Genomic DNA, 57,252 nt, shown 5'->3' with positions numbered 1-57,252 from the left:
CTGCTCCTGAAAAAGGAGCAGGAGGACGCGGAGAAGAAGGCGTTCGCCGGTGATGTGAAGGCGTCCTGGGGTGACCAGATGCGCTCCTACGTCCTGAACCCTTACCAAATGGTCAAAGACCTGCGGACTGAGCACGAAGTCGGGAACACGTCGGCAGTGTTCGACGGCGAAATCGACGACTTCATCGACGCCGGTATCCGGTGGCGCACGGACAACCGCAACGCCGAAAAATAGGGCGCAGGAGCGGCCCCCGGGCTACAGGGCAAAGCAGGATCCGGCGACACGCCCCTTGAAACCCGCCTGATACGCCGGAGTCCCTGCGTATAGTCGAGGGGCCGGGGCCCTACTTCCCCCAAACGAAACCCGTGCGCCGGCTGCAGAACTGGGCTGCATCAGAATCAGCCCTGCCCTGCAGGGTACTTAGGGCCATGATCCGATTCGAAAATGTCACCAAGGTCTACGACCAGAAGGCCCGGCCTGCGCTGGACTCCGTCAACCTTGAGATTGACCGCGGCGAATTCGCCTTCCTTGTCGGCGCGTCCGGCTCCGGCAAATCAACCTTCCTCCGGCTGGTCCTCAAGGAGGACCGGGCAACGTCCGGCGCTGTCTACGTAGCCGGCCAGAACGTCGCCAAGATTTCCAGCTGGCGCGTCCCACGGCTCCGCCGCGGCATCGGCGTCGTCTTTCAGGACTTCCGGCTCCTGCCCCAAAAAAACGTCTTCGCGAACGTAGCGTTCGCCATGCAGGTCATCGGCAAGAGCCGCAGCGTTATCCGTGACACCGTTCCCGAGGTCCTTAAGACCGTCGGCCTGGAGGGCAAGGAACACCGCATGCCCCATGAGCTCTCCGGCGGTGAGCAGCAGCGCGTCGCCATTGCCCGGGCTGTCGTCAACCGGCCTGGCATCCTCCTCGCGGACGAGCCCACTGGAAACCTGGATCCCACCACCTCGATGGGCATCATGGGCATCCTGGACAAAATCAACCAAAACGGAACCACCGTGGTGATGGCCACCCACGACGACGACATCGTCAATGAGATGCGCAAACGCGTCGTGGAGCTTAAGAACGGCGTCGTTATCCGCGACGAGGCAAAGGCACTGTACACGTCCATGATTCCGGTCGTAGGGCAGTCGCGCAGGCTGAAAGACGCCAGCGGCAGGGAAAACCCGGAGACCGGACAGCCGCGGGAAGAGGAGGGACAGCGATGAGGCTCGCCTTCATCCTCAGCGAGATCGGCAGCGGCCTTCGCCGCAACCTCTCCATGGTGGTCTCGGTAATCCTGGTCACGTTTGTCTCGCTCACCTTCGTGGGCGCAGCAGGAATGCTGCAGATGCAGATCAACCAGATGAAAGGCTACTGGTACGACAAAGTCCAGGTGGCCATCTTCCTGTGCAGTGAAGGGTCGACGGCGGCTGGTTGCGCCGGCGGGCCGGTCACCCCCGAGCAGCAGGAGAGCCTCACCGGACTGTTGGAATCTCCCGCCGTGGCACAGTACATCAACGACTTCCAGTTTGAGTCCAGGGAAGAAGCGTACAACCACTTCAAGGACCAGTTCTCGAATTCGCCCATCGTGGACTCGGTGACTCCGGACCAACTGCCGGCCTCCTTCCGGATCAACATGAAGGATCCCGAAAAGTACCAGATCATCAGCGAGACGTTCTCCTCCCAGCCAGGAGTGGAAACGGTCATCGACCAGCGCCAGCTGCTTGAGCGCCTCTTCTCGGTGATGAACGGCGCCTCCCTGGTGGCGGTCAGCATCGCCGGTGTCATGACCGTATGCGCCATCCTGCTGATCGCAACCACCATCAGGCTCTCCGCCTTCAGCCGCCGCCGCGAAACCGGCATCATGCGCCTGGTGGGGGCCTCAAAGACAGTTATCCAGCTGCCCTTCATCCTCGAAGGCGTCATAGCTGCAGTCATCGGCGCCGCGCTGGCCTCCGCCACACTGTGGGCGGTTGCGCATTTCTTCCTCGGGGAGTTCATGTCCCAGCAGTATCCGGATACCGCCTTCATCTCGTCCGGCCAGACGCTGATCCTCGTACCCGTACTGATAATCCTTGGCGGATCCTTGGCGGGAATTTCGTCTCTCTTGACCTTGCGCAGATACCTTCACGTCTAGGTATGCAAACCGAACAAGGAATGCTCATGAACTTAACGGACCAAAACTCCCCGCGGCACCGGCAGAACAGCCGGGGCAGGTCGCCCCAGCGCACCGGCGTTATCAGCGCCGTGCTCGCAGTCGTCCTCGCCGCCGGGCTGGCTTCCTCCACTCCGGTGGCTTACGCCGGCGAGCTTGAAGACAAGCAGAAAGCTCTTGAAGCAGAGGCAGCCAGGGTCCAGCAGTCCTTGGAATTCGTAGACTCCCGTATCGCCAAGGCGGCCAGCGACCTGGTCATCTACCAGGGCCAGCTGCCCGGCGCCCAGCAAGCCCTCCTGGAAGCTCAGGGCCGTGTAGCGGGTGCTGTCAAGGAAGTTGAAGCGCTTTCCGCCCGTGTGGACATGGCCCAGCAGAACAAGGCAAAAATCACGCAGCAGCTCGAGACGGACAAGCAGAAGATCGCCGATACAAAGAAGCTGATCGGCCAGATCGCCACCCAGGCGTACAAGTCCGGGGGAGTACCCTCAAACCTGTCCCTGTTCTTTGGCTCCAATAACGGCGGAAGCCTGACCGAGACCATGGACCTCGCGGACCAGGCCATGCGGAGCCAGAACGCGGCGATGGACAAGCTCTCCCAGCAGAACGCCACCAACGTCAATTCCGAGGCCCGGCTGCAGGCAGTGGAAGCTGAGATCAAGGACCTGAAGGCCAAAGCTGACGCCGCCTTGGAGCGGGAGAAGGCCGCCCGTGACGAAGCAGCCGCCAAAAAGGAACAGGTCGATCAGCTGATCGCCGACACCACCCGGCTTGATGCGGAATTGCAGGCGGCCAAGCCCGGGATCCAGTCGCAGCTCGCCAACGTCCAGGCGAGCCAGAACGCCGTGGCAGCCGAGATTGAGGAACGCGACCGGAAACTCCGCGAGGCCTGGGAAGCCGAGCAGCGGCGGCAGGCGGAAGCCGCAGCTGCTGCTGCCGCTGCTGCTGCTGCGGCGGCAGCAGCGGCAAAGGGCCAGGCGCCCCCGCCCCCGCCGCCGGTGCAGTCTTTTATGCCGCCCGTCGGATCGCCGTCGGCCTTTGGCCTGCGCCATCCCTTTGACGGAAGCGTGCCGATCACGTCCGGGTTCGGGTGGCGAGCCACCCCGCCAGGCACCATCGACTTCTACGGGCAGGGCGGCTACATGCACACGGGGCTGGACTTCGGAGCAGCCTGCGGCACACCTGTCTACGCTGCCGCGGCAGGGGAAGTCTTTAGCTCCGGCTGGAACTCTGCGGACGGAGGCGGCTGGCGCGTCAAGATCTCGCACGGCCTGATGCAGGGCAACACCCTTAACACCATCTACTATCACAACGCGAGCATTGTGGTGTCGAACGGCCAGCGCGTCTCGCAGGGCCAGCTGATCGCTTACTCCGGCAACACCGGCAACTCCACCGGCTGCCACGCCCACTTCGAAACCTGGCTCAATGGCAAGCCGATGGACCCGATGGGCCTGCTGTAGGGGCGCTTAGCGCTGCCGTACACTGGTATGACTCCGCGCCGGCTGGCCTGGAGGACATCCGATCTTGAACTGAGGAGCTTTCCCTTGCCTAAAGAAAGTGGCCGTAAAGTGGTGGCCACCAACCGGAAGGCCCGGCACGACTACCACGTGCTGGATACCTACGAGGCTGGAATCGCGCTCATGGGCACCGAAGTTAAGTCCCTGCGCGAGGGCCACGCCTCCATGGTGGATGGATTCTGCACCTTCTACAACGACGAGCTGTGGATGGAAGCCATCCACATCCCCGAGTACAACCAGGGCAGCTGGACCAACCACGCGGCCCGGCGCCGCCGCAAGCTGCTGCTGCATCGCGAGGAACTGATCAAGATTTCGCACAAGGTGCGGGAATCAGGCTTCACCATTGTTCCGCTGCAGCTGTACTTCGTTGACGGCCGGGCCAAGGTTGAAATCGGCGTGGCCCGCGGTAAGCGCGAGTACGATAAGCGCCAAACCCTCCGCGAACAGCAGGACAACCGTGAAGCGCAGCGGGAAATGCGGGAGCGCAACCGCCGCCGATAGGCTGGAATGAATTCCCTGAATGATGCGTTATGATGGGAAGTCCGGTGGGCTTGCCTGCCGGTTTGATAAAAAAATATGGGGATGATCGGTTTCGACGATGTTAGTCGCGACAGGTGAAGCGGGCCGAGGATGCAGAATTATCTCGTAAACGCTTTCTGCAAACCAATAAGTGCCGAATCTAAGCGCACTGACTTCGCTCTTGCTGCTTAACCAGTAAGACAGTCCGTCAGCCCGAGGTTGCTATCGCCCCGGATCCTGGCGTCATTTAGATAGCCACTGCTGTTCACCTCCGTCATCGGGGTGAACGGGACTCTTAGATGACTGGGCCCGGATCAGCCAGCTGTTTGCAGCATGGCTGGGGCCGAGAAAATCCGACGCAAACTGCGCCCGGAGAAGCCCTGACAACACGACATCGGACGGGGGTTCAATTCCCCCCATCTCCACATTTATGATGATGTGGAACTTCCTTGAGGGAAGGCCCATATCATCGGGATAGCACCCCGGTCCTCGGACCGGGGTGTTTTTCTTTGCCCCGGCCATCAGGGAGCCGCCCCGGGCCACGAAGCAGCCTGGCAACGAAGCAGCCGGGCCCGGTCCACCGACTGACCATGCCCTTGGGCTTTCGTTCACCCACGGCGTAGCGCAGCGGGGACTAGCGACCCGCCCCCGGTCGTTGTCTCCGGTAGGAGCCCGCACCGCCCTCGCCGCCGGGATCCGGTTACGCCAGGAGGTGCCCCATGAACCAGGGGAGCGAGCCAGTTTCACAGGCGTCCGACGCCGACGCCCTGGACTCGTATTCACAGACAGTGATGCGCGTGGCTGCCACGGTCACGCCGCATGTTGCCGCTTTGGAAATGTCCGCGGCGCGCCGCAGCGGACGCGTCCGTGTCGGGGCAGGTTCGGCTGTGCTCTTCACCGAGGACGGCTACCTCCTGACGAACGCCCACGTCGTGGCTGGCACCCAACGGGGGCACGCAGTGTTCGCCGACGGCAACCGGATGGAGCTGGAACTTGTGGGGGCGGATCCGCTGTCCGACCTTGCCGTGGTCCACGGCAGGCCGCCGCGGGTGGCGCCGGCGCAGTTCGGTGCCGCGGAGTCCTTGCGCGTGGGCCAACTGGTGGTCGCCGTCGGGAACCCCCTGGGCCTGGCCGGCTCGGTAACGGCGGGTGTGGTCAGCGGCCTGGGACGAGCCATTCCAGTCTGGTCGGGAGGCAACCGGCGGGTCATCGAGGACGTGATCCAGACGGACGCCGCCCTCAACCCGGGCAATTCCGGCGGAGCGCTGGCGGATACACACAGCCGGATCGTCGGCATCAATACCGCCGTGGCAGGTGCCGGACTCGGCCTGGCGATCCCCATCAACGCCACCACCCAGCGGATCATCTCCGCCCTGCTGACGGACGGACGGGTACGGCGGGCCTACCTCGGCCTGGTCAGCACGCCGACCCGGCTCAGCCCCAGCGCCGTTATTAGAACCGGCCAGCGGGACGCGCTGCGCGTGGTGGAAGTACTGGCCGGCTCTCCGGCAGACAAGGCCGGCCTGGCAGCGGGGGACATCCTCCTCGCCGCGGGCCACCGTCCCGTCAGTGACGCCGAAAGCCTCCAGCGCCTGCTCTTCTCGGACGCCATCGGCGAACCTCTCCAGCTCGCGGTGCTGCGGGACGGTACGGAGATCCATCTCACGGCGGTCCCCGAGGAGATGGTGGGCAACGGAAAGTAGGCGGGAGGCGGCACATGCCGCCCTCACCCCAAAAGCAGGAGGAGGCTCAGCCCTGCCCCGGCACATCTGCGATGCCCACGAAACACGTGCCGACGCCGTCGAACTCGCTGCGGACGTATCCCTCGCGCAAACGCGGAACGTCCTCCGGACTGTGATGGTCGCACACCACGTAGGTAAAGTCAGGCCACCACTTCTTGGGGCGCGCTGCTTCCTCGTACCCGCAGACGGCGCACTCGAGGTGGACCCAAACAGGCCGCTTTCCGGTGCGGTTGGCGCGGGACTGGACCAGCCAGGGCGGCGGGTTGTCCAGGATTTCACCCAGTTCAGCTTCGGTCATCCATTTTGGAAGGCCGTGGCGCTGGGCCATTTCCATCGGTACATCAAGGGCAATGGCCGCGTCGCGTCTGCTAATCATCACCATCCACGATACGCGAGCGGGCCAAATCGCCTGCAGCAGCGCTAGGAAGCGAGGGCAATCCCGGCCGCAGCAGCCGCAAAGCCGAGCACAAGGTTCGCCGCCACGTTCAACATGGCGGAGCCGAAGCGAGCCTCGGTCAACAACCGCACTGTTGCCGTTGTCCATGAACTGAAGGTGGTGAGCCCCCCGGCCAGCCCTGTTGCCAGTGCGGTCTGCCATTCCGGGGCGAGCTCCAGCTTTATGGTCATGGCGTGGGAGACGCCAATGATGAAGCACCCCGCCACGTTCACCAGCAAGGTGGCCCAGGGCCAGTGCAGCCGCGCCTTGTGCCACGGGACGTGCGCGGAATTCCCGGGGGAGCGGGCCGTACGGATGGACGCGTGATGCGCGAACCAGCTGTCCACACCGAAACGAAGAAGCGCTCCGGCGACGCCGAACAGGCCCACCAGGGCAGCAGCCATCACGCCCTGCGGCCCGGGCCGGCGTCATGGCGCACGGCCACCACCTTGCCGAACCGCCAACCCAGACCCGCCGCCGCCAGCCCCAGCAGCACTGACAACGCCAGGTAGGCTGCCCACGCCATGTGTTCGCCGGCGCGGGCCAACTGGTCCACAGAAAACACCAGGGCGGAGAAGGTGGTGAAGGACCCCAGCAAACCCGGACCCAGCCCGGCCCGCATCCAGAAGGCCGTCTGCGGACGGGCTGTCCAGACCGTGGTCAACGCTGCCAGGACGAAGCTGCCGCCAACGTTGATCACCAGCGTGGCCCAAGGGACCGCACCGGGAAGATCGGGAAAAGCCAGCCCAAGTCCATACCGCAGTTCAGTGCCGACGAGGCCTCCGGCGGCGACAGCGATCCAGGCGCGGCCCGCCGGCATGCCGGCAGGGTTCATTCAGCTGTCTCCCAGCAGGCAGCCCGGGTGGGGACGGTCGCTGTGCACCCACAGGGCGGACGTGATTTCGTCGGCCAGGTCGTAGTCCCTGGTCCTGCCCGAGTTCCTGATCCGCACCACCAGGGCGCCGCCGAACGGCTTGCGGCCCACAACCTCCACCTCGGCGTCGAGGTCTATCTCCTCGGCGGAAAGATAACGGAGCAAATCCGGGTTCTCATCGCTGATCCGGGTGATCCTGCCGGTGTGCCCCTGGTCCAGCGCACCCATCAGGTGGGCGCGCGGCATCAGCACTTTCCCGTCGGCAGTGGGAATGGGGTCACCGTGCGGATCCCGCTGCGGGTTCCCGAGTTTGGCCGCAACCCGCTCAATGAAGGTGTCCGAGACGGCGTGCTCCAGCAGCTCGGCTTCGTCATGGACCTCGTCCCAGCTGTAGCCCAGCTGCTGGACAAGGTAAGTCTCGATCAGGCGGTGGCGCCGCACCATGGAAAGGGCCAGCCGGACGCCGGCGTCCGTCAGCGTGATGGCGCTGTAGGGCTTATGGTCAACGAGGCCTTGGTCCTTCAGCTTGCGGACCATTTCCGAGACCGAGGAGTTGGCGACGCCAAGGCGCTGCGCAAGCTGGGAGGACGTGATGGCCTTGTCCTGCCATTCCGTGAAGGAGTAGATGACCTTGACGTAATCCTCAATGGAGGAGGAGGGCGCGCTGGTCTTCACAGCTCCAAGCCTACCCGTTGCCTGTTCTCCGTCATGCCTTGAAGGCCCGCCAGGTAAGCGTCAGGTACGGCAGTTCGAGCTCCTCTTCCAGGCTGTGGCCCAGGTGGTCGTGGAGGTACCAGTCCAGGTTGGCCAACACCTTGGCGCGGGTGCTTTCGCCGGCGCGCAGATAGTAGCTTCTGGACTTTGTGAGCTCCACCAGGTCCGTGGTGCTGACGCGGTCCTGCCAGTGGGTGACGTGGCCCTCAAGCCCCCGGAACTCTGGTCCCACGAGCGGCCGGAAGTCCGGCTTGTACACATCCCCTGCGTGCATGATCCGGGAGAGCCGGTGGACCCAGGGGACAGAGGTGTCCAACTGGTTCCAGATCAGGCCCAGCGTCCCGTGCGGGCGGAGGATGCGTGCCAGTTCGGTACTTGCGCCCAGGGCGTCGCACCAGTGCCATGCCTGGGCAACGCTTACGACGTCGAAAGCTGCGTCGGGCAGGCCCGTTGCCTCCGCGGTGGCCTGGATTGCCGTGGCAGCGGGATAGTGCGCCCGTAACTGCTCGAGCATGTCGGCAGAGGGGTCCACGGCCGTGACGGCCAGGCCCATGTCCAGCAGCAGTTCGGTGAACTTGCCGGTGCCGGCACCGGCATCGAGCGCCTCGCGGGCGCCCGGGGGCACCAGCCAGCGGGCTGATTCTTCCGGGTAGCCCGGACGGACCTGCTGGTAATGCCGGCCGCCGTCCTGGAAGCTCTGGCCGAGCTCCCGCCGCCGTCCGTGATCAAGCCTGGGGCCACCCCGTACCACGCGTGGCCTCCTTCGTCCGATGCCCTTGGGTATCCTTCGAATTTACCGCACCCGACGTTGAGGCAAGATCAGTAAGCAGAGTCAGTGCCAGCAGCGGACGGCAACAGTGTTCAGTCGTCGATGCAGGGGGCGGCCCCGGCGGTCCCCGGAGTGTTCGGTGCCCAGTGCGGATACGTGCGCGCGTCGTTGGCGGGAACCCAGCGCCCCGCGTCGACGACGTAGTCCCACCCCAGGCCGTTTCGGCGCAGCGAGTCGATGCCGGCAAGGAGCCGTTCTGCATCCTCAAGGCGTGAGCCGACGCCGAAGCTGGCCCGGAGGGAACCGGAAGGAAGCCCGAGCCGCTTCAGCAGCGGGTGCGCGCAAAAGCGGCCGTCCCGCAGGCCTACGCCATGTTCCGCGGACAGGTAGGCGGCCACGAGACCGGCGTCGTAGCCTTCCACGGAGAAGTTGACCACGCCGATGGTGTCCGTATCCGGGTTGGTGTCCTTGAAGATCTGGTGCACGGTCACGCCGTCAATTTTCTGCAGGCCTTCCACCAGGAAGGAGCGGATGGCCGATTCGTGGGCGTGCCACTGTTCCTGGTCCAGGCCGGCGATCACCTGTGTGGCGCGGGCCAGCGTTGCTGCGCCAAGGACGTTGGGCGAGCCGCCCTCATGGCGGGCAGGGCCGGTGGCCCAGCTGACGCCGTCGAGCCTGGCTTCCTTGACGGCGCCGCCGCCTGCGAGGTGGGGCGTTCCGGCGTCCAGCCAGTCGGCGCGGCCCACCAGCACACCGGTACCGAACGGTGCGTAGAGCTTGTGGCCGGAGAAGGCGAGGTAGTCGACGCCGTCCGCGGCGATGTTCACGCGGCGGTGCGGCGCAAGCTGGGCCGCGTCAACCACAATCCGTGCGCCGTATTCGTGGGCGAGCGCGGCGAGGGCCCGAATGGGAAGAATTTCACCGGTGACGTTGGAGGCGCCGGTGACGGCGAGCAGGCTCACCCCGCCCTGCTCCAGTTCAGCGCGGACGGACTCGATGGTCCCGGCGATGGTGTCAGCGGCAACGATGCTCCGGTGGGGGACACCCTGCCACGGCAGCAGGTTCGCGTGGTGTTCGATGTCCAGGTACAGGACGTCGCCGTCCGGACGTCCGTTCGTCGCGGGCAGGCAACCGGCCAGCAGGTTGAGGGAATCGGTGGTGTTGCGGGTGAAAATCACCGAGTCGTCAGGGCGGCCGCCCACGAAGTCCCGAACAATGCTGCGTGCGTTCTCGTAAACGGACGTGCTGATCTGGGACGCGTAGCCGGCGCCACGGTGGACGCTCGCGTAGAAGGGCAGGATCTCGTTGAGGTAGGCCGAGACTACGGAGAGGGCGGGAGCCGAGGCACCATAGTCGAGGTTTGCATAGCGGACGTGCCCGCCGGAGATGAGGGGCGCCTGGATTTCCGCACCTGTGACGGCAGCAAGGGGGCGGCCGGCGACAGCGCGGCGGGCATCAAAGAGGGCAGCGGCTTCAGCCTGGATGGGCTGGGCGGCGGCGTTGGGGGAGACGGTGGCAGTTGTCACAGAGACCTCACTTCGAAAAGGACCCCCTGCTCCGGGAATCCGCGCTTGCCGCATCCGTTCCGGACCGGCCTGGTCGTCACCCGGGGCACCCCACCGCGGTTGGAGGGTTGCCGGCCAGCAAACCGGGGTTTCGCGCTGGCACTCGTGACCTGGTTAAGAGCGTAGGACATGGGGCAGGAAGGTTTGAAGCCGGCTCAAATGTTAAGCGCTTTGTTACGCCTGCCGAAAAGTGCTGCTTTGGCCGAAGAAACGACGGCGGGCGCCTCCTTTAGGAGCCGCCCGCCGCTGATTGTTCGGTGAAGGTGCCTAGAGGAGATCGTCCAGGTCAGGGTTCAACCTGCGGAGTACCTCGGAGTGCAGGATGGAGTTCGTGGCCAGCGCGTTGCCGCCAAACGGCCCGTCCTCCCCTTCCAGCGAGGTAAACCGGCCACCCGCTTCGACCACAATCGGCACGAGTGCCGCCATGTCGTAAAGGTTGAGTTCGGGTTCGCAAGCGATGTCCACCGCGCCCTCGGCCACCAGGCAGTAGGACCAGAAATCGCCGAAGGCCCGGGTCCGCCACACGTCCTCGGTGAGGCCCAGGAAGTTGTCCAGATTGCCACGTTCCTTCCACCCGCCCAGGCTGGAGTAGGACAACGAAGCGTCCGAAAGGTTGGCGACATTCGAGACGCGGAGCCGGGTGGCAGCAGCCAGCGACCGTCCCATGTAGGCGCCCATGCCCTTGGCCGCCCACCAGCGCTTGCCCAGGGCGGGAGCACTCACCACTCCAACAACGGGCTCGCCTTCATCCACCAGGGCGATCAGGGTGGCCCAGACGGGGACGCCGCGGACGAAGTTCTTGGTGCCGTCAATGGGGTCGATGATCCAGCGGCGGGACCCGTGGCCGGTGCTGCCGAACTCTTCACCGAGCACTGCATCACGCGGACGGGAGCGGGACAACTGGCCGCGGATGGCTTCTTCTGCCGCCTTGTCCGCGTCGGTGACCGGCGTCAGGTCAGGCTTGGTCTCCACCTGGAGGTCCTGGGCCTTGAAGCGGCTCATGGTCTGGTCATCCACGGAGTCTGCCAGGACGTGCGCCAGGCGCAGGTCATCGTTATAGCTTGAAGCGGGTTGGATCATGGTACCAAACTACCGTCTGCGCGCGGTTCTGCTGGGAGATCGGCACCGTCAGTTGACGCTGCCCAGTTCCTTCGCCTCCTGCGCCTCCAGCCGCGGGTCGGTGCCCAGGAGGCGCCGCAGGGATGCCAGCCGGGCTTCTCCGGTGGCGCCGGCATGCCCGCCGCCCACCCAGGCGTCCAGCCCGCAGTTCACTGCCGTGGCGGTGTGTTTGCAGCCGCGTTCGCAGTCCTCGATGCCGGGGGAGAGGTCCGGGAAGGAGCGCAGGATCCGGTCCGGGTCCACGTGCGCCAGGCCGAAGGAACGGATGCCCGGGGTGTCGATGATCCAGCTGCCGGCGGGTGCGTCCGCCAGCCTCAGGGCCAGCGCCGACGAGGACGTGTGGCGGCCCCGACCCGTCACCGCATTAACCCCGCCGGTGGCACGCTCCGCACCGGTCAGCGCGTTCACCATGGTCGACTTGCCAACGCCCGAATGCCCCAGCATGACTGTCACTTTTCCATCCAGATAGCCGCGGAGTTCCGCGACAGCCCCACTGTCCAGGCGTGCGGACAGTCCGTCGTCCGAGCGGGCATCGATCCCAGATGCGGTGGAATCGGCCGTCCGGCTAATGATCACGGGGAAGTCGAGGTGGGTGTAATTGGACAACAGCTCCGCTGGATCCTTGACATCCGCCTTGGTGACCAACAGGATCGGCTCAATCCCGGCGTCGTACGCCGCCACCAGGGCGCGGTCGATGAAGCCGGTGCGGGGCTCGGGGTTGGCGGCCGCCACGACAACTACGAGCTGGTCCGCGTTGGCCACGACTGCGCGTTCCACGGGATCGGTGTCGTCCGCGCTGCGGCGCAGGAGGGTCCTGCGGTCCTGGATCTTGACCAACCGGGCCAGGGTGTCCGGTTCGCCCGAGACATCGCCTACGAGGGATACGAAATCACCCGCCACCACCGGGTTGCGGCGCAGCTCCCGCGCCCTCGCTGCAATGACTACGCGTTCGTTGCCGGAGTCCTCACCCACCACAGCCGTATACCTGCCGCGGTCAACGGTGATAATGCGTCCCGTGACGGCGTCGTCATGGCTGGGCCGGTCTTTGGTGCGAGGGCGCGAGCCCTTCTTGCTGGGGCGGATTCGGACATCCGATTCATCCCAGGAATCAGTGCTCCGCGCCACCGGTTGAACCTTCCGTGCCGGTGTTGGACGAGGCTGCCTGGGCAAGCATGCCTGCCCACAACCGGGGAAAGTCCGGCATAGTTTTGGCAGTCGTGGCGATGTCCTCCACCTGCACGCCCTCCACCGCCAGGCCCAGGATGGCTCCGGCAGTGGCCATGCGGTGGTCGGCGTAACTGTGGACGACGCCGGCGTGCAGCTTGGCGGGCCGGATCACCAGGCCGTCGCTGGTTTCCTCGGCATCTCCGCCAAGGCGGTTGATCTCGGTGACCAGTGCAGCCAGCCTGTCGGTTTCGTGCCCGCGCAGGTGGGCAATACCGCTGAGCCGGGAGGGGCCGCTGGCCAGGGCACATAACGCGGCGACCGTCGGCGCCAACTCACTCGTGTCCGCGAAATCCCCGCCCTTGATCTCCGCTCCGCCGGTTACGGTCAGGACGCCGTCGCGCAGGGTAACCTCTGCGCCCATCTCGGCAAGAATGCTCCGCCAGAGATCTCCCACCTGCTGTGTCTGTTCGGGCCAGCCGGGAATCCGCACCGTACCGCCGGAAGCCAGGGCCGCGGCAAGGAACGGGCCGGCGTTGGACAGGTCCTGCTCAATCCGCTGGTCGAAGGCTTGGATGGGCCCAGGGGCAACAAGCCAGTGGTTGGGAACCGAATCGTCAACAACAACCCCGGCCCCCCGCAGGACAGCGACGGTCATATTGATGTGGTCCAGGCTTGGTACAGGTTTTCCTACATGCTCAAGGTGCAGGCCCTCGGTGAACCGTGCCCCCACGAGGAGAAGGGCAGAAACGAACTGTGAGGAGGCGCTGGCATCGATGACCAGGTGTCCGCCGCGAACTTCTCCGGTGCCCTCCACTGCAAACGGCAGCGACGACGGTGTGCCGCCGCCTTCCGCGGAAACGGCCACTCCCAGGGCCTTGAGCGCTTCGATGATGGTTCCCATGGGCCGCTTCCGGGCATGCGGGTCGCCGTCGAACAAGCTGGCACCGTTGCGCAGCGCCGCCAGCGGCGGAACGAACCGCATCACCGTCCCGGCAAGGCCGCAGTCGATCCTCGTGGAGGCCGATGCGGCATCGGCCGGCAGCGGCACCACCTCCAGATCCGGCCCGAACGCCCCGTCCCCCGGCACCTCGGTGATGGTGGCGCCCAACTGCCGGAGCGCGTCAACCATCAGTGCGGAATCCCTGGAGTGCAGCGGTGCGCGCAGGCGCGACGGGCCGTTGGCCAGGGCGGCAAGGACGAGGTACCGGTTGGTCAGCGACTTTGAACCGGGCACCGTGATGGTGGCATCCACCGGGCGGGAGGCGAAGGGTGCGGGCCAGTGGGGGAGGGACGTTCCGGAGTTGTCCTGGGCAGTGGAGGGCGCGGCGGTCATGTCCTGCTTATGCCCCCGTGGCCTGTTCAACGGCGCGGCGGACCACCTTGTCGGCCTTGGAGAGCTTCTGGTTGGTGGTCTTCCTGGCATCCGCGGCAAGGTGGGCGGCACCCTTCCGCGCGTCGGCAGCAAGGTGCTCTGCGCGCCACACCAGTCCCGGTTTGCCTGCCGTGTCAACAGAAGCAAGCAGGGCCCCGCCGCTCAACGAAAGATTCTTGAGCAGCTGGTTGCGGCGGTTCCCGCGGCCTTCCTTGCTGCTGATGTCCGCGCTGCGCCACTCGACAAAGGTGTTGAGAAGGGAGATGACCGTAAGCACAGTGGCTGAAAGCCGGGAAAACTTCCCGAGCCCAAAGAGGACGCCCGCGCCCACCTGCGTGCCACCGATGACCCGTGCCAGCGTCTTCTCGTCAGTACGGAACGGCAGCGCCGCCGTTGCCTTGCTCAGCAGGGGTGACAACTGTTGGGCGGTGTCATCGGCGTTCTTGAGCTTATCCATTCCGGCAAGAACAAAACTGGAAGCCAGCATGGGCCGTGCGAGTGTGCGGACAAAGGACATGGATTTCCTCCTGGATGGACGAACCGCGTCGGGTGCGGCGAAGTCGGTTCTAGTCTTGCACTTTTGGGGAATATTTGCCCAAGGCCTGGGGTTATGGATGCTGGGTCCGCGAGAGCCGGGCCCGAACCACAAAGCACCGGACAACAGAGCGGAGTTGGCCCTTGAGGCGGGTGTTGGACGGAATTGAAGCGGCAGGCCCGGTGGCAATGGACTCGTTGGAGGGTGAACCCCCCGAGTACGGCTCGCCGCGTGCGCGGAGCCTGACAGTAGACTTGAAGGCAATGAGCACCTTGGATCCGGCCGTTTCGGCCATGTATGAGGCTTCCCAAAGCGAAGCCAAGAGCAGCGCTGACGCACGGCCCGGGCCGGCGGAGGCGACGGCAGAATCCGTGCAGCCCAACGCGGAAACCACCGAAGAGGTGGTTGAACTTTCCACGGAGTCCGCGGAAGAGCGCCGCATCCGCTTTGAGCGTGACGCGATGCAGTACGTCGACCAGCTGTACTCGGCCGCGATGCGGATGGCCCGGAACCCTGCTGACGCGGAGGACCTCGTCCAGGAGGCCTACACCAAGGCCTTTTCCGCGTTTCACCAGTACAAGCCCGGCACAAACCTCAAGGCCTGGCTCTACCGGATCCTGACGAACACCTATATCAATCTGTACCGCAAACGGCAGCGCGAGCCGCTCCAGTCCAACTCGGACACCATCGAGGACTGGCAGTTGGCGCGGGCTGAGTCACACACCTCCAGCGGGCTCCGCTCCGCTGAGGCAGAGGCGCTGGATCACCTGCCCGATTCGGACGTCAAGCGCGCGCTCCAGGACATCCCCGAAGAGTTCCGCCTCGCGGTCTACTTCGCGGACGTGGAGGGCTTCGCGTACAAGGAAATTTCAGACATCATGAACACGCCCATTGGCACGGTGATGTCCCGGCTCCACCGCGGCCGGAGAATGTTGCGGGACATGCTCGGGGAGTACGCCGCCGAGCGGGGATTCAAAACGGCCGCAGGTCCAAAGGACGCGGCGGAAAGCACACAACAGGAGAACAGGAAATGAGCGACTGCCAGGGATTGGGCGACTGCGACGACACCCGGATGCAACGCATCTATGAGTATCTGGACGGAGCCTTGACCCGTGAGGACATCACGGAAATAAAGACCCACCTTGATGACTGCCCCGAATGCACGGAGCAATACGACCTTGAGTGCGTCATCCGCAACATGGTCAAGCGTTCCTGCACTGAGGCTGCTCCCGAGAACCTCAAGAACGCCATCCTTGACCGGATCCATTCGATCCGCCCGGTGGACGCCTAGCCCAGGTCAGCTGTCCAGCAGCCGGGCAGGGCGACGATCCCGTCCATAAGTACAAAGGACCCCGGAAGCCGAATGGCTTCCGGGGTCCTTTGCTGTGAACCGTAGTACCTGGCATTGTGCCTAGGTGTTGGGGCGCTTCCCGTGGTTCGCGCCGCCACGCTTACGGTCACGACGCTTGCGTGCACGCTTGCTCATAGCTGGCCTCCTTACTGTTGGTACTCAAAAGAGCTGCCCTCAAGTCTCCCACATGATTTGGCGCCCCGCGAACCGGCAACCACCTCGTGACCTGCGGTTCGATGTGCGGCCCTGGCGCGGAGCTACTTTTCGAGGAGGGAATTCCGGACGGCTATGCGCGCCTGTTCCAGCACCGTCCTGAGCGTTTCCAGGACCACTGGGTTGAGTGGCTCCTTGCCGGCCTGAAGGCGAAGCTCGGTGCGGAGGTCATCACGGAACGCCTGGAGCATCATCTCAGCGTCCTTCAGGGAACGCCTGCTTTCGGGGGCGGGCCTGCCACTGGAGGCCGTGAAATCGACCGAACCGGCGGCGGCACGGGCGGCCTCCGCCGTCGCTGCAAGGTCAGCCCGCAGCCCGCGCATATTGCTCCGGATGTCCTCGCGGAGGTTGTCTGCCAGCCGCCGTACGGAAGCGGAAATCTCTTTTTCAACTGCTGCCAGTTCTTCGCGGCGCAGGTTCAGCTCCGCCAGTCCGGCAGGCGTGATGCGGTAGTTGGTGCGACGCCCGGCCGATTCCGTGGCTACCAACCCCTCCTCCTCGAGTTTGCCCAACCGCGGGTAGATGGTGCCCGCACTGGGGGAGTAGGTACCGCCGAACCGTTCCTTGAGCGCCTTGATGAGCTCGTAGCCATGCTTCGGGCCGGACTCCAGCAGGGACAAAAGGTAGAGGCGCAGGGCACCGTGGGCAAAGACGGCCGGCATCAGGGCCGTTCTTCCGCGTTCCCGGACGGTCCGCTGTGGAAGATGGATGTTGTGCCTGACACGGAATTGGTCCTGACGAGCATGAGCTTGGCGTCCGGACCGGCGATCGTTTCCACTTTGCCGCCGGGCACGTGGTACTTCTGCTGGTCAATAACGACCGTTCCACTTGCCGATTTGGCCACGATATCCACTCCGACGTCGTGCGGGATCCGGATGGTGAGGTCTCCCGATACTGAATTTGCCCCGAAATCCTGGGTGTAGCCCAGCAGGTCGAAACTCATGCCGCCGCTAACAGTGTTCGCCCGGATATGGCTGAAGTTGCCGGACGCCGTCACCTCGCCGGAGACGGTCTTGGCTGTGAGGACGCCGCTGTGATCGCGGGCGCTAACCTCGCCACTGACCGTGTTGACGTGCAGTTCACCGTCCGTGCCGTCGGACATCACAGAGCCGGAAACGGTGTTCAGGCGCGTGCGGCCCGCCATCCCTGAAACGAGGCCGTCACCGCTGACGGTGCCTGCCTCAACCTCAACCGTCGGCGGAACGGCAATGCTGATGACTGCGTAATTCTCACTGTTGTGGCTGACCGTTCCCATGAGGTTCTTGAACCAGCCCTGCGGCCCGTGCAGCTGGTGACGGACCTCAAGCCGGCCGTCCTCCAGCGACACCACCACGGGGTCACCCTGGACTTCGGAAATCTCTATCCGGGTGACTGGCTCCTGATGCGCGACGACGTCGAAGCGGCCCCGCACCATGCCCAGCTTCAGGGACGTCACAGAGTCGACGTCGATGGTCTGGGCGCTCGTGACATCCCAGTTTTGCTCAGCCATTGGTCCTCCAAGACGATATATCGCGTGATGCATCCAACCTACTGCCGGGGTAGGCAGAGGTCAAGATATATCGCGAATCACCTACTCCGGGACGGCCATCCCCAGCCACTGGAACCAGCCACGGTGCAGTACCAGCCAGGCCATGAGCCCGTATCCGGCCTGCCCGGGCGTGCCGCCGTTGGCGGCCAGGTCCTGGCGCCACTGTTCGTGATTCAGGAGGGGAGAAAAAGTATCAACATAAAGATGCTTGCGGCGCGTGGTGACGTCAGCGAAAGCCGTGTTCAGCTCGTCGAGCCGGCGGTTCTGGGCGGGGTCCAGGGTGGGTGGCGGTCCCACCACAAAGACCCCCAGACGGTTCTGCGACGCCGAGTCCAGGATGTTGGCCAGGTTGAGCCGGCTGCGGGCGGTTGAAAGTCCGAACTCAATATCCCGGCCGGACAGGCCTATCACCAGGCGGTTCTCGGCCTTGTCGCTGAACCGCCGGCCGGCCTCGTCCATCCAGCGCGCGGCCAGCCCTTCCGTTCCTTCCTGCGGACAGGGGAGGGCATAGCTTTCCAGGAGCATGCCATCCTGGGGAGTGCGGGCCAAGACGCGGCCCAGCCAGCCGAGCGCCCGGGGATCACCGAGTCCGGCCAGCAGTTCATCTCCTACAGCTGCGATACGCAGCTTCCTGTCTTCCACACGTTCCTCTTAACTTCGGTGCTGGCTGCCCGTCGCCACCCGGACCACTTAAGGGGATCGGGCCGGCGCTGTCCATCCCATTAAACAGAACTGCCCGGCCGGAGTCTGGTATTTCGACGTCCGGCCGGGCAGCCTTACTGGTTACTTCCGCGCGAATGCCTGCTTCAGCAGGGCATCCTGCTCCGCGGCGTGGCGCTTCATGGAGCCCGCAGCCGTGGAGGCAGAGGCCGGACGCGACACCAGGCGGATCCTGCGATCCAGGGCATCGGGCAGGTTCAGGCCAATGAACGGCCACGGTCCCTGGTTGGCGGGCTCGTCCTGCGCCCAGACAACCTCGGCATTCGGGTACTTGGCCAGCTCGGCCGCGATCTCCGCGTGTGGCAGCGGGTAAAGCTGCTCCACCCGGACAATCGCCGTCGTCTTGTCATCGGTCTTCTGCCTGGTGGACAGGAGATCGTAGTAGAGACGGCCAGAGACCAGCAGAACGCGTTCGACGGCGTCTGCGGCCAGCTGCTCATGCTCACCGATGACAGGCCGGAACCCGCCGTTGGTGAAGTCCTCCACGGACGACGCTGCGGCCTTGAGGCGCAGCAGCTGCTTCGGCGTGAAGATGATCAACGGCTTCCGCGGCCGGCTGTACGCCTGGCGGCGCAGCAGGTGGAAGTGCGAGGCCGCCGTCGTGGGGTTGGCCACGATCATGTTTTCTTCGGCGCACATCTGCAGGAACCGCTCAATCCTTGCGGAAGAGTGGTCCGGGCCCTGGCCCTCGTAGCCGTGCGGAAGCATCAGCACCAGCGAGGAGCGCTGGCCCCACTTCTGCTCGGCGGAGGAGATGAACTCGTCGATGATGGTCTGCGCACCGTTGACGAAGTCGCCGAACTGGGCTTCCCACAAGACGAGGGCATCGGGGCGTTCCACCGAGTAGCCGTACTCGAAGCCCATGGCCGCGTATTCGGAGAGCAGCGAATCGTAGATCCACAGCTTCGCCTGGTCATCGGAGAGGTTGCCCAGCGGCAGCCATTCCTTGCCGTTGGCGCGATCGTGGAAGACGGCGTGGCGCTGTACGAACGTGCCGCGGCGTGAGTCCTGGCCCGCCAGGCGAACCGGCACGCCTTCCATGATGAGGGAGCCAAAGGCTGCGATCTCGCCAAAGCCCCAGTCGATGCCGCCTTCGCGGGACATCTGTTCGCGCTTCTCCAGCAGCTGCTTCAGCTTCGCGTGGATGGTGAAGCCCTCCGGAGCTTCCAGGTGCGCCTTGCCGATCCGGGCCAGGGTTTCCGCGGAGATGGCAGTCAACACGGGGGAGCTCATGCTGGAGTCGGACTGCTGGGCGATGGGCCGCTCAATGTCCGACACGGCTGCCGAATCCGCGGTGATGATCGGAATCGGGGAAGTCTGCGCTGCGTGGGTCTCGGCGAAGACCCGCTCCAGCCGTTCCTGGTAGTCGCGGAGCAGCTGCTCGGCTTCTTCCTCGGTAATGTCACCACGTCCGATGAGCGATTCGGTGTAGAGCTTGCGGACTGAACGCTTGGCTTCGATCAGGTTGTACATCAGCGGCTGGGTCATCGAGGGGTCGTCGCCCTCGTTGTGCCCGCGCCGGCGGTAGCAGACCATGTCGATTACAACGTCCTTGTGGAACCGCTGGCGGAACTCGTAGGCGAGCTGGCCAATGCGGACCACAGCCTCCGGATCGTCGCCGTTCACGTGGAATACCGGTGCCTGGATCATCTTGGCGACGTCGGTGGAGTACGTGGAGGACCGGGACGATGAGGGGGCAGTAGTAAAGCCCACCTGGTTGTTGACCACGATGTGGATGGTTCCACCGGTGCGGTAGCCGCGGAGCTGGGACAGGTTGAGTGTTTCGGCAACAACGCCCTGGCCTGCGAACGCGGCGTCGCCGTGGACAACGATGGGCAGGACCGGGAACGACTCACCCTGGTCCAGGCGGTCCTGCTTGGCGCGGACGATGCCCTCGAGGACCGGATCGACTGCTTCCAGGTGGGACGGGTTGGCGGCCAGGTAAACCTTGGTCTCCTTGCCGTTGTCCGAGGTGAAGGTCCCCTCAGTGCCCAGGTGGTACTTGACGTCACCGGAGCCCTGGACGGAGCGGGGATCCTGGGTGCCCTCGAATTCGCGGAAAACCTGTGCGTAGGTCTTGCCGGCGATGTTGGTGAGCACGTTCAGGCGGCCGCGGTGGGCCATGCCAATGGCTACTTCGTCCAGGCCGTCATCGGCGGCGTCGGACATGATGGCGTCAAGCAGCGGAATCAGGGACTCGCCGCCTTCGAGGGAGAACCGCTTCTGGCCTACGAACTTTGTCTGCAGGAAGGTTTCAAACGCCTCCGCTGCGTTCAGCTTGGAGACGATGCGCAGCTGCTCTTCACGGCTGGGCTTTGAGTATGGGTGCTCCAGCTGGTCCTGGAACCACTTGCGCTCGGCAGGCTCCTGGATGTGCATGTACTCGATGCCCGTGGTGCGGCAGTAGGCGTCACGCAGGACGCCCAGGATGTCGCGGAACTTGAGCATGGGCTTGCCGCCAAAGCCGCCGGTGGGCCATTCGCGGTCCAGGTCCCAGAGCGTCAGGCCGTACGTGAGGACGTCAAGGTCCGGGTGCTTGCGCTGGACGTATTCGAGGGGATCGGTGTCCGCCATCAGGTGTCCGCGGACGCGGTAGGAGTGGATCAGCTGCTGGATCCGGGCAACCTTGTTGATTTCGTCTGCCGGGTCCACCTGCTTGTCGGCGCTCCAGCGCACGGGCTCGTACGGAATGCGCAGGGACTCGAAGATCTCGTCGTAGAAGTTCTGTGCGCCGAGCAGGAGCTGGTGGACCAGCTTCAGGAACTCGCCGCTGCCGGCGCCCTGGATCACGCGGTGATCGTAGGTGGAGGTCAGCGTGAGGACCTTGCTGATGGCGTTCTGGGCGATGATCTTCTCGCTGGCACCCTGGAACTCGGCGGGGTAGTCGAGTGCGCCGACGCCGATGATGGCTGCCTGGCCCTTGGAAAGGCGCGGCACGGAGTGCACAGTGCCGATGCCGCCCGGGTTGGTCAGGGAGACCGTGGTGCCCTGGTGGTCCTCAGCGGTCAGCTTGCCGTTGCGGGCGCGCTTGATGAGGTCCTCGTAGGTGTGCCAGAACTCGGAGAAGTTGAGGGTCTCGGCCTTCTTGATGTTCGGCACCATCAGCAGGCGGGTTCCGTCGGGCTTCGGCATGTCGATGGCGATGCCGAAGTTGACGTGTGCCGGCTGGACGGCGACGGGCTTGCCGTCCACTTCGTCGTAGTACACGTTCATGGAAGGGAACTGGGAGAGCGCGCGGATGACCGCGTAGCCGATGAGGTGCGTGAAGGAGACCTTGCCGCCGCGCGCACGTGCGAGGTTGGAGTTGATGACAACGCGGTTGTCGATCAGCAGCTTGGCGGGGATGGCGCGGACGCTGGTGGCGGTGGGTACCTGGAGGCTGGTCACCATGTTGGTGGCAATGGCCTTTGCCGGTCCGCGAAGGACGGAAACAACGTCTTCTTCCGGAGCCGTGGGTGCCTTGACGTTCTTGGGCAGCTGCGCCGGGATGGGCTGCGAGCCCGTGCCGGACTCGGTCTTCTTCGAACCGTCGCGGGCCACGGTGGCAGGAGCCTTCTTGACCGGTGCCGGCGCAGGAGCAGCGGGTGCCGCAGAGGCAGGCTGTGCCGACGGGGCGGGAGGAGCTGCTGCCGGCGGCGCTGCCGGTGCCGCAGGAGCTGCATTCACGACCGGCATTTCCCTCGTTGCAGGGTGGGCAGCGGCATGCCCCGAATTTCCGTTGGAAGAAGAACTGCCGGCCGAGCCGAAGGATTCAAACAGCGGCCACCATTTGGCGTCGACAGCGTTCTTGTCCTTTTGGTACTGCTCGTACAGTTCGTCAACGAGCCACTCGTTTCCGCCAAATTCCTCTGGTAGACGGTGGCTAGGCTGCTCTGGCACTTGAAATACGCCTCTTCCATGAGTTTGATTTCTCTCCGGCCCACGGTGCTTCAGCACTACGTTTTAACCGGTCTCTGCGTCCTCTGAACCCAGACCATTGCCAGTCTAGTAAGCATCCTGTGGTAACTGCCAATAAGGGTGACCCAAATCATGAAGTGACGTGAAAAGGCCGAAATATGGCGGCCTGGAGCGAAGGGAAATGAGGGTTTTGCAGCGTGTGCGGGTCCGTCCGGGAGCCCGTGGCGGGAGTCGCGGCGTGGCAGTCCGGCTCCTGTAGACTGAAATTCTTATGGACAGTAAATCTAGGTGCCGGCCTGGGGGCTGTCAGCGGAGCGTAAACAGCGCCGCACAGTCCACCCGCAGAGCCGGCAAACCCCGAACACACGCCCATCACCATTCGCTGGCACAGCCGGCAGCAGCTGCAAATGAAACTGCGTCGGCCTCCGCCGACCATCCTCCGCCGGACCGATGTTCCTGGCGCCGCTACTCATTGTCAACCCCCTGCCAAGCAGCCGCCGCTGCCCGGGCGGGATGCTGAATGGAATGGCTTCTCCTGGCAGCAGGTTTGCTGCTGATCGCCGGCACGGGCTTTTTTGTCGCCGTCGAGTTTTCCCTTATTGCCCTTGACCAGGCCACCGTCCAAAGGGCCATCGACGACGGCGACGCCGGCGCCGTTCCATTGCTTGCGTGCCTGAAGTCCCTCTCAACCCAGCTCTCCAGCTGCCAGCTCGGCATCACGTTGACCACCTTGCTGACCGGTTACGTGATGGAGCCGTCAGTGGGCCGGCTTCTGGAAGGCCCGCTGGCCGCCGTCGGACTTCCCGACGTAGCCGTGGCCTCCATCTCGCTGGTCCTGGCGATGGTGATCGCCACGCTGCTGTCGATGCTCCTTGGCGAACTGGTTCCCAAGAACATGGCCATCGCCCTTTCCTTCCCCGTGGGCCGCGCGCTGGCACGGCCACAGCTGATGTTCACCGCCGTGTTCAAACCCGCCATCGTGGTGCTTAACGGCTTTTCCAACAAGGTCCTGAATGTTTTCGGGCTCGAGGCGAAGGAAGAGATTTCCGGCGCCAGGACACCTGCCGAACTCTCGTCGCTGGTGCGGCGATCGGCGGAGATGGGAACGCTCGACGCCGGCACGGCCAACTTCGTTGCACGCACCTTGAACTTTTCGACGCGGACGGCTGCCGACGTTATGACGCCGCGCATCCGGGTGGAAACCATCGAGGCGGACCAGCCGGTCTCTGACATCGTTGCTGCCGCACGCCGTACCGGATACTCACGTTTCCCGATCATCGGTGAGTCGGCGGACGACATCAGGGGGCTGGTCCACGTCAAGAAGGCGGTGGCCGTTCCCTGGGACCGCCGGCAAAACCTCGAAGCCGGGGCCATCATGACTGACGTTCTGCGGGTTCCGGAGACCATCCACCTTGACGCCCTGCTGGCGGAACTCCGTGAGGGCAACCTGCAGCTCGCGGTTGTCCTGGACGAATATGGCGGAACCGCCGGCATCGCCACCCTCGAGGACCTCGTGGAGGAAATTGTGGGCGAAGTGTCTGACGAACATGACAAGGTACGTCCCGGGCTGCTGCAGAGCGCGTCGGGCGACTGGTACTTCCCCGGACTGCTCCGCCCGGATGAACTGTCCGAACAGATTTCCGGCCTGACCGTTCCCGATGAGGCGGCCTACGAAACAGTGGGCGGCTACGTGATGAGCAAGCTGGGCCGGATCGCCGTGGTGGGCGACACCGTCCCCGTTGGCGGCGGAACCCTGAGTGTCACCAGGATGGACGGCCGGCGGATCGACCGGATCTGTTTCCGGCCGGCCGCACCCGAACCTGAGTCCGGGAACAACGACGACGGGACTGAACGATGAGCGACTGGGCCGGAATACTGTGGCTGGTTGTGCTCCTGTTCGGCAACGCGTTTTTTGTTGCCGCCGAGTTTGCGGTGATGTCAGCGCGGCGCAGCCAGATCGAACCGCTGGCCGAGGCCGGCTCCAAGCCGGCGCAAACCACGCTCCGGGCCATGGAGAATGTTTCGCTGATGCTCGCGTGCGCCCAGCTGGGCATCACGGTTTGTTCCCTCCTGATCCTGCTGGTGGCAGAACCGGCCATCCACCATCTGCTGGCTGTGCCACTGGAGATGTTGGGCCTGCCGATGGAAGTTGCCGATGTGGCTGCCTTCGCCGTGGCGCTGATGCTGGTGACGTTCCTGCACGTAACCTTCGGCGAGATGGTCCCGAAGAACATCTCGGTGAGCGTGGCCGACAAGGCAGCGCTCTTGCTCGCCCCGCCGCTGATGTTTGTTGCCCGGCTGGTCCATCCCGTCATCTCCGTTCTTAACTGGTCCGCGAACCACATCCTCAAGATGCTCCGCATTGAGCCCAAGGATGAGGTGAACTCCTCCTTCACCCTCGAAGAGGTGCAGTCGATCGTGCAGGAGTCCACGCGCCACGGCCTGGTGGACGACGATGCCGGGCTCATCACCGGCGCGCTCGAATTTTCGGAGTACACGGCGGCGGACATCATGGTTCCGCTGGAGAAGCTGGTCATGCTGAAGGCAGCCACCACCCCGGTGGAGTTTGAGAAGGCTGTGAGCCGCACCGGCTTCTCACGTTTCCCCATGCTTGACGATGACGAACTGTTGTACGGCTACCTCCATGTGAAGGACGTCCTGTCCATTCCGGAGGCCGCCTACGAGCACCCCATCGCCGAGAGCCGGATCAGGTCCCTCGCGAACCTGGCCCTGGACGACGAGATTGAAAAGGCGATGTCGGTGATGCAGCGCACCGGTTCGCACCTGGCACGGGTCATGGGCCCCGACGGCAATACAAAGGGCGTCCTGTTCCTGGAAGACGTGATCGAGCAGCTCGTGGGTGAGATCCGCGACGCTACCCAGGCCACGGGCGTCCGCAGGTTGGGTCAACCAAACGGCGCCTGACATTCCGGGTGCCCAGCGGACGTCCTGGGCACCTGGACCGGCTTATACCTAAATAGGAATCATTCCTATTTAGGTATAAGCTGGAGTGGTTCTTTCCGTTCCCCCTGAACTGAGGTTTCCGTGCGCCGTTTCGCCGCTGCCCGAACGTCTTTAGCCGCCCTTGCCGGGCTGGGCCTGATGCTCACCGCCTGCAGCCCGCAGCCCGAGGTGCCGTCCGAAGATGGGGCCGCTATTAATGTGGTGGCATCCACCAACGTCTACGGGGACATCGCCACAACAATTGGCGGAGATGAAGTCAGCGTCACCGCCATCATCAACAAGACGAGCCAGGACCCGCATTCTTACGAAGCCACCGCCCAGGACCGGTTGGCCGTTTCCAAGGCGGACCTCGTGATCGAAAATGGCGGTGGATACGACGAGTTTCTCCATACCCTGGCGGAGGACAGCAACCTTGACGCAGGCAAGGTGCTGAACGCCGTCGAACTCTCCGGCCTGGCGCACCCCGAGGAAGAGGCCTCTGTAGGGGCCACACCCGCGGAATCGCCGGCGGGGGACGACCACGCCCACGATCACGGCGGGTTGAACGAGCATGTCTGGTACAACTTCGCAGCCATGGGACAGCTGGCCGATAGCGTTGCCGCCAAACTCGGCGAGCTGGAGCCTGCCTCGGCCGCAACCTTCGAATCCAACGCTGCCGCCTTCAAATCCGGGCTGGAGGAACTGGCCGGAAAACTCGAAGGGCTGAAGGCCGGAACTGCCGGCGCCCAGGTGGCTGTCACTGAGCCCGTGCCCGTATACCTGCTCGAAGCTGCAGGCCTGGAGAACGCCACGCCTGATGACTACACTGCTGCGATTGAGGAAGGCTCCGACGTTCCGCCGGCCGTCCTCAAAGCCGCAACGGACCTGGTGTCCTCCAAGTCAGTGCGGTTCCTTGCCTACAACGGGCAGACCGAAGGTCCACAAACTGAGGCGCTGAAGAAGGCGGCCGAATCGGCAGGCGTTCCGGTGGTCGATTTCAGTGAAACTCTGCCGGAGGGCAAGACCTACCTGCAGTGGATGACGGACAATGTGAACAACGTCAGCAAAGTTCTGGAGAAGAATAGTTGAAACCCGTGGTCAGCCTCACCGGGGCGTCCCTCGCATTCGGAAAGCGGACGCTCTGGGAGGATCTGGACCTGGACATCAGGCCCGGCGAGTTTTTTGCCGTGCTCGGCCCCAACGGCAGCGGCAAAACAAGCTTCCTCAAGGTCCTGTTGGGTCTCCAGGACCTGCACCGGGGCAAGGCCACCCTTGGCGGGCATCCCGTTGAGCGCGGCAGCAGCCTGATTGGCTACATCCCCCAGCAAAAGTCTTTCGCCCGCGATACGCCCATGCGTGCCCGCGACCTGGTGGGCCTGGGGGTTGACGGACACCGCTGGGGCCTCCGCCTGTCCGCCGCCAAGGCGAACCGCAGGATTGATGAACTCCTTGAACTCGTGGGGGCAACGGAGTACGCCAAGGTTCCGGTGGGCCAGCTCTCCGGCGGCGAGCAGCAGCGGCTCCGTGTTGCCCAGGCACTCGCCACCGACCCCCAGGTCCTGCTCTGCGACGAACCACTGCTCTCCCTTGACCTGCACCACCAGCAGGCAGTCAGCGCACTAATCAACAAACAATGCCACGAGCAGAACAGCGCCGTGGTGTTTGTCACCCACGAGATCAACCCCGTCATCGACTACGTGGACCGGGTGCTCTACCTGGCCGGCGGGCGCTTCAAGGTGGGCACTCCGGAGGAAGTTATGACCACGGATGTCCTCTCCGACCTTTACGGCAGCCACGTTGAGGTAATCCACGCCAACGGGCGCATCGTGGTGGTGGGCCTGCCGGATGCCACCACGCATCATCACGCAGAAGCCCATGCCCTTGCCGGGGAGGTGGCCTGATGGACGCCGACAGTATCATTGGTGCGATCTTCAGCTTCGATAACTACGGCGAATTGTTGGTCCTGGTCCAGAACTCGATTTGGGCAGGAGCCGTCCTGGGCCTGCTCGGCGGGCTGGTGGGAACGTTCGTTATGAAGCGCGACCTGGCGTTCGCCGTGCACGGAATTTCCGAACTGTCCTTCGCCGGCGCCGCCTTTGCCCTGCTGATTGGGGCTGACATCGTTTTTGGTTCCCTGATCGGTTCTGTAGCCGCAGCCCTGCTGCTGGGCCTCATGGGGGTCAGGGCCAGGGACAAGAACTCGATCATCGGCGTGATCATGCCCTTTGGGCTGGGCCTCGGGATCCTGTTCCTCTCCCTGTATGAGGGCCGCGCGGCGAACAAGTTCGGTTTGCTCACTGGGCAGATCGTGTCAGTCGATACCGTGCAGCTTCAGGCCCTGGCCGGAACCGCGGTGGTGGTGATGGTGGTCCTCGCGGCCATCTGGCGGCCACTGAACTTTGCCAGCGTTGATCCGGAATTGGCCGAGGCCCGGGGCGTTCCCGTCCGGACGCTCGCCATCGTTTTTATGGTCCTGCTGGGAATCAGCGTGGCTCTTTCCATCCAGGTGGTGGGAGCCCTGCTCGTGCTCGCACTCCTGATCACACCGGCGGCCGCCGCCCTGCGCGTCACGTCCTCGCCTGTGGCTGTGGTGGTGCTCAGCGTGGCATTCGCCATGACGGCGACCGTCGGCGGAATTCTGCTGGCCCTTGGCGGCCGCATCCCCATCAGCCCCTACGTCACCACGTTGTCGTTCCTGATCTATGTGGTATGCCGCGTGATCGGATCCGTCCGGTCCTCCCGGGGCATCAACGGCAGGGTACTGCAGGCGCACTGATCCTGCTGAGGTACTTGCCCTTTATGCGCGCGGGGCCAGCAGCAGGGACGGCTCCCGACGCCGGGCCCTCCTAAAGCTTGCCGGCGGCCCTGAGCGCCGAGCAGTCCGGGCACAACCCGAAGATCTCGACCGTGTGCGCGACCTCCGTGTACCCGTGTTCGCTGGCCGTGCGGGCTGCCCACGTTTCCACGGCCGGCGCTTCCACCTCGACGGCCTTGCCGCAGTTCCGGCACAGGAGGTGGTGGTGGTGGCCGGTGACGGCACAGCGGCGGTATACCGCTTCGCCTTCGCCATTGCGCAGCACGTCCACCAGCCCCTCGTCGGCAAGGGACTGGAGGATCCGGTAGGCCGTGGCGAGGGACACCGATACGCCCTGGTTCTGCAGGATGCGGTAGAGCTCCTGCGTGCTGACAAAATCGTCAAGCTCATCAAGGGCGGCGCTGACTGCCAGCCTCTGCTTGGTGACGCGCTGTTCCTTGCCTGCTGCAGGACCTGACGCTCCGGCAGAACCGGCAACCGTCCGTGTGGTGCCGCCCGAAGCCGGGGCAGAAGCGGCCTTGGTGGAATCAGCCTTGGTGCCGAACGGCATGGATGAACTCGCTTCCCTCAGGATGGTGGCAAAGATCAAGATTACCAGCCGGAGCTTCGTGGACAGGGGTTCGTGCCGGACCCTAGGCTGGCGCTATGAAGCTGACCAAATACACCCATGCCTGTGTCCGGCTCGAGAAGGACGGCCGGATCATCGTGCTGGATCCGGGGACATTTTCGGAATCGGCTGAGGCCCTGGCAGGTGCCGAAGCAGTGCTGGTCACGCACGAACATGGCGACCATATCGATGTTCCCGCAGTGGTGGCTGCCTTGAAGGGCAGTACGGACCTGGCGGTTTTTGCCCCTGCGGGCGTTGCCGACAACTTGCGCAAGGAAGCTCCAGGAGCCGCGGCCCGTATTAATACCGTCGATCCCGGGTCATCCTTCGAAGTGGCGGGCTTCGAGGTCCGCAGCTTTGGCGGACAGCACGCCTTGATCCACCCGCAGATCCCCGTCGTGGCCAACGTCGGCTACCTTTTGGACGGCAACGTGTACCACCCGGGCGATTCCTTTGTTATTCCCGACGGCATCAGCGTGCAAACACTCCTCGTTCCCCTTCATGCGCCATGGAGCAAGGCCGCCGAGGTGGTGGACTTCGTGATCGGCGTCCGCGCACCCCGCGCCTTCCAGATCCATGACGGACTGCTTAATGACGCTGGCCTGAAAATTGTGGAGGGCCACGTCAAGAGGCTCGGAGCCAAGTACGGCACGGAGTATCAGCACTTGGCGGTACGGGAGTCCGTGGAGGTCTAAAGCCCGGCGCCGTCCCAGCTTCCGGTGTCGAAAAACCGCCGGATCACCGCTTCATACGGCGCAGGGTCCAAGCCGTGCGAAGCCAACCAATCCGGGTGGTAGTAGTTGCCTGCGTAGCGTTCGCCGCCGTCGCACATCAGCGAGACGATGCTGCCCTTCCGGCCCTCCGCGATCATTCCGGCAATGAGCTGCCAGACGCCCCAGAGGTTCGTGCCGGTTGAGGGGCCGGCGTGGAGTCCGGCGAGCGTGTGCAGGTGACGCATGGCGGCGATCGACGCAGCGTCCGGAACCTGGATCATGTGGTCGATGACCGATGGCACGAAGCTGGGTTCCATCCTTGGCCGGCCGATGCCCTCGATCCGGGATGGCAGCCCGGTGGCCGGGCCGGAGGTGTTACCGCGCCAGCCCGGGTAGAAGGCTGAGTTCTCCGGGTCCACCACCAGAAGCCGCGTGGGATGGCTGTGGTAACGGAGGTACCTCCCAATCGTTGCGCTGGTGCCGCCCGTCCCTGCGCCCACCACAATCCAGTCCGGAATGGGATGTTCCTCCAGTTCGAGCTGGCCGAAGATGGACTCCGCAATGTTGTTGTTTCCGCGCCAGTCCGTTGCCCGCTCGGCGTAGGTGAACTGGTCCATGTAGTGCCCGCCGCAGGTGGCGGCGACTTCCTCCGCCGTCGCATAAACCTCGGAGGCATGGTCCACCAGGAGGCAGGCACCGCCGAACTGCTCAATCAGGGCAATTTTTTCGGCGCTGGTAGTGCGTGCCATGACGGCGATGAACGGCAGCCCCAGGAGCTGGGCAAAATAGGCTTCGGAGACCGCGGTGCTGCCGCTGGAGGCCTCAACAATGGTGGTGTCCTCCCTGATCCAGCCGTTGACCAGCCCGAACAGGAACAGGGAGCGCGCAAGCCGGTGTTTAAGGGAGCCGGTACGGTGTGTGGACTCATCCTTCAAATAGAGCTGTACACCCCAGTGCTCCGGGAGGGGCACCGAGTAGAGGTGGGTATCGGCGGAGCGGTTGTTTTCTGCCGTGATTTTCCGGATGGCTTCGTCGGCCCAGTCCCGGCCCGCAGTGCGCTCGATCTTCACCGCACCAGCCTACCCGCGGCCGCCGGAGCTGCCGTTAGAGTGGGAGCGTTGGCTGCCCACCGGAAGGAGCACGATGAATCCGCTCATGGATGTTTCGGCGCTGGAAAAGCGCCTGGCTGCCGGCCGGCGTACGGTGCTGCTGGATGTGCGCTGGGCGCTGGGGGACCCGCACGGCCACGACCACTACCTGCAGGGGCACTTGCCGGGCGCCGTCTTTGTTGACCTGGCCGCCGAGCTTGCAGACCCTGCAGCTCCCGAGCGGGGCAGGCACCCGCTGCCATCTCCGGGCGCCTTACAGGATGCGGCGAGGCGCTGGGGCATCACCAGGGGCGATGTTGTGGTGGCCTACGATGACAGCGCCAACATGGCGGCCGCACGGGCGTGGTGGATGCTGCGGAACGCCGGCGTTCGGGAGGTTTACCTGCTCGACGGCGGCTTGGCAGCGTGGCGTGCGGCAAACTTGCCCATCGAACAGGGCGAGGTCAGGGCCAGTCCCGGTGACGTCACCCTGGCAGACGGACAGATGCCCGTGCTGGTCGCAGCCGACGTGACCGGCTGGCTGGAGGCCGGGCTCCTTGCGCCTGGTCCCGCTTCGGAGAGAATCCTTCTCGACGCGAGGGCCGGAGAACGCTACCGCGGCGAGATTGAGCCCGTTGACCCCCGCGCAGGCCATATCCCCGGTGCTGTCAGCGCTCCGACCACCGGGAACGTGGACGGCGCCGGCCGGTTCCTGCCTCCCGCCGAGTTGCGCCGGCGCTTCGAATCGCTGGGCATAACCGATGACAGCCGGGTGGGTGTCTACTGCGGGTCCGGGGTCACGGCAGCCCATCAGGTGGCAGCCCTCGAACTCGCCGGATTCCATGCTGCCCTCTATCCCGGATCCTTTTCGGAGTGGTCCAGCAATGCCAACCTGCCTGTGGTGACGGGACCGGAACCCGAAGGCGCCGGCGGGCCGGTTGAGTGGAAACATGGCGAGGCTGAAGGGTAGCGTCGCACTATGACTCCTGGACGTCCCGTGCCGCCGCCCCTCGCCAATCCTGTCACCCCCAAACCTGCCGCTCCTGCACCAGCTGGCTCTGGCGTCATTGCCTCCGACGACGGCGTCCTGGCCGCCGCTTACGGCGCGACGTCTCCGGACAGCGGGCTGGTGCCGCTGACCCTTGCCCGGCGCGCTCCCGGGGCGGACGACGTCGAAATCGCCATTGAGTTTTGCGGGTTGTGCCATTCCGATGTCCACGCGGTGCGCGGCGAGTGGGGTGGCCAGAGCTGGCCGCTCGTGCCCGGCCACGAAATCGTGGGTACTGTCAGCCGGGTCGGGTCAGCTGTCACCGACTTCGCGCCCGGGGACCGCGTGGGCGTGGGCTGCATGGTGGATTCCTGCCGCGAGTGCGACAGCTGCCTGGACGGGCTGGAACAGTACTGCGAGAACGGGATGACCGCCACGTACGGTGCATTGGACCGGCGGAAGGGCGGTTCCCTGACGCAGGGCGGCTATTCCTCCTCGGTGGTGGTGGACCGCCGCTACGTCCTTCGGGTGCCCGGATCCCTGGACCCCGCCGCCGTCGCACCGTTGCTGTGCGCAGGGGTCACGACGTTTTCGCCCCTGCGGCATTTCGACGTCGAAGAAGGCGATGTGGTGGGTGTGGTGGGGCTGGGCGGACTCGGCCACATGGCCGTCAAGCTCGCCAAAGCCATGGGAGCAAAGGTGGTGGTGTTCACCACGTCCGAGTCCAAGGTTCCGGCAGCTCTGGAACTGGGCGCCGACGAGGTAGTCCTGTCCCGCGATGACGCAGCGATGGACGCCGCCAACCGCGCCATCGACCTGATCATCGACACTGTCGCAGCCCCGCACGACCTGAACCCGCTGTTCCGCACCCTGCGCGTGAACGGTGCGCTCTTCCAGCTCGGCCTTCCGTCCGAACCGATGCCGCCGGTCAACCCGCGGGCGCTGATTCGGCGCCGGATAGCATACACAGGCTCCTTGATCGGAGGCATTGCCGAAACGCAGGAGATGCTGGACTTCTGCGCGGAGCACGGCGTTGTTGCCGACATTGAACTGGTCCGGGCTGAACAGCTGAACGACGCCTACGACCGGATGGTGGCCGGAGACGTGAAATACCGGTTTGTGCTGGACACCAGTACCCTGCAGGCACCCGCCAAGGAGGCAGACGCATGAGCACCCTTTTCACCAGGATCCTGAACGGCGAGATTCCCGGCCGCTTTGTCTGGCGGGAAGACGACGTGGCCGCGTTCCTCACCACGGGACCGCTGGCCGACGGACACACCCTGGTGGTTCCCACGGAGGAAGTGGACCGCTGGACCGATGCTTCCCCGGAGACCCTGGCGAGGGTCATGGAAGTGGCCCGGCGGATTGGAGCCGTCCAGGTGGAGACCTTCGGCGCGGCGCGGGCGGGGCTGATCGTGGCAGGTTACGAGATCAACCACCTCCATGTGCACGTGTGGCCTTCGAGGAGCATGGCGGACTTCAACTTCGCCTCTGCAGACCAGAATCCGGATCCGAAGGTCCTGGATGCCAACGCCGAGAAACTCCGGGAAGGCCTCAGGGCCGCCGGATACGGCGCGTTCGTCCCGGCCTGACGGTTCCGGCTGGCCGTTCCCGCCCTTCTGTTCCCGGCCCAGGCATACTGCCTAGGCCGGGGCCAGCGCCTTGTTGAGCACGGCACGGATCCGCTTTTCGGATACCGAATAGGCCGTCCCGAGTTCGACGGCGAAGAGGCTCACCCGGAGCTCTTCGATCATCCAGCGGACCTGGGCCAGTTCGCCCCCGGCCCGCCGTCCCGGCAGCAGGGCGGAAGCGGCGTCGTCGTAGTCGTCCTCGAGCCGCTGCACTACCGCCATGCTGAGGGCATCGCGCTGGACGTTGCCCGGGAGGCGCTCCAGCCGCTTTTCAATGGCGGCAAGGTACCTGGGGAGCTGGCTGAGCTGGGCATAGCCGGTGCGTGCCACAAACCCCGGGTACACCAAGTGCTCCAGTTGGCTCTTGACGTCATTGAGCGCGCTGATGAGCGCGAGGCTGGTAGTGCCCTTGAGCTGCTTTTCAATCCGCCGGGTACTGGCAAGGATGCGCTCCACCACGGCGGTCACGCTGAACACGGTATCGATCAGCTCGGCCCGGACCACTTCATAGAGCACGTCGAAGGACTGCCGGTCCCACGGCAATTCGGCCGGGGTGAGTTTGTCGATGGCTGCCAGCGCGCAGTCGGCAATCAGGGCTGCGACCGAGCCGTGCGGGTTCTGGCTGAATGTCAGCTTCTCGGTGTTGCTCAGATGCTCCAGCACGTACCGGTCGGGAGCGGGAACGCGCAGCGCCAGCAGCCTGATCACACCGCCACGCATGGCGTCCTGCTGCTCCTCCGGGGTCTGGAAAACCCGGAGTGCCACCGACTTGCCCTGATCAACCAACGCCGGATAGCCGGTGACAGTGTGGCCTTTAACCATGCTGCTGACCTGGCGTTGGATGGTGCCAAAGCTCCACTCGGTCAGGCCTTCCTGTTCCCGGAAGCCGGCGGAGCCGGAGCCAGCCGGGACGGAGGCGGGCGCCTGCACCCGGGGATTCCCGCCGTCGTCGGACGCGCCGCCCGTACGCGCTGCCTTGCTGCGCGGAGCGGTAGAGGCAGGCGTGGCCCCGAGAGATTCGGCAATGGCCCGCCGGGTGGCGGGGGCCAGCTGTTCCTGCAGGGCCGCGAGGTCCTTGCCCTCGTCCAAGACCTTGCCCTTGCTGTCCACTACCTTGAAGGTCACGCGAAGGTGCGGGGGCACCGCGTCCCAGTTCCACGAACCGGGCGGGATGATGCTTCCGCGGATACGGCGGAGCGCAAGTTCAAGGGACGGTTCAAGTTCATCGGAGGCGGGGTCGAAATCGGACTCCAGCACCCCCACTGCCTGGCGGGCTACGTCCGGGGCAGGAACAAAGTTCTTGCGGATCTGCTTCGGCAGGGACTTGATCAGCGCCGTCACCAGTTCCACGCGCTGGCCGGGGATCAGCCAGCGGAAGGCCTTGTCGTCCAGCTGATTCAGGAAAAGGACCGGTACCTCGGCAGTGACGCCGTCGTTCGGGTTGGGCGGCGAGCCGGGGGCGACCGGGTGGAACTCGTAGGTCAGCGGGAGTTCAAAGCCCTTGTGCAGCCAGGTCTTCGGGTAGGCGGATTCGTCGAGCTCGTCGGCGTCATTGTTGAGGAGGAGCGACTTGTCATAGTCCAGGAGATCCGGGTTCTGCTGCCGGGCGTCCTTCCACCATTTATCAAAGTGGCGTTCGGAGACGACGTCCGGCCCCACCCGGGCATCGTAGAACTCAAACAGCGTCTCGTCGTCCACCATGAGGTCCCGGCGCCGCATCCTGGCTTCGAGTTCCTCAACCTCCTGTAGGAGGGCACGGTTCCGGTGGAAGAACTTGTGGTGGGTTTTCCAGTCGCCCTCCACCAGGGCATGCCTGATGAAAAGTTCCCGGGCGACCACCGGGTCCACCCTGCCGTAGTTAATCCTGCGCTGGGCGATGATGGGCACGCCGTACAGAGTGACCTTTTCATAGGCCATGACCGAGCCCTGGCGCGTGGACCAGTGGGGTTCGCTGTAGCTGCGCTTGACGAGGTCCGGGGCCACCTGCTCTGCCCAGGCAGGATCAAATTTCGCTGCAACCCTGGCCCAGAGCCGGCTCGTTTCCACCAGCTCCGCCGCCATCACGAAGGTGGGCGACTTCTTGAACAATGCGGAACCGGGGAAGATTGCGAAGCGGCTGCCCCTGGCCCCTGCGTACTCACGCTTGCGCTCATCCAGGATGCCGATGTGGCTCAAGAGCCCGGACAGGAGACTGATGTGGATGCCGTCATGGTTGCCTACCGGATCGGCCAGGCGCTTATTGTCCAGGCTAATGCCCAGGGGCCGGGCAAGCTGGCGCAGCTGGGCAAACAGATCCTGCCACTCGCGCACCCGGAGGTAGTTGATGAACTCTGCCCGGCACAGGCGGCGGAAGGCTGACGACGACAGTTCCTGCTGCTTCTCCTGGATGTAGTTCCAGAGGTTCAGGAAACCGGTGAAGTCCGAGTTCTCGTCCTTGAACCGGTTGTGCTTTTCCGCCGCGAGTTGCTGCTTGTCCGTAGGGCGCTCACGGGGGTCCTGGATGGTGAGGGCTGCTGCCAGGATCATGACTTCACGGACACAGCCGCGTTTGCCCGCTTCCACAATCATCCGGCCGAGCCGGGGATCCACCGGGAGCTGGGCGAGCTTTTGCCCGACGGCGGTGAGCCCGCCGCCGCTTTTCGCACCGCCCGTGCCGTTCTGGGGCTGCGCGGCAGCCAAGGCGCCAAGCTCACGGAGCAGCGTGACGCCGTCGTTGATTGCCCTCGTTTCGGGGGGTTCAACGAAGGGGAAGTTTTCGACGTCCTTCGGTCCACGTGCCACTCCCATTGCTGTCATCTGGAGGATGACGGCGGCCAGGTTCGTGCGCAGGATTTCGGGATCGGTGAAGCGGGGCCGGGACTCGAAGTCCTCCTCCGAGTAAAGGCGGATGGCGATGCCGTCGGACACACGGCCACACCGGCCGGAACGCTGGTTGGCCGATGCCTGCGAGACGCGCTCGATGGGGAGCCGCTGGACCTTGGTGCGGTGTGAGTACCGGGAGATGCGCGCTGTGCCCGTGTCGATCACGTATTTGATGCCCGGCACTGTCAGCGATGTCTCTGCCACGTTGGTGGCGAGCACGATCCGGCGTTTGTTGCCCGGATGAAACACCTTGTGCTGTTCCTGCAGGCTGAGACGAGCGAACAGGGGGAGGATTTCGGTTCCGGCCAGCCTTCTATTGGACTGGATCCGGGACTGGAGGGCGTCAGCGGCATCGCGGATTTCGCGCTCGCCGGAAAAGAATACGAGGATGTCGCCAGGTGCTTCCGCAGCCAGTTCATCCACCGCGTCACAAACGGCGTCGAGGGGGTCGCGGTCTTCCTCGAGCTCGTCGTCGGACGCGTTCTCTTCATCTGTTCCGGCAGGTGGCTGCGACAGCGGCCGGTACCGGATTTCCACCGGGTACGTCCGCCCGGAGACCTCGATGATGGGGGCGGGGACGTCCGGAGTGCCGAAATGGTTGGCGAACCGTTCCGGATCGATGGTGGCGGAGGTGATAACCACCTTCAGGTCTGGCCGCTGCGGCAGGATCCGCTTGAGGTAGCCAAGGATGAAGTCGATGTTGAGGCTGCGCTCATGGGCCTCATCGATAATGATTGCGTTGTACTTGCGCAGCAGCTTGTCGCGCTGGATTTCCGCCAGCAGGATGCCGTCGGTCATCAGTTTGACCTTGGTGTTCCGGCTGACTTCGCCGGTGAAGCGGACCTGGAAGCCGACCTCCTGGCCGATGTCCACGCCCAGTTCCTCGGCGATGCGCTCCGCAACAGTGCGGGCTGCAAGCCGGCGCGGTTGGGTGTGGCCGATCAGGCCGTTTTCACCCAGGCCAAGCTCAAGGCACATCTTGGGAATCTGGGTGGTCTTACCGGAGCCGGTCTCGCCGGCGATGATGGTGACCTGGTTAGCTGCGATGGCGGCCATCAGGTCTTCGCGGCGCTCGGAGACTGGGAGCTCGGCAGGATACGAAATGTGAAGTGTCATGGCTGCTGACAGTCTACTGCGGGAGCCCGGGCTTCCCGCTTTCGACTGGTTGCAGCCCTACCTGTTGTTTGGGTGGTTGGGCCTAGAAAATGCGGAGCGTGTAGTTGGTGCTGGGAAGGTCCAGGGCGGACCATGCTTCATGCGATTCGACGGGAGGAGTGTGCCCCCGCCCGTCACGCAGGAGGGCCGACACAGTGGCGGCGAATACGAGGAGCAGCAGGACGATGAGGGCGGTTGTGAGGATTTCCATGCCTCCATGCTTCTCCTACCTGCTACCAAGAAAAAGTGGCAGAAATGCCCAAAAAGCTATAATTCCTGCCACAATGGAAGCATGCTCAAAACAGTAGCCGTCATCGTGGTTCCCAACTTCTCGATGTTCGAATTTGGCACTGCCTGCGAAGTGTTTGGCATCGACAGGTCCGGGCGGGGGAGCGGTGTCCCGGCTTTTGACTTCCGTGTCTGCACGCCGGTCCCGGGGGATGTCCCCCACAAGTCCGGCCTGTCCATGAATGTGGGCCTGGGGCTGGAAGCCACTGCCGACGCGGACCTGGTGATCATGGCTCCGTACGGCCGGGACGATGACCTGCCGGTGTCCGTCCTTGAGGCGCTTCGGGCGGCGGACGAAAGGGGAGCGTGGGTCATGTCCATCTGCTCAGGAGCTTTCGCCCTGGCCCGTGCGGGCCTCCTGGACGGCCGCCGCTGCACCACACACTGGCACTATTCAGGTCAACTGGCTGCCGAATACCCCCGCGTGCACGTGGACGAGAATGTCCTGTACGTCCAGGACGGCAACATCATCTCCTCCGCCGGTACGGCCGCCGGGATCGATGCCTGCCTGCACCTGGTGCGCGTGGAACTGGGCGCACACGTGGCCGCCGCGATAGCCCGCGACATGGTGGTTCCCCCGCACCGGGACGGCGGCCAGGCACAGTTTATCGACCGGCCCATGCCCACCTGTGGCTCGGCGCCGATGGAGGAACTCCTCCGCTGGATGGTGGAGCACCTGGACCGAGAACACACCGTGGGCGAACTGGCGGCCCGGGTGCACATGTCCGCGAGGACTTTCGCCCGGAAGTTCCGGTCGGAAACCGGTGCAACGCCGGCGGCCTGGCTTAATTCCCAACGGGTGCTCCGCGCCCAGGAACTTCTCGAGTCGACCGACCTGAACATCGATGAGATCGCGCGCGAGTCCGGATTTGGGCATCCGGTGCTGCTGAGGCACCATTTTGCAAAAGTCCTGGACACCAGCCCGCAGTCCTACCGGCGGGCCTTCCGCGGACAGCTGGCAGAAGTTGGCTAGCTCCGGGCTTCAAGTATCCCGGCGCTGTGCCGCGCGTGACTCCTCCGCGGCTGCCCGCGTGCTGTCCACCAGCACCCGCCAGGGACCGGTGACGGCCTGCTCAGGCAGGGCTGCCCGGTGCTGCCCTGCACGAATGGAGTAGATGAACCGGTCCGGCTGGGCTCCTGAGTATTCCGCCGCGGCGGCTCGTGGTGTTCTGGGCACGGCGTCCCAAGGGCATGCTTCGACGATGGGCTGCCATTGATTCCTGGCCTTCTCGGACTCGGCGTTTACCGTCCAAACCCGAGTCATCGCCGCGATCCCGCCGGTGCGCTCCACACTGATCTTCATAGCCTGGTTCCTGGCTGGTTCGAGCCTGGTGGCCCGAAGTACGGCAGCCAGGCGACCCGTTAAAGCTTGACCTTCACAGTTTCCCACGCGTTCCGCACGGCGTCATGCTCTTTTGAATCAGAACCGAAAAGCTCCGCAGCGGTAGCGGCAGTGGCGCGCGCGAATACAGTGAAGGTCGCGCCGGTGGGCAAATCGCCGCTGGTGAGCGTCTCGTACCAAATGCGCCCGGGGGAGTCCCAGGCGTTCCCGCCCAGCTTGTCCGCGAGCAGGTAGAAAGCCCGGTTGGGGATGCCTGAGTTGATGTGGACACCGCCATTGTCGGCGCTGGTTCTCACGTAAGAGTCCATGGAATCCGGCTGGGGATCCTTGCCCAGCACGTCGTCGTCGTACGCGGTTCCCGGGGCCTTCATGGAACGCAGGGCGCGCCCCTCCACCTGAGGCGTGAAGAGGCCCTCGCCTATGAGCCAGCTGGCCTCTGCCGCTGATTGGTTCTTCACGTACTGCTCCACAAGGGCACCGAAAACATCCGACATCGACTCATTGATGGCTCCGGCCTGGTTCCGGTACACCAGCGCGGCCGAGTACTGGGTAACCCCGTGGGCAAGCTCGTGCCCGATGACGCTGATGGACCTGGTGAACCGCTCGAAGACCTCCCCATCGCCGTCGCCAAAGACCATCTGCGTCCCGTCCCAAAACGCGTTGTCGTAGAGTTTGCCGAAGTGCACCGTGGCGTTCAAGGGCAGCCCGCAGCCGTCGATCGAGTTCCTTCCGTAGACGTCGGCGTAGAGGCGATGCGTGTGGCCCAGCCCGTCGTAGGCCTCATCCGTTGCAGGATCCCCCGTGGCGGACTCGCCCTCCTTCCGCACGAGTTTGCCCGGAAGGACTTCTGAACCGCCGGCGTCGAAAACCGAGCGGTTCGATGGTCCTGGCTTGGCCTGACGCACTCCCGCCGGGACATCGGGGGCTGCCTGCGTGCGGGCCGCGTGGACCGAGCGGACATGTCCCAAGGCTTCTCTGGCGGCCCTTGCTGCCGCAGAAAACTCCGGAGCGTCCTGCCTGGCCAGCCGCCTCAACAGGTAGGGCGGAATGATGGAACAGAACGGAACGTGCATGGCGTACCCCCTCAACTTGGTGAATTCAGACTACGAGGGGGCACTGACAAAGCGGCGCAGGCGCACGTCGTCCTTCGGTAAAACGAACAATGTCAGACCCCCTCGCCAGGATGGGGGTATGGATACGAACGCGGCAGTAATGCAGGCGGAGGAAGCCGTTGTGGCTGCTGTCGCGGCGTTTGTTGCGGTGCTCGCTGGCGGCGATACAGCTGTCTCCGGTGCCGCTGATCCTGGGGCCGCGGCTGAGTCTGATGATCCGTTGCAGCGGGTTGCTGACGGGGCTTTGAATGTTCTTGCCGGGGTGGCACGGTCGGAAGCGAAGCTGGCGGCCCTGAAGGCACAGGCCGTGGCAGTTTTCGCGGAAGCCACGAAAGCGTTGAACGCTCCTGCTTCGTCGCCGTATAAGGCGACGGCGCAGGAGCGGAGCCTGATCGCTGAGGTGGGGTGTGTGCTGGCAATCGGTGACCGGGCCGCCGGTGCCCTGATCGCCGACTCCCATGCCCTCACCACGTCCCTGCCCCGGACCCTGGCCGCTTTGCAGGCCGGGACGATTTCCTGGGCGCACGCCCGGACCATGGTCGACCAGACCGCAAGCCTAGACCGTAAAGGGGCGGCTGCCTTGGAGGCGCACTTCCTGGACCCGGACACGCCGAAACCGGCGGCAGCCGCCACGGTCGGAGAGATGCCAGCGTACCGGTTCAAAGCCAAGGCCCGGGCCTGGCGGGAACGCCATCACCCGGAGAGCCTGGAGCAGCGGCATGCCAAGAGTGTGGCGGACCGGCGGGTCGAGTACTGGCTTGATGGTGACGGGATGGGTTGGGTCGCCGCGTGTCTGCCCGCGGACCAGGCGTTGGCGATCTGGGACCGGCTCACGGCGGCAGCGCGGGGCTTGCAGGGCCCTGCCGAGTCCCGGACCCTGCCCCAGCTCCGGGCGGATGTGGCTGCCGGCTGGCTTCTGGGCGGCACCACCACCGAGATCCCCGCACCCCGGGCACAGATCCTGGTCACCGTTCCCGTGTTCTCGCTGCTGGGTCTGACCGATGAGCCGGCGATGCTGGACGGGTCCGGCCCCATCCCGGCGTCGATGGCCCGGAACCTCGTCGCCAATGGGGCCGGCTCGTTTTACCGGGTGTTGGTGGATCCGCGGGACGGGGCTCCGTTGGAGATCGGCCGGACCAGCTACCGGCTGACCAAAGCCATGCGGAACTGGCTGCGGCTGCGGGACGGTAAATGCCCGTTCCCCGGCTGCAGCAACAACTCCCTGGACAACGAGGCCGACCACATCCTCGCCTGGCACCAAGGCGGCACCACCGGAATATCCAACCTGGGCCAGCCCTGCCCAAAGCACCACAAACTCCGCCACACCAGCGGCTGGAAACCCGCCCCCGCCCACAACCGAACCACCCGGCTGGACCTCACCCACCGGCCGGCACTACAAAAGCGAACACCAAGACTGGGAACCACCACACTGGCCGGAGTCTGTCTTGTCAGCGAAGGTCACGGTGCCTGATGACCTCTCTGGTGACGGGCGGCCGTCCGCCCAACTCGCCCAACGCAGGCCTCCACCCGAGGACCTGCCTGCTGAAGACCTGTTCTGGCACGAGGAGCTGCCACAAGACACCTTTGCCGACTGGTTCCTGCGCGGATACAGGCTGCCGAAGGACCCTCTCCCGGAAGACGTCTGGTGGGCGATGGCATGCGAAGCGAGTGCGGGCGTGAGGTGACGAAGGGTGGGCGATGAACCGGCCCTCACTGATGGCATCGCGTGCTGGCGGCTTCCGCACTTGTTTTGATGCGGCGAGCCTGAGGGTCGAGGCGACCATGATCACCGGGAACCGCAGCACGGGAAAGGAACCTTCTCGGGCAAAGAGAAGCACCCCGGTCGGTGGACCGGGGTGCTTCTGGTGATGGTGCCCTCGATAGGATTCGAACCTACGACCTTCTGCTCCGGAGGCAGACGCTCTATCCCCTGAGCTACGAGGGCAATCCGGGGAATCCCGCCGTTGCTGACGGGACGTCCTAGAGCTTAGCAGTAAGGTGGCCTGCAAGGGAAAATCGCCACTCCAACGCTCACCTGAACGCTAGTAAACGCCTAAATCAGTAGCCCGAGAACGAGTCCACGTGCACGCGCCTGGCCCCGGCTTCCTTTGCCGCCCGGCGCAGCGAAGCGACACTCGCTGGTGAGCCCGAGATGAAAACCTCGCGCTCGGCGATGTCGGGAATCGCCGCACTGAGAGCTTCGCCGTCCACCCTGGCAGCATCGGCCGGGAAAGCACTTATATGCGACGGCGGCTGGGAACCGTCGGCAATCCTGGCCACCACACGAACGCCTGCATCCTTCAGTTCTTCCGCATAGGCAATCTCGTCAGCACTTCTGGCCAGCAGCAGGAGCACTGCATCGCGATCCTCTAAGCCTCCGGAAGAGATGTGTGAAAGGAAAGGCGTGATCCCGATTCCTGCAGCAATCAGCAGGACCGGCTTGCGGGGGTCGCGGGGGAGGATGAAGTCCCCTCCAACGGCAGTGGCTGTCAGTTCGTCGCCAGGCTTCAGCGAAAGGAGGGCCTTCTTGGCCGCGGACACGGGCTCAGCAGTCCGCACGCCGAACTTAACCAGGCGGTCAGCCGGGGCGCCCGTCAAACTGAACACCCGGCGTCGTCCTTTTCCGTCCGACTTCGCATGCGGAAGGTCCAGCTCCATGTATTGCCCCGGCACAAAGCGGACAGGCCGGGAGGGCTCGAAGGAAAATTCCGTAGTGCTGGGCGTCAGTGGCCTGGTTCCGCTGAATTTCAGCTTCACGCCGCCCCGCTGGCCCACCATAAAGGCGAGAAGATTGCCAAGCAGCAGCGCGGTCTCGGGAGAGTTCGCGAGGAAACCAAAGTTGTACGGGACCGCAAACACCACGCCGACCACAGCCGCGAGTGCCAGTTGCTGCCACCTGCGCGGCGGCAGTGTCAGCGGCTCGGTGAGCATAAATCCTACAAAGAACAGCAACGGCCGCTGCGCCAATGACTGCCACAACGCCATCCCAACGGACATGCCCGACTGGAGGAGTTCCGCCGTGATGATGGCGCAGGCGACGATGAGGAAGACCGAGGCCATCAGGAACTTGCGCGTCCGGTACAGGACCGGGAGAACGCCGGGCACCAGCAGCCACAGCATGGCAGGGGTAGCTGCCCACCACGTCGCAATGTTGAGCCCGGTGAGCCCAACCACGAAGGCTCCCGCAGCGGCGGGGTTGAAGACGTGGCGGCCGCGCCACGCGAGCGCATACTTTGATGCCGACGCCAGGACGCAGGCCAACGCCACGCCCGCCAGATCCATCGACGCGAAGGAAGGCCAGAACAGGAAGTACAACAGCAGTCCGGTGATGAGCGAGGACTCTGAGTGGGGCCGCACGTGGAAAATTGCTGCCAATGCCCTGTTTGAGGCATAGGTCAGGCCAAGGCACAGCACCAGGTGCGCCAGCATCTCAGGAATGCCAAATGTCAGCCAGCCCAGGGCGTCGAGCAAGAGGCTGTAAGCGGCCAGGCCTGCAAGGACCAGGAGGATGAGCCGGTACATGGTGAACCGGCCAAGCACGGTATCCAGCCGTGCAGCCACGGAGGGGGCGGGCCTGGCTTTCGGCGTTTCCACAGGGCTCATGTGAACAGTCTCCCTTCAAACTCCGCGGAGTGGGCCGCGCTCCCGTCGGAGAATACGGTCAGCCAGGAGAAATCGAACTCTTGCTCCAACCGGGCGCCCGGCGCGAAGAAAAGCGCGGTGGCCAGGGCATCCGCCAGCATGGCGCTGTCTGCGAGGACCCAGGTGGCGACGGCGGTCCTCACCGGCTGCCCCGTTGTTCCGTCCAGCACATGGTGCAGGCCGTCGCCCCAGGCCCGCCGGTTTGACGCCGAGGCACAAAGCGCCCGCCCGGCGAGGGGAACGATTCCGATTGCCTGGGCCGGATTGTAAGGATGCTCCAAAGCCACCTGGGTGGATCGGGGGCCCCTTGCAAGCAGGTCGCCGCTGCCGTCAATGACGAAGGAATCAATCCCTTCAGCGCCCAGTTCATCGGCCAACAGATCCACCAGCAGGCCCTTGCCTGCCGCCCCGATATCCAGAACCACCGGTGAGGTGGTGGTGATGGTGGTTCCCGACCACTCGAGGACCCGGTCCCAGCGGGGCGCCGGCAACGGGGATCCTGAGGGCTTGAGGGAGTATCCGGCGTCGTACCCCAGCTGCTCCAGGGAGGCGCCGATCAGCGGGGTCATGGCCCCGTCGGTCAGTCCGTAAAGCGTCCTGTACAGCGGGCCAAGCCTCTCGGCCTCCTCCGGAAACCCATACCGCCCGGGCTCCCGTGCCATGAAGCTGACGCGGGAATCGGATCGGAAACGGGACCAGTCGGCGTCGAACTTCTCCACCCGGCCAAGGAGCCGTTTCCGCATTGGCCCGTCAAGCGGAAGAGGCGTGGAGATTTCCCAATGCGTGCCGATTCCCTCGAACGCAAAGTCCTCCCAGTCCGTGCCCGGCACCTTCTACTGCGCCTCCGACTTAATCTGTTCCACGGCCTGGTTGAATCCACCGCTGGTCAGCGAGGAACCGGCAACCTTCGAGACGTTGAGCTCGTCGATGTTCTTGCCCACCACCTGATCGGCGATCCCGCCGGCGAACTCACCCTGGAACTTGCGGGTGTTGGGATTCGAGGGATGCTGGGTGATGTCCACAGCGGTAACCGTGCCCCCGGCAAGGGTGAGTTCGACCCCAACTGTCTCGGTGCCGTTCGGGGAGACGTAGTTTCCGTCGGCGCTGTACGTGCCGTCTTTGTACGTGGAGCCGCTGGTGCCCGGAGATGAGGCTCCTGCCGACGGCGTGGCGGCGGAAGTTTCCGAAGCGTTGCCCGCGGGGGCGGGGGGCGTGCTCTCAGTGGCGGACGGCGCGCAACCGGCCACAGTTCCGGCGAGGGAAAGGCCGGCGATTCCAGCGAAAACACTCTTGCGGACTGACGGTCTCATAGGAAGGCTCTCATTTCGGCTAAGTGTTTGGGACGGTGCTTACGGTGGTGTCAACGTTGAACCCAGCGTATTGGTTCAACTTGTAGCTGCCTTGTGGATTTCCTGTGGAACAGCTGTGGCGCCGGAAAAAGTCCCAATTCTTTTGCTGTCACTGGCCCCCGGTAGGCTAGAGGGGTGACTCCCGAAGAACTCTCCCTCGCCATATCCGCCTGCCTGAAAGACGCCGTCGACGCCGGTGAGATTGCCCTTTCGTCATCAGCAGTGCCAGACGAGGTACGAGTGGAGCGGCCAAAGAACCGGGACCACGGCGACTGGGCCACCAACATCGCCCTTCAGCTTGCCAAGCAGGCCGGCACCAACCCCCGCGAATTCGCGACCGTGCTGAGCGCGCGGCTGAAGTCTATCGACGGCGTCTCCGCCGTGGACATCGCGGGGCCCGGGTTCCTGAACATTACCGTGGACGCGGCAACGGCCGGCGCCCTGGCCAAGGTGATCGTCGAAGCCGGACAGCAGTACGGAACCAACAACGCGCTCGCCGGCCACACAGTCAATATGGAATTCGTCTCGGCCAACCCCACCGGACCCCTTCACATTGGGCACACCCGGTGGGCCGCCCTGGGCGATTCCATCGCCCGCGTGCTGCGCGCCTCCGGTGCCGACGTCACCGCTGAGTACTACATCAACGACGCCGGCTCGCAGATGAATGTCTTCGCCAACTCGGTGTACTCCCGGCTGCACGGCCTGCCCGTTCCTGACGGCGGCTACCCGGGACAGTACATCGCAGACCTGGGCCACGAGGTCCTCACCGAGCACCCTGACATCCGCGAACTGACCGAAGTTGCTGCCCTTCCGGTCATCCGCGCAGCCGCCTACAAGGCGCAGATGAAGGACATCAAGGCCACCCTCGCGGACTTTGGTGTTGAGTTCGACGTGTTCTTTTCAGAACAGGAACTGCACGACGCCGGCGCGATTGAGAGTGCCGTTGCCCGCCTTCGCGAGCAGGGCCACGTGTTCGACGACGGCGGTGCGGTCTGGCTGCGCACCACCGACTTTGGCGACGACAAGGACCGGGTGATGATCCGCGCCAACGGCGAGCCCACCTACTTCGCTGCGGATGCCGCCTACTATCTCTCAAAGAAGGACCGCGGCTTCACGGAAAAGATCTACCTGCTCGGCGCGGACCACCACGGCTACATCAACCGGCTCAAGGCCATCGCCGCTTGTGCGGGGGATGACCCCGAGGTGAACATCGAGGTGCTGATTGGCCAGCTGGTATCAGTGAACGGCGCCAAGCTGTCCAAGCGCGCAGGCAACATTATCGAGCTGAAGGACCTGATCGACTGGCTCGGCAAGGATGCAGTCCGCTACTCCCTCGCCCGGTTCCCGGCAGATTCCCCCCTGACCCTGGACCCGGAGCTGCTGAAGAAGCACAGCAACGAGAATCCGGTGTTCTACGTGCAGTACGCCCACGCCCGGTCCCGCGGTGCGGCCCGTAATGCCGTCGACGCCGGCGTGGAGCGCCGCGTAAACGGCAAAGACAGCTTCGACGCCTCGCTCCTGGACCACGCCACGGAGAACGAACTTCTCTCGTACCTGGGCAGCTACCCGTCGATCGTTGCGAAGGCCGCGGAACTGCGGGAACCGCACCGGGTGGCTCGGCACCTCGAAACCATCGCCGGCGCCTACCACCGCTGGTACGACGCCTGCCGCATCGCACCCATGGGTGACGAGGCGGTGACCGATGTCAACCGCACCCGACTCTGGCTCAACGACGCCACGAGCCAGGTGCTGGCCAACGGCCTTGACCTGCTCGGCGTTTCCGCGCCGGAACGGATGTGATTGGCATGAACGACGCGCACAAGAGCGCAGCCTCTGCGCTTGCCCCCGAATGGCTCTCGGTTCCGGAGGACCTGAACACACTGATCCCCTCAATGTGGGCAGAGGACGTTTCCCGGACCGGCGCGGGCCAGGTGACCATCGACGGCATTCCGGTCGCCGAGCTGAAGGAACAGTTCGGCACGCCCCTGTTCGTGATGAGCGAGGCGGACTTCCGCTCCCGTGCGCGGGGGTTCAAGGATGCGTTCGACGACGCGTTCGCGGACATCTGCGGGGGAGTGGACGTCTACTACGCCGGTAAATCATTCCTCTGCACGGCAGTGGCAACCTGGGTGGCTGAGGAAGGCCTCCGGCTCGACACCTGCTCCGGCGGCGAACTCGCCATAGCTGCCCGGGCGGGCATTGCCGGCGCCCACCTGGGCCTGCACGGCAACAACAAGTCGGACGCCGAAATCCGCCGTGCCCTCGACATGCAGGTGGGCCGCATCGTGGTGGACAGCCTCGACGAGCTGGACCGCGTCGCCAAAATTGCCTCCGGACGGGGCGAAACCGCAAAGGTCATGCTCCGGCTGACGCCGGGCGTCCACGCGCACACCCACGAATTCATCGCCACCGCGCACGAGGACCAGAAGTTCGGGCTCTCCATGGCCGGGGACACCACGGATGAAGCAGGCCTTTCAGCTGCTGAAGAGGCAGTTGCCGCTGCCACGGCCTACCACAGCATCGAGCTGCTCGGGCTGCACTGCCACATTGGCTCGCAGATCTTCGAACCGGACGGCTTCGCGCTGGCCGCGGAAAAGCTCCTGACCTTCCTTGACGCCATGCAGCGCAAATACTCCATCGTCCTTCCGGAGCTGGACCTCGGCGGGGGCTACGGCATTGCCTACACCCCTGTGGACACCCCGCGCCCGCCGGCCGAGATCGCCCAGGCGATGGCCGCCGTCGTCCGCTCCACCTGCGCAAAGCTCGGCATCGACTCGCCCCGCATCTCCATCGAGCCGGGGCGCGCCATCGTAGGCAGCACCACCTTCACGCTGTACGAGGTGGGGACGCTCAAGACCGTTCGTGTCGACGTGCCGGCCTCGGCCGAAGCCGGTGACGCCGGTGACAACGTTACGTATCCGCGCCGCTATGTGTCGGTGGACGGCGGCATGAGCGACAACGCCCGCCCGGTGCTCTACGACGCGGATTATTCGGCTGTCGTAGCTTCCCGGACGTCTGCCGCCGCACCGCAGCTGTCCCGCGTGGTGGGCAAACATTGCGAGAGCGGCGACATAGTTGTTAGAGATGTATATCTGCCCGAGGACGTGGCAGCCGGTGATCTGCTTGCTGTACCGGGGACCGGCGCCTACTGCTGGGCCCTGTCAAGCAACTACAACTATCTGGCCCGGCCGGGCGTTGTCGCGGTGCGCGACGGATCTGCTCGGCTGATTGTCCGCGGGGAAACCGAAGAAGATCTGCTGAACCGCGACATGGGAGTCTGAATGACTGAATTGCGAACCCTGAAAGTGGCCCTGCTGGGCTGTGGCAACGTTGGGGCCCAGGTTGCGCGGATTCTCATTGAGGACGCCGACACCCTTGCCGCGCGGACGGGCGCGAAGCTGGAGCTGAGCGGCATCGCCGTGCGCAACGTCCACACAAAGCGCGATGTGGACCTTCCGCAGGAACTTTTCACCACCGACGCCGACACCCTCGTCAAGGACGCGGACCTCGTGATCGAGCTGATGGGCGGCATTGAACCTGCCCGCACACTGATCCTGTCCGCCCTTCGCAATGGCGCCTGCGTTGTTACTGGGAACAAGGCGCTCCTGGCACAGGACGGCCCTATCCTTCATGAAGAGGCTGACAAGGCGGGCGTGCAGCTCTCCTATGAGGCCGCGGTCGCCGGAGCCATCCCCATCCTGCGCCCCATCCGCGACAGCCTCGCGGGTGATCGCATCACCCGCGTCCTGGGCATTGTCAACGGCACCACCAATTTCATCCTTGACCAAATGGACACCACCGGTGCCCAGTTTGCCGACGCCCTCGCCGAAGCACAGCGCCTCGGTTACGCGGAGGCCGATCCCACCGCCGACGTCGAAGGCCACGATGCTGCCGCGAAAGCCGCCATCCTCGCCTCGCTGTCGTTCCACACCCGGTTCGCCCTAGAGAACGTCCACTGCGAAGGGATCAGCTCCGTCACCGCGGCGGACATTGCTGCCGCCAAGGACGCCGGCTTCGTCATCAAGCTGCTGGCCATTGCGGAAAAGCTTCCCGCCACAGGCACGGAAACAGACGGCGGCGGCGTCTCCGTCCGCGTGCACCCCACGCTGCTTCCCCGCGAGCACCCGCTGGCTGCCGTTCATGGCGCCTTCAACGCCGTGTTCATCGAAGCGGAGAATGCCGGCGAGCTGATGTTCTACGGCCAGGGAGCCGGCGGTACCCCCACCGCCTCCGCCGTCCTGGGTGATCTGGTGTCCGCCGCGCGCAGCCTGGTCCTCGGCGGCCCCGGCCGAACGGAAACCACCACCGGACACGTTCCGGCGCTGCCGATCGACGCTGCCGTCACCAGTTACTACATCGGGCTGGACGTCGCTGACCAGCCCGGCGTCCTGGCCAGGATCGCCCAGCTCTTTGCCGAGCACGGCGTCTCCATCGAAATCATGCGGCAGACCATCCACCGCGACGCTGAGTCCAACGTGGAGTCCGCCGAACTGCGGATTGTCACCCACCGCGCGTCAGAGGCTGCCCTTGCAGCCACCGTCGAGGCCGTGAAGGGCCTGGACGTCATCAATTCAGTTACATCCGTTCTGCGGGTAGAAGGAGTCTAAGTGGCTCACCAATGGCGCGGCGTTATCCGCGAATACGCTGACCGTCTGCCCGTGACGGAATCCACCAGGGTGATCACCCTGGGCGAGGGCGGCACCCCGCTGGTGCACGCGCAGAAGCTCTCGGAGCTCACCGGCTCCCAGGTGTACCTCAAGGTGGAGGGCATGAACCCCACCGGCTCGTTCAAGGACCGCGGCATGACCATGGCCATGACGGCCGCCGTCGCATCCGGAGCCCAAGCCGTGGTGTGCGCCTCCACCGGCAACACGTCCGCTTCTGCCGCTGCCTACGCCACGGCCGCAGGCCTGAAGTGTGCGGTGCTGGTGCCCGAGGGCAAGATCTCCATGGGCAAGCTCAGCCAGGCCATCGCCCACGGTGCAACCCTGCTCCAGGTGGACGGCAACTTCGACAACTGCCTGGATATTGCACGGAAGTTGGGGGAGTCCTACCCGGTCTTCCTGGTCAATTCAGTCAACCCTGCCCGTATCCAGGGACAGAAGACCGGTGCGTTCGAGATCGTTGACGCACTGGGCGACGCTCCGGACATCCACGTCCTGCCGGTTGGCAACGCCGGAAACATCACGGCCTACTGGAAGGGCTACAAGGAGTACTCCGCTCCGTTCGAGTCCGCAACGGCCGGCACGCTTCCCGCTGTGTCCACCAAAACGCCTGCCATGTGGGGTTTTCAGGCAGCGGGGGCAGCACCCTTCGTTGCGGGCCACCCCATCACCGAGCCTGACACCATCGCCACGGCCATTCGGATCGGCAACCCTGCATCCTGGGACGGCGCCATTGGCGCCCGCGACGAATCCGGCGGGCTCATCGACGCCGTCACCGACGAGGAAATCCTCAACGCGCACCGCTGGCTGTCCTCGCGCGAAGGTGTCTTTGTTGAACCCGGTTCCGCCGCCGGTGTGGCTGGCCTGCTGAAGAAGCATGCCGCAGGCGAGGTTCCTTCCGGGAAGACGATCGTCATCACCGTCACCGGCCACGGCCTCAAGGACCCCCAGTGGGCCCTGCGTACCGAGGACGGCAGCGACGTGCAGCCGGTCAAGGTTTCCAATGACGTGGTTACCGTTGCTGCTGAACTGGGACTGGAAGAAAAATAACCTTGGACACCACCTCGCAGACCGCCGTCGGACTGCAGCTTATTGAGCCCGGACAACGGGTCACTGTCCGGGTTCCCGGCACCACAGCCAACCTTGGTCCCGGTTACGACAGCCTGGGCCTGGCTCTGGCGCTGCATGACACGCTGACGGTGGAGAGCCTTGAATCCGAGGAGCTCCTGTTCGATCTCCGCGGCGAAGGCGCGGACACCCTTCCGCGGGACGCCAGCCACCTGGTCATCCGCGCCATGGAAGCGGCTTTCGAACGGCTGGGCTTCCGGCACGGCGGCCTGAAGGTGACGGCGGACAACGTCAATCCCCACGGACGAGGGCTGGGCTCGTCCGCATCGGCCGTGGTGGCAGCCGTTTCCGCGGCGAACGCGCTGGTGCCTGAGGCAAGCCGCCGCGGGAAGGACTGGATCCTTCAGCTCACCAGCGAGCTGGAAGGGCACCCGGACAACGTGGCACCGGCCATTTTCGGCGGTCTGGCGCTCTCCTGGCAGGACAGTGACCAGTACAGCAGCACCAGTGCGACGGTATCCGAAACGGTGGTTCCGGTGGTGGCCGTTCCCGATTTCGAGCTGTCGACAGAAGCCGCGCGGGCGTTGCTGCCGGCCTCGGTGGGGCACCACGCCGCTGCAATGAATGCCGGACGGGCGGCCCTCTTGATCCACGCATTGACCAGCAAGCCCCAATTCCTGCTGGCCGGTACCGAGGACTACCTCCACCAGAGCTACCGTGCAGAGGCCATGCGTCCAAGCGCTGCATTGATTTCAGCGCTTCGTACGGCCGGGCATGCAGCAGTGGTGTCCGGCGCCGGGCCCACCGTGCTGGTTCTGGCAGATGGACAAGCTCAAGCGGCCGCCGTCGTTGGTTTTATCGAGGAGTTCACTGCAGCAAACACGCCGGACATCGGGTGGCGTGTTCTGAAGCTGGCAGTGGACGTTGAAGGTGCTAAGGTGGAGTTGCACCGGCGGTAATTCCGCCTATCTGATCTGCTATTGCACTTAGTTGCCGCTTGGTCTCTTACTGCGCAATGTATTCCGGTGCCACCTGCTTGGTCTGTCGCAGGAATCTGCAGCACTTAAACTGCCCCTGAAGCGTCAGTCCGGCGTTCCACCATCGCGGAGCGCAAGGTGAATTAGTATCCGGCCCTGCTGGCCGATATCCAACCGGCAAGGCCGAACAATCCGGCTGCAGATCTGAACTGCAGCCCAGATCAAATCATCGCGTCCAGCTCCCAGTCTGGACGCCGTCGAGGGGGAAGGATCCTTCGTGACCGAAACCACTGAGCTGTCGCCAGCTGTGGAACTATCATCTTCTGCTGCCGAATCACCGGCCGCACCCGCCAAGAGCAGCGGCCTTGCCGGCCTCAAGCTCGCCCAGCTGCAGGCCCTTGCCAGCCAGCTCGGCATTTCTGGCGGTTCCCGGATGCGTAAGGGGGACCTGGTGTCAGCCATTTCCGCCCACCGTGCCGGTACACCCATGACCAAGGCTCCGGCCAAGGCAGCTGAAAAGGCCGTGGGGAACGTGTCCGCGCCGCCAGTTGTTCCGGCGGTGTCCGCTCCGACTGCTGACGCAACCGACGCTCCCGCAGAAGGAACGCGGGCCCGTGGCCGTGGCCGCAGCCGCCGTGCCGTCAGCGACGGAGTGGTAGCACCCGCAGCCGCCGAGCAGGCTGCTGCGGAAACCAGCACCGCCGCTCCGGTTGAGGCTCCGGCCGCCGCCGAGGCCCCCGAAGCGGCCGAAGGCGCAGCTGAGCGTCGCCAGCCGCGCACCCGTAACCGCCGCCGCGGCGAAGCAGCCGCAACCGCGCCGCAGGGCGCAGAAGGTGTGGAGGCCCCGGCAGAACAGGCCGACGGCGAGCAGCGCGCCGCAGCGCAAGCCGCCGCAGAACCGCAGACGGAAGAACGCACCGAGCGTACGGATGCTGAAGCCGGCGAAGCCGCGCAGCGCACCGACCGCCGCGAAGGGGGACGCACCCGCGGCCGTGATAACGCAGCACGCGAGAACGCCGACAGCGGCCGTGACAACGCAGGTAGCCGTGAGGCCGGCCAGCGTGAAGGCGCGCGCCGTGATGACAACCGCGACAGCGACGACGCCGATGGCGGCAGCCGCCGCAACCGGCGCAACCGCCGCGACCGCAACGACCGGAATGACCGGAATGACCGCTCAGGCGGCCAGGACCGTGACAGCAGCTCACGCAACGACCGCTTCCGCGACCGCAATGACCGCCGTCGCGGACGCGCCCAGGGACCGGACGTCGACGACGTCGAGGTAACTGAGGACGACGTCCTGCTGCCCGTTGCCGGCATCCTGGACGTCCTGGAGAACTACGCGTTCATCCGCACCTCCGGCTACCTCCCCGGCCCGAACGACGTTTATGTCTCCCTCGCCCAGGTCAAGAAGTACAACCTCCGCAAGGGCGACGCAGTGGTTGGCGCCATCCGCGCTCCGCGTGACGGCGAAGACCGCAGCCAGCAGTCGGCCCGCCAGAAGTTCAACGCCTTGGTCCGCGTCACCTCCGTCAACGGCAAGACCTCCGAGGAACTCAAGGACCGTGTTGAGTTTGCCAAGCTGGTGCCGCTGTACCCGTCGGAGCGCCTGCGCCTCGAGACAGACCCCAAGAAGATCGGCCCCCGCGTCATAGACCTGGTTGCCCCGATCGGCAAGGGCCAGCGCGGCCTGATCGTCTCCCCGCCGAAGGCCGGCAAGACGCTCATCCTGCAGTCCATCGCCAACGCGATCACCACCAACAACCCTGAGGTCCACCTCATGATGGTGCTGGTTGACGAACGCCCCGAAGAAGTGACGGACATGCAGCGCACGGTCAAGGGTGAGGTTATCGCCTCCACCTTCGACCGTCCCGCCGACGACCACACCACCGTGGCCGAGCTCTCCATCGAACGCGCCAAGCGCCTCGTGGAAATGGGCATGGACGTGGTGGTCCTGCTGGACTCCATGACCCGCCTGGGCCGCGCCTACAACCTGGCAGCGCCGGCCTCCGGCCGCATCCTGTCCGGTGGTGTGGATTCCGCAGCACTGTACCCGCCCAAGCGCTTCTTCGGTGCAGCCCGCAACATCGAAAACGGCGGCTCGCTCACCATCCTGGCCACCGCCCTCGTGGAGACCGGTTCCAAGATGGACGAAGTCATCTTCGAAGAGTTCAAGGGCACCGGCAACATGGAGCTACGCCTGTCCCGCCAGCTGGCAGACAAGCGCATCTTCCCGGCCGTGGACGTCAACGCGTCCGGTACCCGCCGGGAGGAGAACCTGCTCTCGCCCGAGGAAGTCAAGATCATGTGGAAGTTGCGCCGCGTCCTCTCCGGACTCGAGACCCAGCAAAGCCTTGAACTCCTGACCAACAAGATCCGGGAAACCCAAAGCAACGTCGAGTTCCTCATGCAGGTTCAAAAGACGACGCTTGGTGCGAAGTCGGACAACGACAAGTAGCTGAGTTCGGGGCGGGGTGTCGGAAGGTTCGTGCGGCTGGGTGCCGCGCGGATGTTCCGCCCCCGCCCCTTCGCGTGGCGGCTCAGTCCTGACGGACGTGAGCCGCCACGCTCCGGCAGGCCCGATGCCACTCCCGGGGCGGAAAATCCGCGCGGCTTGCGTCGTTGCGTCACCGTCCTGCTTCTCGCCCAGCTTGTGGCATTACTAGACTTGTACAAGTCGAAAGAGGTTTATAGATGTTTGAGTCCGTACAGGGCCTGCTTGATGAGCATGATGCTATCCAGGCGCAGCTGGGGGATCCTGCTGTTTATGCTGATCAGAGGCTCGCCCGGAAGCTTGGGCGACGTTCGGCTCAGCTCAATGGCATTGTTGAGGCCTATCACAAGTGGGAAGGCATCCGCGATGACTTGGCCGCTGCCAAGGAGATGGCTGACGAGGATCCTGAATTTGCGGCTGAGGTGCCTGAACTGGAAGAGGCGCTCGAGGTTGCTGCGGCGAAACTGCGCCGCCTGCTCATTCCCCGCGATCCTGACGACGCCCGCAACGTTATCCTTGAGGTCAAGGGCGGCGAAGGCGGTGACGAGGCTGCCCTGTTCGCTGCCGACCTCCTGCGGATGTACACCCGCTATGCGGAGTCGCGCGGCTGGAAGACCGAAATTATTTCTGCCACGGAATCAGACCTTGGCGGCTACAAGGACGTGCAGGTTGCCGTGAAGGGCAGTTCCAACGATCCGGCTGAGGGCGTTTTCGCGCGGCTCAAGTTTGAAGGCGGCGTCCACCGGGTGCAGCGCGTTCCCGTGACGGAGTCTCAGGGCCGCATCCATACGTCTGCTGCCGGCGTGCTGGTCCTGCCCGAAGTGGATGAGCCTGAAGAGCTTGAGATCAACCAGAACGACCTCAAGATCGACGTCTACCGTTCGTCCGGTCCCGGCGGCCAGTCCGTGAATACAACTGATTCTGCCGTGCGCATCACCCACCTTCCCACCGGCATCGTGGTGGCCATGCAGAACGAGAAATCGCAGCTGCAGAACCGCGAAGCAGGCATGCGCGTGCTCCGGGCACGCATCCTGGCGCACCAGCAGGAGCAGATCGACGCCGAAAACTCCGCCCAGCGGAAGTCGCAGATCCGCACCATGGACCGCTCCGAGCGCATCCGCACCTACAACTACCCCGAAAACCGGATCGCGGACCACCGCACCGGCTACAAGGCATACAACCTGGACCAGGTGATGAACGGTGATCTGGAGCCGGTTATCCAGTCCGCAATCGAGATGGACGAACAGGCCCGCCTGGACGCCATCGGCGACTAGCCGTTCCGCCGTATGACACTCGGGCCAGGCCAGTCGCTCGCGGATGCCGTCAGCGCGGCAACGGACATCCTGCGTGATGCCGGCGTACCCAGTCCGCGGGTGGACGCCGAGCTGCTCGCCGACCATCTGCTGAACGTTGGGCTGGGCCGACTGCGGGCCATGATGCTGGGGGACGCTCCTGCCCCGGAGGGCTATGCGGCCCTGGTCGCAGAGCGGGCCAGCCGGATTCCGCTGCAGCATATCACCGGAGTGGCGCATTTTCGGTACCTGGAGCTGGCCGTGGGCCCCGGCGTTTTCGTGCCCCGCCCCGAGACCGAATCCGTGGCGCAGCTGGTGATCGACCACGTCAAGGACATGCCGAACCCGCGGATCGTTGACCTCGGGACCGGTTCGGGCGCCATCGCGGGCTCCATCGCCCACGAAGTGCCAGGCGCCGAGGTGCATGCCGTCGAGTTCAGTCCGTTCGCGCACGCCTGGGCGGCAAAAAACCTGGCCCCGTTGGGCGTCCATCTCATCCTCGGGGACCTGCGCGACGCGCTGCCGGAACTCAACGGGACCTTCGACGTCGTGGTTTCCAACCCGCCCTACATCCCGGCAGAGGCCGTTCCCATTGAGCCGGAAGTCGCCCTGCATGATCCCCCCGAAGCGCTGTACGGCGGGGGAGCGGACGGCATGGAACTTCCGACGGCGGCAGCAGCCTCGGCTGCCCGCCTGCTTCGGCCCGGAGGCTACTTCGTGATGGAACATGCAGAAGTCCAGGCAGGCTGGATCTCGGCCATGCTGGCAAGGACCGGGAACTGGACCACTATCAGGACGCATCTGGACCTCAACAGCAAGGAGCGCGCCACCAGCGCCCTGCTCGCGGATCCGGACCCAGGGAATGAAAGAATAGGCGAGTGACCACAACCTATAACTGCACCAGCGACGACGAGCGCGCCCAGGGCCTTGAACACGCGCAACGGGCCATCAGCGAAAAGAAGTGCGTGGTATTTCCCACGGATACCGTCTACGGCATTGCCGCCGACGCCTTCTCGCCGCAGGCCGTCACCATGCTGCTGGTGTCAAAGGGACGCAGCCGCACTATGCCGCCGCCCGTGCTGATTCCACGCGTCAACGCCCTCGACGGACTCGCCACCGACGTATCTGCAGACGCACGAAAGCTTGCCGAGGCGTTCTGGCCGGGTGGCCTGACCCTCATCCTGCACGCCCAGCCGTCCCTGGACTGGGACCTTGGCGAGACCAAGGGCACGGTGGCGCTGCGGATGCCCGACGACGAAATCGCCCAGGAACTACTTACACTCACCGGCCCGCTGGCTGTTTCATCCGCCAACCGTACCGGCCATGCTCCTGGACAGACAGCGGCCGCCGCGCGCGAGCAGCTGGCGGACTCCGTGGAGGTCTACCTCGAAGGCGGCTTCCGGCCGCTCGAAGGTGAGGCAGCAGTACCTTCCACCATCGTTGACGCCACCGGCCCCCGCCTGCGTGTGGTCCGTAACGGCGCAGTGAGCCTCGACCAGCTCCGCGAACATGTGCCGGGTGTCCTGGGACTCGGCGAGATTCCCATGGCGGACGAGGAACCGGTGGAAGCAGCCCCAGTGGCAGATGCACCGGTTGAATCAGCACCGGTTGAAGCAGCCCCGGTGGCAGATGCACCCTCGGGTTCATCGGTGGTAAGGCCCGAAGCCCGGGGAGCAGCTGAAGTCCCCGCCGCCCCGGCACCAGACCGGGACTCCCGGCCTTGATGACGCTGGACCGCCAGCGGATTCCCGTCCTGGAGGTTGACGCCACACCGCTGCGGGTTCCTGAACTCGTGGAGGAACTCAACCAATTCGTTCAGGAAGGGTCAACGCGGACGATCCTGGGCCACAACCTGCACAGCGTCACGCTGACCCTTTCGGATGAGGGCTTCAGCAAGTTATACCAGCGGAGCGATGTGGTCTTGCTGGACGGTGCCCCCGTGCTCTGGTTGTGGGGGAGGACCGGCAAGGCCGAAGGCCCGGTGATGGACTACCGGCTGGGCTCCACTGACTGGCTGCCCGCCCTGGACCAGGTGCAGGGACTCGAGCGGATC

The 57,252-nt window shown here is 64.8% G+C and carries 52 protein-coding genes, 1 tRNA gene, 1 other RNA gene, 1 pseudogene and 1 riboswitch (2 of these 56 cut by a window edge); of the genes and pseudogenes, 30 read left to right on the top strand and 25 right to left on the bottom strand.

The window, feature by feature from the left end; translation table 11 throughout:
- From prfB to AC5RUQ_RS06670, 7 genes are all read left to right on the top strand, one after another.
- Positions 1–234, top strand: partial view of a peptide chain release factor 2 gene (gene prfB, locus AC5RUQ_RS06700; protein ID WP_163162388.1) — the 3' end only. 882 nt of this gene lie to the left of the window's left edge; 234 of the gene's 1,116 nt are visible here — the last part of the coding sequence; its start codon lies off the left edge, out of view; it ends in the stop codon at positions 232–234.
- A 194-nt stretch (positions 235–428) separates the two neighbouring features.
- Positions 429–1,208: a cell division ATP-binding protein FtsE gene (ftsE, locus tag AC5RUQ_RS06695; protein ID WP_493946592.1), complete on the top strand. Its 780-nt coding sequence runs from the start codon at positions 429–431 to the stop codon at positions 1,206–1,208.
- On the top strand, positions 1,205–2,119 hold the full coding sequence (gene ftsX, locus AC5RUQ_RS06690) for a permease-like cell division protein FtsX (RefSeq protein WP_493946591.1): 915 nt from the start codon (positions 1,205–1,207) through the stop codon (positions 2,117–2,119). The genes ftsE and ftsX overlap by 4 nt, the downstream gene beginning before the upstream one ends.
- 26 nt (positions 2,120–2,145) lie before the next feature.
- Positions 2,146–3,594 (top strand): peptidoglycan DD-metalloendopeptidase family protein, encoded by a 1,449-nt coding sequence (locus AC5RUQ_RS06685; RefSeq protein ID WP_493946590.1) that lies wholly within the window; start codon positions 2,146–2,148, stop codon positions 3,592–3,594.
- An 84-nt stretch (positions 3,595–3,678) separates the two neighbouring features.
- Positions 3,679–4,152, top strand: coding sequence for an SsrA-binding protein SmpB (gene smpB / locus AC5RUQ_RS06680; protein ID WP_163162401.1), 474 nt, complete (start codon positions 3,679–3,681; stop codon positions 4,150–4,152).
- A gap of 77 nt (positions 4,153–4,229) precedes the next feature.
- Positions 4,230–4,598, top strand: a transfer-messenger RNA (tmRNA) gene (gene ssrA / locus AC5RUQ_RS06675).
- Between the two features lie 291 nt (positions 4,599–4,889).
- On the top strand, positions 4,890–5,873 hold the full coding sequence (locus AC5RUQ_RS06670) for a S1C family serine protease (RefSeq protein ID WP_493946589.1): 984 nt from the start codon (positions 4,890–4,892) through the stop codon (positions 5,871–5,873).
- Positions 5,874–5,919: 46 nt separating this feature from the next.
- Here the strand turns inward: AC5RUQ_RS06670 and AC5RUQ_RS06665 are convergent, their stop codons facing one another.
- The 10 genes from AC5RUQ_RS06665 to AC5RUQ_RS06620 form a co-directional block, all read right to left on the bottom strand.
- On the bottom strand, positions 5,920–6,288 hold the full coding sequence (locus tag AC5RUQ_RS06665; protein ID WP_493946588.1) for a hypothetical protein: 369 nt from the start codon (positions 6,286–6,288) through the stop codon (positions 5,920–5,922).
- Between the two features lie 44 nt (positions 6,289–6,332).
- Positions 6,333–6,752, bottom strand: a complete 420-nt coding sequence (locus AC5RUQ_RS06660; RefSeq protein ID WP_493946587.1) for a fluoride efflux transporter FluC — start codon at positions 6,750–6,752, stop codon at positions 6,333–6,335.
- The gene (locus tag AC5RUQ_RS06655) at positions 6,752–7,183 is read right to left on the bottom strand and encodes a fluoride efflux transporter FluC (RefSeq protein ID WP_493946586.1); all 432 of its coding nucleotides are present in this window, start codon (positions 7,181–7,183) and stop codon (positions 6,752–6,754) included. Before AC5RUQ_RS06655 ends, AC5RUQ_RS06660 begins: the two co-directional genes overlap by 1 nt.
- A complete protein-coding gene (locus AC5RUQ_RS06650; RefSeq protein WP_493946585.1) occupies positions 7,184–7,897 on the bottom strand; it encodes a metal-dependent transcriptional regulator in 714 nt (237 codons plus the stop codon). It lies immediately after the preceding gene.
- A gap of 31 nt (positions 7,898–7,928) precedes the next feature.
- Entirely contained in the window at positions 7,929–8,687 is a 759-nt protein-coding gene (locus AC5RUQ_RS06645; protein WP_493946584.1) for a class I SAM-dependent methyltransferase, read from the bottom strand.
- 110 nt (positions 8,688–8,797) lie between these two features.
- On the bottom strand, positions 8,798–10,231 hold the full coding sequence (locus tag AC5RUQ_RS06640; protein WP_493946583.1) for an aminotransferase class V-fold PLP-dependent enzyme: 1,434 nt from the start codon (positions 10,229–10,231) through the stop codon (positions 8,798–8,800).
- Positions 10,232–10,267: 36 nt separating this feature from the next.
- Positions 10,268–10,381: riboswitch (SAM riboswitch) on the bottom strand.
- Positions 10,382–10,537: 156 nt separating this feature from the next.
- Positions 10,538–11,350, bottom strand: coding sequence for a histidinol-phosphatase (gene hisN / locus AC5RUQ_RS06635; RefSeq protein WP_493946582.1), 813 nt, complete (start codon positions 11,348–11,350; stop codon positions 10,538–10,540).
- Positions 11,351–11,398: 48 nt separating this feature from the next.
- Positions 11,399–12,514, bottom strand: a complete 1,116-nt coding sequence (gene rsgA / locus AC5RUQ_RS06630) for a ribosome small subunit-dependent GTPase A (protein WP_493946581.1) — start codon at positions 12,512–12,514, stop codon at positions 11,399–11,401.
- Positions 12,498–13,889 (bottom strand): 3-phosphoshikimate 1-carboxyvinyltransferase, encoded by a 1,392-nt coding sequence (gene aroA, locus AC5RUQ_RS06625; RefSeq protein WP_493946580.1) that lies wholly within the window; start codon positions 13,887–13,889, stop codon positions 12,498–12,500. Before aroA ends, rsgA begins: the two co-directional genes overlap by 17 nt.
- A 7-nt stretch (positions 13,890–13,896) precedes the next feature.
- Positions 13,897–14,445, bottom strand: a complete 549-nt coding sequence (locus tag AC5RUQ_RS06620) for a DoxX family protein (RefSeq protein ID WP_493946579.1) — start codon at positions 14,443–14,445, stop codon at positions 13,897–13,899.
- A 281-nt stretch (positions 14,446–14,726) separates the two neighbouring features.
- On the opposite strand from AC5RUQ_RS06620, the gene AC5RUQ_RS06615 reads away from it, so the two are divergent.
- Positions 14,727–15,497, top strand: a complete 771-nt coding sequence (locus tag AC5RUQ_RS06615; RefSeq protein WP_493946578.1) for a sigma-70 family RNA polymerase sigma factor — start codon at positions 14,727–14,729, stop codon at positions 15,495–15,497.
- The gene (gene rsrA / locus AC5RUQ_RS06610) at positions 15,494–15,754 is read left to right on the top strand and encodes a mycothiol system anti-sigma-R factor (RefSeq protein ID WP_163162425.1); all 261 of its coding nucleotides are present in this window, start codon (positions 15,494–15,496) and stop codon (positions 15,752–15,754) included. The genes AC5RUQ_RS06615 and rsrA overlap by 4 nt, the downstream gene beginning before the upstream one ends.
- Positions 15,755–15,874: 120 nt before the next feature.
- On the opposite strand, the gene AC5RUQ_RS06605 is transcribed toward rsrA, so the two are convergent.
- From AC5RUQ_RS06605 to AC5RUQ_RS06585, 5 genes are all read right to left on the bottom strand, one after another.
- On the bottom strand, positions 15,875–15,949 hold the full coding sequence (locus tag AC5RUQ_RS06605) for a 50S ribosomal protein bL37 (protein WP_369299106.1): 75 nt from the start codon (positions 15,947–15,949) through the stop codon (positions 15,875–15,877).
- Between the two features lie 122 nt (positions 15,950–16,071).
- Positions 16,072–16,689 (bottom strand): PadR family transcriptional regulator, encoded by a 618-nt coding sequence (locus tag AC5RUQ_RS06600; protein WP_493946577.1) that lies wholly within the window; start codon positions 16,687–16,689, stop codon positions 16,072–16,074.
- Entirely contained in the window at positions 16,689–17,516 is an 828-nt protein-coding gene (locus AC5RUQ_RS06595) for a DUF4097 family beta strand repeat-containing protein (protein WP_493946576.1), read from the bottom strand. The genes AC5RUQ_RS06600 and AC5RUQ_RS06595 overlap by 1 nt, the downstream gene beginning before the upstream one ends.
- Before the next feature lie 81 nt (positions 17,517–17,597).
- Positions 17,598–18,197: a GDSL-type esterase/lipase family protein gene (locus AC5RUQ_RS06590; RefSeq protein ID WP_493946575.1), complete on the bottom strand. Its 600-nt coding sequence runs from the start codon at positions 18,195–18,197 to the stop codon at positions 17,598–17,600.
- 141 nt (positions 18,198–18,338) lie between these two features.
- Positions 18,339–22,154 (bottom strand): multifunctional oxoglutarate decarboxylase/oxoglutarate dehydrogenase thiamine pyrophosphate-binding subunit/dihydrolipoyllysine-residue succinyltransferase subunit, encoded by a 3,816-nt coding sequence (locus AC5RUQ_RS06585; protein WP_493946574.1) that lies wholly within the window; start codon positions 22,152–22,154, stop codon positions 18,339–18,341.
- Between the two features lie 538 nt (positions 22,155–22,692).
- Here AC5RUQ_RS06585 and AC5RUQ_RS06580 point away from each other — a divergent pair.
- The 5 genes from AC5RUQ_RS06580 (at position 22,693) to AC5RUQ_RS06560 (ending at position 27,891) form a co-directional block, all read left to right on the top strand.
- The gene (locus tag AC5RUQ_RS06580) at positions 22,693–24,030 is read left to right on the top strand and encodes a hemolysin family protein (protein ID WP_493946573.1); all 1,338 of its coding nucleotides are present in this window, start codon (positions 22,693–22,695) and stop codon (positions 24,028–24,030) included.
- On the top strand, positions 24,027–25,097 hold the full coding sequence (locus AC5RUQ_RS06575) for a hemolysin family protein (protein WP_493946572.1): 1,071 nt from the start codon (positions 24,027–24,029) through the stop codon (positions 25,095–25,097). The genes AC5RUQ_RS06580 and AC5RUQ_RS06575 overlap by 4 nt, the downstream gene beginning before the upstream one ends.
- A gap of 120 nt (positions 25,098–25,217) precedes the next feature.
- Positions 25,218–26,204: a metal ABC transporter solute-binding protein, Zn/Mn family gene (locus AC5RUQ_RS06570; RefSeq protein WP_493946571.1), complete on the top strand. Its 987-nt coding sequence runs from the start codon at positions 25,218–25,220 to the stop codon at positions 26,202–26,204.
- Positions 26,201–27,016 (top strand): metal ABC transporter ATP-binding protein, encoded by an 816-nt coding sequence (locus AC5RUQ_RS06565; protein ID WP_493946570.1) that lies wholly within the window; start codon positions 26,201–26,203, stop codon positions 27,014–27,016. Before AC5RUQ_RS06570 ends, AC5RUQ_RS06565 begins: the two co-directional genes overlap by 4 nt.
- Positions 27,016–27,891 (top strand): metal ABC transporter permease, encoded by an 876-nt coding sequence (locus AC5RUQ_RS06560; RefSeq protein ID WP_493946569.1) that lies wholly within the window; start codon positions 27,016–27,018, stop codon positions 27,889–27,891. The genes AC5RUQ_RS06565 and AC5RUQ_RS06560 overlap by 1 nt, the downstream gene beginning before the upstream one ends.
- 70 nt (positions 27,892–27,961) lie before the next feature.
- Here AC5RUQ_RS06560 and AC5RUQ_RS06555 read toward each other — a convergent pair whose 3' ends face one another.
- Positions 27,962–28,480 (bottom strand): Fur family transcriptional regulator, encoded by a 519-nt coding sequence (locus AC5RUQ_RS06555; protein ID WP_493947174.1) that lies wholly within the window; start codon positions 28,478–28,480, stop codon positions 27,962–27,964.
- A 95-nt stretch (positions 28,481–28,575) separates the two neighbouring features.
- Between AC5RUQ_RS06555 and AC5RUQ_RS06550 the strand changes: the two genes are divergently transcribed.
- Positions 28,576–29,232, top strand: a complete 657-nt coding sequence (locus tag AC5RUQ_RS06550; protein ID WP_493946568.1) for an MBL fold metallo-hydrolase — start codon at positions 28,576–28,578, stop codon at positions 29,230–29,232.
- Here AC5RUQ_RS06550 and AC5RUQ_RS06545 read toward each other — a convergent pair.
- The gene (locus tag AC5RUQ_RS06545) at positions 29,229–30,320 is read right to left on the bottom strand and encodes a PLP-dependent cysteine synthase family protein (RefSeq protein ID WP_493946567.1); all 1,092 of its coding nucleotides are present in this window, start codon (positions 30,318–30,320) and stop codon (positions 29,229–29,231) included. The two genes, AC5RUQ_RS06550 and AC5RUQ_RS06545, sit on opposite strands and share 4 nt — an antisense overlap.
- Positions 30,321–30,393: 73 nt before the next feature.
- Here AC5RUQ_RS06545 and AC5RUQ_RS06540 point away from each other — a divergent pair, with 73 nt between their 5' ends.
- Genes AC5RUQ_RS06540 through AC5RUQ_RS06530 form a run of 3 tightly spaced genes read left to right on the top strand, consistent with a single transcriptional unit; the run spans position 30,394 to position 32,918 of the window.
- Positions 30,394–31,308, top strand: coding sequence for a sulfurtransferase (locus AC5RUQ_RS06540; RefSeq protein WP_493946566.1), 915 nt, complete (start codon positions 30,394–30,396; stop codon positions 31,306–31,308).
- A 9-nt stretch (positions 31,309–31,317) separates the two neighbouring features.
- Complete coding sequence (locus AC5RUQ_RS06535; protein ID WP_493946565.1) at positions 31,318–32,496, top strand: NAD(P)-dependent alcohol dehydrogenase; 1,179 nt, start codon at positions 31,318–31,320, stop codon at positions 32,494–32,496.
- On the top strand, positions 32,493–32,918 hold the full coding sequence (locus AC5RUQ_RS06530) for an HIT family protein (protein WP_493946564.1): 426 nt from the start codon (positions 32,493–32,495) through the stop codon (positions 32,916–32,918). The genes AC5RUQ_RS06535 and AC5RUQ_RS06530 overlap by 4 nt, the downstream gene beginning before the upstream one ends.
- Before the next feature lie 51 nt (positions 32,919–32,969).
- Here AC5RUQ_RS06530 and hrpA read toward each other — a convergent pair whose 3' ends face one another.
- Both hrpA and AC5RUQ_RS06520 read right to left on the bottom strand, forming a co-directional pair.
- Positions 32,970–36,935 (bottom strand): ATP-dependent RNA helicase HrpA, encoded by a 3,966-nt coding sequence (hrpA, locus tag AC5RUQ_RS06525; RefSeq protein ID WP_493946563.1) that lies wholly within the window; start codon positions 36,933–36,935, stop codon positions 32,970–32,972.
- 82 nt (positions 36,936–37,017) lie between these two features.
- Complete coding sequence (locus AC5RUQ_RS06520; protein WP_205484217.1) at positions 37,018–37,185, bottom strand: hypothetical protein; 168 nt, start codon at positions 37,183–37,185, stop codon at positions 37,018–37,020.
- A gap of 81 nt (positions 37,186–37,266) precedes the next feature.
- On the opposite strand from AC5RUQ_RS06520, the gene AC5RUQ_RS06515 reads away from it, so the two are divergent.
- Complete coding sequence (locus tag AC5RUQ_RS06515; protein WP_493946562.1) at positions 37,267–38,235, top strand: GlxA family transcriptional regulator; 969 nt, start codon at positions 37,267–37,269, stop codon at positions 38,233–38,235.
- Between the two features lie 9 nt (positions 38,236–38,244).
- Here the strand turns inward: AC5RUQ_RS06515 and AC5RUQ_RS06510 are convergent, their stop codons facing one another.
- Positions 38,245–38,565 carry a protealysin inhibitor emfourin gene (locus AC5RUQ_RS06510; RefSeq protein ID WP_493946561.1) on the bottom strand — a complete coding sequence of 107 codons (321 nt, stop codon included), beginning with the start codon at positions 38,563–38,565 and terminating at the stop codon, positions 38,245–38,247.
- 59 nt (positions 38,566–38,624) lie between these two features.
- Positions 38,625–39,677 carry a M4 family metallopeptidase gene (locus tag AC5RUQ_RS06505; RefSeq protein ID WP_493946560.1) on the bottom strand — a complete coding sequence of 351 codons (1,053 nt, stop codon included), beginning with the start codon at positions 39,675–39,677 and terminating at the stop codon, positions 38,625–38,627.
- Between the two features lie 118 nt (positions 39,678–39,795).
- Here AC5RUQ_RS06505 and AC5RUQ_RS06500 point away from each other — a divergent pair.
- Positions 39,796–41,401: pseudogene (locus AC5RUQ_RS06500) on the top strand (HNH endonuclease signature motif containing protein).
- A gap of 184 nt (positions 41,402–41,585) precedes the next feature.
- Here AC5RUQ_RS06500 and AC5RUQ_RS06495 read toward each other — a convergent pair.
- The 4 genes from AC5RUQ_RS06495 to AC5RUQ_RS06480 form a co-directional block, all read right to left on the bottom strand.
- Positions 41,586–41,661, bottom strand: a tRNA-Arg gene (locus AC5RUQ_RS06495).
- A 113-nt stretch (positions 41,662–41,774) separates the two neighbouring features.
- On the bottom strand, positions 41,775–43,319 hold the full coding sequence (locus AC5RUQ_RS06490) for a ferredoxin--NADP reductase (RefSeq protein WP_493946559.1): 1,545 nt from the start codon (positions 43,317–43,319) through the stop codon (positions 41,775–41,777).
- Complete coding sequence (locus tag AC5RUQ_RS06485) at positions 43,316–44,188, bottom strand: FAD:protein FMN transferase (protein WP_493946558.1); 873 nt, start codon at positions 44,186–44,188, stop codon at positions 43,316–43,318. The genes AC5RUQ_RS06490 and AC5RUQ_RS06485 overlap by 4 nt, the downstream gene beginning before the upstream one ends.
- A gap of 3 nt (positions 44,189–44,191) precedes the next feature.
- On the bottom strand, positions 44,192–44,668 hold the full coding sequence (locus AC5RUQ_RS06480; protein ID WP_493946557.1) for an FMN-binding protein: 477 nt from the start codon (positions 44,666–44,668) through the stop codon (positions 44,192–44,194).
- Between the two features lie 174 nt (positions 44,669–44,842).
- On the opposite strand from AC5RUQ_RS06480, the gene argS reads away from it, so the two are divergent.
- From argS to AC5RUQ_RS06430, 10 genes are all read left to right on the top strand, one after another.
- Positions 44,843–46,507: an arginine--tRNA ligase gene (gene argS / locus AC5RUQ_RS06475; RefSeq protein ID WP_493946556.1), complete on the top strand. Its 1,665-nt coding sequence runs from the start codon at positions 44,843–44,845 to the stop codon at positions 46,505–46,507.
- Between the two features lie 5 nt (positions 46,508–46,512).
- Positions 46,513–47,988, top strand: a complete 1,476-nt coding sequence (gene lysA, locus AC5RUQ_RS06470; RefSeq protein WP_493946555.1) for a diaminopimelate decarboxylase — start codon at positions 46,513–46,515, stop codon at positions 47,986–47,988.
- Complete coding sequence (locus tag AC5RUQ_RS06465; RefSeq protein ID WP_493946554.1) at positions 47,989–49,314, top strand: homoserine dehydrogenase; 1,326 nt, start codon at positions 47,989–47,991, stop codon at positions 49,312–49,314. It abuts the gene before it with no gap.
- Positions 49,315–50,421, top strand: coding sequence for a threonine synthase (thrC, locus tag AC5RUQ_RS06460; RefSeq protein ID WP_493946553.1), 1,107 nt, complete (start codon positions 49,315–49,317; stop codon positions 50,419–50,421).
- Positions 50,422–50,423: 2 nt separating this feature from the next.
- Positions 50,424–51,398, top strand: coding sequence for a homoserine kinase (thrB, locus tag AC5RUQ_RS06455; RefSeq protein WP_493946552.1), 975 nt, complete (start codon positions 50,424–50,426; stop codon positions 51,396–51,398).
- A gap of 295 nt (positions 51,399–51,693) precedes the next feature.
- Entirely contained in the window at positions 51,694–53,871 is a 2,178-nt protein-coding gene (gene rho, locus AC5RUQ_RS06450) for a transcription termination factor Rho (RefSeq protein WP_493946551.1), read from the top strand.
- A 236-nt stretch (positions 53,872–54,107) separates the two neighbouring features.
- Positions 54,108–55,181 (top strand): peptide chain release factor 1, encoded by a 1,074-nt coding sequence (gene prfA, locus AC5RUQ_RS06445; protein ID WP_493946550.1) that lies wholly within the window; start codon positions 54,108–54,110, stop codon positions 55,179–55,181.
- A gap of 12 nt (positions 55,182–55,193) precedes the next feature.
- Positions 55,194–56,081, top strand: coding sequence for a peptide chain release factor N(5)-glutamine methyltransferase (prmC, locus tag AC5RUQ_RS06440; RefSeq protein WP_493946549.1), 888 nt, complete (start codon positions 55,194–55,196; stop codon positions 56,079–56,081).
- On the top strand, positions 56,078–56,923 hold the full coding sequence (locus AC5RUQ_RS06435; RefSeq protein WP_493946548.1) for an L-threonylcarbamoyladenylate synthase: 846 nt from the start codon (positions 56,078–56,080) through the stop codon (positions 56,921–56,923). Before prmC ends, AC5RUQ_RS06435 begins: the two co-directional genes overlap by 4 nt.
- Positions 56,923–57,252: the start of a WecB/TagA/CpsF family glycosyltransferase gene (locus AC5RUQ_RS06430; protein ID WP_493946547.1), read on the top strand. It continues 444 nt past the right edge of the window; the window shows 330 of its 774 coding nt (coding positions 1–330); it begins with the start codon at positions 56,923–56,925; the stop codon falls past the right edge of the window. The genes AC5RUQ_RS06435 and AC5RUQ_RS06430 overlap by 1 nt, the downstream gene beginning before the upstream one ends.

This window comes from Arthrobacter sp. MDT2-3, assembly GCF_059090465.1.
The sequence above is the reverse complement of the archived record's forward strand: the minus strand, read 5'-3'. Positions and strand labels throughout refer to the sequence as shown.

Bases quoted from the DNA above. Each gene is read 5' to 3' on its own strand.
- ftsE (WP_493946592.1), top strand. From the start codon at position 429: ATGATCCGATTCGAAAATGTCACCAAGGTCTACGACCAGAAGGCCCGG.
- ftsX (WP_493946591.1), top strand. From the start codon at position 1,205: ATGAGGCTCGCCTTCATCCTCAGCGAGATCGGCAGCGGCCTTCGCCGC.
- AC5RUQ_RS06685 (WP_493946590.1), top strand. From the start codon at position 2,146: ATGAACTTAACGGACCAAAACTCCCCGCGGCACCGGCAGAACAGCCGG.
- AC5RUQ_RS06670 (WP_493946589.1), top strand. From the start codon at position 4,890: ATGAACCAGGGGAGCGAGCCAGTTTCACAGGCGTCCGACGCCGACGCC.
- AC5RUQ_RS06665 (WP_493946588.1), bottom strand. From the start codon at position 6,288: ATGATTAGCAGACGCGACGCGGCCATTGCCCTTGATGTACCGATGGAA.
- AC5RUQ_RS06660 (WP_493946587.1), bottom strand. From the start codon at position 6,752: ATGGCTGCTGCCCTGGTGGGCCTGTTCGGCGTCGCCGGAGCGCTTCTT.
- AC5RUQ_RS06655 (WP_493946586.1), bottom strand. From the start codon at position 7,183: ATGAACCCTGCCGGCATGCCGGCGGGCCGCGCCTGGATCGCTGTCGCC.
- hisN (WP_493946582.1), bottom strand. From the start codon at position 11,350: ATGATCCAACCCGCTTCAAGCTATAACGATGACCTGCGCCTGGCGCAC.
- aroA (WP_493946580.1), bottom strand. From the start codon at position 13,889: ATGACCGCCGCGCCCTCCACTGCCCAGGACAACTCCGGAACGTCCCTC.
- AC5RUQ_RS06620 (WP_493946579.1), bottom strand. From the start codon at position 14,445: ATGTCCTTTGTCCGCACACTCGCACGGCCCATGCTGGCTTCCAGTTTT.
- AC5RUQ_RS06615 (WP_493946578.1), top strand. From the start codon at position 14,727: ATGAGCACCTTGGATCCGGCCGTTTCGGCCATGTATGAGGCTTCCCAA.
- rsrA (WP_163162425.1), top strand. From the start codon at position 15,494: ATGAGCGACTGCCAGGGATTGGGCGACTGCGACGACACCCGGATGCAA.
- AC5RUQ_RS06600 (WP_493946577.1), bottom strand. From the start codon at position 16,689: ATGCCGGCCGTCTTTGCCCACGGTGCCCTGCGCCTCTACCTTTTGTCC.
- AC5RUQ_RS06595 (WP_493946576.1), bottom strand. From the start codon at position 17,516: ATGGCTGAGCAAAACTGGGATGTCACGAGCGCCCAGACCATCGACGTC.
- AC5RUQ_RS06580 (WP_493946573.1), top strand. From the start codon at position 22,693: ATGGAATGGCTTCTCCTGGCAGCAGGTTTGCTGCTGATCGCCGGCACG.
- AC5RUQ_RS06575 (WP_493946572.1), top strand. From the start codon at position 24,027: ATGAGCGACTGGGCCGGAATACTGTGGCTGGTTGTGCTCCTGTTCGGC.
- AC5RUQ_RS06560 (WP_493946569.1), top strand. From the start codon at position 27,016: ATGGACGCCGACAGTATCATTGGTGCGATCTTCAGCTTCGATAACTAC.
- AC5RUQ_RS06555 (WP_493947174.1), bottom strand. From the start codon at position 28,480: ATGCCGTTCGGCACCAAGGCTGATTCCACCAAGGCCGCTTCTGCCCCG.
- AC5RUQ_RS06550 (WP_493946568.1), top strand. From the start codon at position 28,576: ATGAAGCTGACCAAATACACCCATGCCTGTGTCCGGCTCGAGAAGGAC.
- AC5RUQ_RS06540 (WP_493946566.1), top strand. From the start codon at position 30,394: ATGAATCCGCTCATGGATGTTTCGGCGCTGGAAAAGCGCCTGGCTGCC.
- AC5RUQ_RS06535 (WP_493946565.1), top strand. From the start codon at position 31,318: ATGACTCCTGGACGTCCCGTGCCGCCGCCCCTCGCCAATCCTGTCACC.
- AC5RUQ_RS06530 (WP_493946564.1), top strand. From the start codon at position 32,493: ATGAGCACCCTTTTCACCAGGATCCTGAACGGCGAGATTCCCGGCCGC.
- hrpA (WP_493946563.1), bottom strand. From the start codon at position 36,935: ATGACACTTCACATTTCGTATCCTGCCGAGCTCCCAGTCTCCGAGCGC.
- AC5RUQ_RS06520 (WP_205484217.1), bottom strand. From the start codon at position 37,185: ATGGAAATCCTCACAACCGCCCTCATCGTCCTGCTGCTCCTCGTATTC.
- AC5RUQ_RS06515 (WP_493946562.1), top strand. From the start codon at position 37,267: ATGCTCAAAACAGTAGCCGTCATCGTGGTTCCCAACTTCTCGATGTTC.
- AC5RUQ_RS06510 (WP_493946561.1), bottom strand. From the start codon at position 38,565: ATGAAGATCAGTGTGGAGCGCACCGGCGGGATCGCGGCGATGACTCGG.
- AC5RUQ_RS06505 (WP_493946560.1), bottom strand. From the start codon at position 39,677: ATGCACGTTCCGTTCTGTTCCATCATTCCGCCCTACCTGTTGAGGCGG.
- AC5RUQ_RS06490 (WP_493946559.1), bottom strand. From the start codon at position 43,319: ATGAGCCCTGTGGAAACGCCGAAAGCCAGGCCCGCCCCCTCCGTGGCT.
- AC5RUQ_RS06480 (WP_493946557.1), bottom strand. From the start codon at position 44,668: ATGAGACCGTCAGTCCGCAAGAGTGTTTTCGCTGGAATCGCCGGCCTT.
- lysA (WP_493946555.1), top strand. From the start codon at position 46,513: ATGAACGACGCGCACAAGAGCGCAGCCTCTGCGCTTGCCCCCGAATGG.
- AC5RUQ_RS06465 (WP_493946554.1), top strand. From the start codon at position 47,989: ATGACTGAATTGCGAACCCTGAAAGTGGCCCTGCTGGGCTGTGGCAAC.
- prfA (WP_493946550.1), top strand. From the start codon at position 54,108: ATGTTTGAGTCCGTACAGGGCCTGCTTGATGAGCATGATGCTATCCAG.
- prmC (WP_493946549.1), top strand. From the start codon at position 55,194: ATGACACTCGGGCCAGGCCAGTCGCTCGCGGATGCCGTCAGCGCGGCA.